This is a genomic window from Planctomycetaceae bacterium, from assembly GCA_039680605.1.
Taxonomy (GTDB): Bacteria; Planctomycetota; Phycisphaerae; order SM23-33; family SM23-33; genus JAJFUU01.
Window position 1 is genome coordinate 115099 of record JBDKTA010000033.1, and the last position, 47861, is coordinate 162959.

The following is a 47861-nucleotide window of genomic DNA, read 5'->3' on the forward strand; positions in this document are numbered from 1 at the left end:
CGACCGCGCCCGCTACATCCCGGCCGCCAAAGCCGCCGGCTTCCGCGTGATCGGCTACTACTTCGACTCTGATCTGGAATCCTGCCGCGCCCGCAACGAGAGCCGCACCACCAGCAAGGCGATTCCCCTCCAGGGCCTGATCAGCACACACAAGGCGCTCGTGCCGCCGACCGTGGAGGAGGGATTCGATCAACTCTTCTGTGCGAAGATTATCGGCTGGAATGAATTTGAAACGAAGGAGAATCAATGATGGCAATTCTAGCCCAAGAAGGAATGGTGTATCCATGGATTCTACTGGCAGTCCCGGCTTGGGTGCTTGCAGGGCTGCTGTCTCTGGTCGCTCTGGTCGTTTCAATATTGAACCGCCCACGTGCGGGCATCGCGTTGGGCCTGGCCGCCATTGGATTGATGATAATCGTGGAAATTAGTCGCTTACCCGGACATCACTATAGCCTCCACAAACTGTGGTTCTACAACCCGGAAGCTTGGCCAATCTTGTTGATCCTGTACTCTCCCGCCATATTGGGAATCCTCGGTCTGGTGGTTTCACTCCTGCGGAAGAAAAAACGTGCGGCTGGATGCAAGACCCGCGACAATTCTCTTTAGAGTCATCCAGAGGAAACGCTAATGGGCAAGTACAACCCAGCCAAATACGCTCTTGATCTGAAGCAGGTGCCGAAGATTGTCACGGCGCAGGTGCCGGGGCCGCGGTCGCGGGAAATGCATTCGCGGTGTACGAAGCATTTCAAGGGGCTCAGTGAGCAGGTGAAGTTGTTTCCGGTGGCGTTTGAATCCGGGAGCGGGTGCGAGTTGGTGGATGTCGATGGGAATCGGTACATCGATTTCTCGTCGGGGATTTATGTGGCGACCTTGGGGCACTGTCATCCCAAGATCACGGCTGCGGTTGCGAAGTATGCGGGGATGCTGATGAATGCCCATGACTTCACCACTGAGATCAAGACCCGGCTGGTGGAGAAGATGGCGGCTGTTTTGCCGGGGGATTTGAAGGGGTTTCAGTTTTACGACTGCGGGACGGCGGCTGTCGAGGCGGGGCTGCGGATCTGCCGGGCGGCGACGAAAAAACACGAGATGATCTCGTGCTTCTACGACTTTCACGGCAAGACGTACGGCGCGGTGTCGCTGGCGCATATCCGCTCGAGCGTGTACGGGCCCACGCGGGCGCCGGGGTTCCACATGGTCCCGCGGCCGGACCCGTACCGCCCGCACTGGACGAAGGGCGACGGCACGATCGACACCGACCGCTACATCGCCTTCTACGAGGAATACCTCGACCGCGGGACGTGCGGGCAGGCGGCGGCGTTTGTCATCGAGCCGATCCAGGGCTGGGGCGGCTCGGTCATGCCGCCGGACGATTTCCTGCCCAAGCTGCGGGCATTCTGCGACCGCCACAAGCTGATGCTGATGGCCGACGAGGTGCTGACAAGCTGGGCCCGCACGGGCAAGTGGCTCTGCTGCGAGCATTGGGGCGTCGTGCCCGACGTCGTCACCCTGGGCAAGGGATTCGGCAACGGATTCCCCGTCACGGCCGTGGCGGTGCGCGAGCCGTTCATGGAGACCTTCGAGGCGATCTCGGCATCGAGCAGCTACGGCGGCAACCCGATGGCGTGCGCGGCTGCACTGGCGTCTATCGAGGTGATCGAAGAGGAAGACCTGCTTGCCCGAGCGGCGTCGCTGGAGGCGCTGTTTGCCGCGCGCATGAAGGCGTGGAAGGACAAGTTCGCCATCGTGGGCGACGTTCGCGTCAAGGGCTGCCTGATGGGCGTCGAGCTGGTCAAGGACCGCACGACCAAGGAACCCTTCCCCGAGGCCGGCAAGCTCGTATATCAGTGGGCATTCGCCAAGGGGCTGGCGTGGATCCCGGCTGGGCACATCCTTCGCATGAGTCCACCGGTGGTCATGCCCGACGACGTGGCCCACAAGGCGATGGACCTGATCGAGGAATCGATCGGCGAAGTCCAGAAGCAACTGGGCTACGCGTAGCATGGGCGTCCCGCCCGTGCTACGGACGAACAATGTTTAAGGCAGGCACAGGTCGCTGTGATGTATCCCCGCACGAGGCGATGTTCCTCGTGGGGTATCCGCATGCGCCGCGCATCTCGACCGGCATTGCAGATCCACTCTATGCCACGGCGCTGTGCCTCGACGACGGCCGCACCGCGATCATCAGCGTTGCGGTGGACGTGCTGTATGTGACGGCCGAACTTACAGCCGCGTGCCGGCGGCGCATCGAAGACGCAACAGGCGTTGGCGGCAGCAATGTGCTGATCAGCGCCACGCACACTCATTCAGGGCCGGTAACGTGCGAGGTGCTGGCGTGGCGCGACGATCCCGTCGTGCCGCCGCCGGATGAGCGGTACCTGGCGCTACTGGTGGACGGCATCGTCGCTGCCGCGTGCGAAGCCTGGCGGACGCGCGCGGCGGCCGAGCTGGCGGTCGCGGCGGCACAGATCGAAGGCGTCGGCTGTAACCGCCTGTCGCCCGAGGGTCCGCGTGATCCGCAGGCAGGTCTGATCGTCGTCCGCGGTCAGGACCGGCGGGGGATCATCGCCGTTCAGATGTTCTACTCGATGCACCCGACGGTGCTGCACGAGGACTCGACGCTGGTTTCGGCGGACTTCCCCGGCTACGCGCGGCAGCATATCGAACAGCGTTGTGGTGGGCGGGTGATCTATCACACCGGCCCGTGCGGTGATCAGAGCCCGCGGTATCACGTGAAAGAGCAGATACTCGCCGAGGCGCGCCGCCTGGGCGGCCTCCTCGGCACTCAGATGTGCGCGGCCATCGATGCCCTGTGCGGCGCAGCTTGTTCATGCTCTGACACAGGCTGGAAAGCCTGTGCCACTGGCTTCCGCAGCGATATCACGCTTGCGGCCGCCACCGGCGCGGCGCAGCTCCCCTGCCGCACCTTTCCCCAGCCGGGCGAAGCGGCCGCTCATCTTCGCGCTGCGCGTGAGCATTACCAGCGCCTCGCGCATGACAACGCCGCGCACGGCGCGCTGCGCACGGCCGAGTGCCAGGTCTTCGGGGCCGAAGAACTGGTCGCGCTGGCCAAGGCTCAGGCCGACGGAACGCTGGCGGCCGTGCAGCGCGAGCACGCACAGGCGCCGGTGCAGGTCTTGCGGATTGGCGAGGCGTATATCGCAGCGCTGCCCGGCGAGTGCTTCGTCGAGTATGGGTTGGAGATCAAGCGCGGCGGTGGCACAGCCTTTCCAGGCTGTGAGGGACCACAGGCTGGAAAGCCTGTGCCACGGGTCTTCGTCGCGAGCCTGGCCAACGGCCATCTGCAGGGCTACATCACCACGCCCGGGGCGCGCGGCTATGAAGCCGATCTGAGCCTCTTCGAACCCTCGGCAGGCGGACTGCTGGTCGAGACGGCGCTGGACCTGATCGCCCACTTGGAGAAGGCTCGCGATGATTCTGGCGATTGATCTTGGCACAACGAATTTCAAGGCCGCCGTCTTTGACGAGGCCCTGGCGCGCCTGGGAGAAGCCTCCGCCGCGGCGCCGTACATCACCAATGACGCCATGCGCGTCGAGATGGACGCCGGCGAAGTCTGGGCGACGTTGGTGGAATTGATCGCCCAGACGTGCAAGCTGGCAGGGACACACACGACAAATATCCAGAGCGTGGCCATCACCAGCCAGGCGCAGAGCTTCACGATTATGGACGACCACGGGCGAGCGCGCACGGCCGTGATCAGTTGGCTCGACAAGCGCGGCGCTGCCGGCCCGGAGGGCCTGAGCGAGGCGTTATCGCGCGGCTGGCACGAACACTGCAGCTTTCCGGCATTGACCGCTCAGATGCAACTGGCGCACTTGATGCGGCTGCGGGCCCAAGCGCCGCGCGTGCTGGAGGAGCCGGGGCGGGTCGTTCCGCTGCCGGCGCTGATCTTCGAGCGCCTCGGCGGCGTCAGTCTCTGCGATGACAATCTGGCGGCCATGAGCGGCATGTACTCGCTGTGGGCGGGCGCCTGGCGGGAGGAGGCCCTGGCGGCGTGCGGGCTGAAACCGCAGCAGATGCCCAGGCTGGTGTCCGTGGGCTCGGGGGTTCCGGTGGCGGAGCTGAACCCTTCGCTGCCGCTGGGCGCGGGCGCGCGGCTGGTCAGCGCGGGCAACGACCAGACCGCCGGCGCGCTGGGCAACGGCTGCCGCGGCGGCGAAGTGGTGGTGACGCTGGGCACGGCGCTGGTGGCGTACCGGTTCGCGGGGCAACACCGCGGCCCGTACAGCCCCGGCGGGTGCTGGGGACCCTACCCGGGCGGCGGGTACTACGAATTGGCTTTCCGCGACGAGGGGTGCCTGGCGCTGGACTGGGCCGCCGAAACGCTCATGCCCGGTTCGCTCGCTGCGACGCTGATCGAAGCGGCCGCGCGCGGACAGACCGCCGTCACCGTCGAGAGCGGGTTCTTCGTGCCCGGGCGCATGCGAACGTCGCAGGCATGGACGGGCGACCTGCCCACGCCGGACCTGAAAGCCTACGCCGTGCTCGAAGGCCTGGCCATGAGCCTCCGCCAGCTCGTGCGCGACGAGTTGACCTGTTCATCCGGCACGGTCGTGCGCGCCATCGGCGGCGGCAGCCGCAGCGCCGTGTGGCTGCAGATTATCGCCGACGTGCTGGACTGCCCCGTGCATCGCGGCAGCGGCGACAGCCTGCTCGGCGCGGCGTTGATGGCCGCCGGTCGCTCGGCCGACGTTAGCGGCGGGGAGGTCTTTCACCCGCGCCTGGCCAAGCGCTCGCTGCTGGATGAACGATTCGATCGGTGGCGGAAGGCGACCGATATATTGGGCACCGAAACAACCGCGCGGAGCAAGCTCCGCCGCTAACGTGGAACCGGACTAATACGTCGCAGCCTGCAGGGCGGCCTCGGCGCGCTCCATGGGTTGGCCTTGATCGGCATCTTTGAAATCGCCGCGCAGGGCCTTGAGGGCATAGCGTTCGGCGTCGATCTCTTTCATGGTCCGCACGCCGGCGCGGCGGAACAGTTCCACCGGCGGGCACCAGCCCTGAACGGCGTGCTGGAGCAGGAATCCGCCGACGGCCAGCGGCAGCACGGCCAGCCACCTCCGCCTCAGGCTCAGCAGAACCCCCAGCAGCAACACGACCGCCGCATTGGCTTCGAGCGTCCGCTCGATGTCCCACTCGCGGTCGATCTGCGACAACCGCCGATCGATGGTCTCGATCTCATGCGAGAGGCTGCGCACGCGGGCGCGGATCTGCTCGCGGATCATCTCGTTGACCTCCTCGGGCGAATGCTCCTGCACCCGCTCGGCAGTGCCGGCATCTGGTTGGCGTTGGGTGGTGGCGCGTTTGGCAGGCATGGGTCCCCTCCTTTGTGAAGTTCCGGATAATCTTATCCGGCCTTGAGCGTCTTGCGTCGGCGACGACGGCGATTCGGCGAGGCCGCCGCGAGGTCTTCGATCCAGAGCCCCGACAGCACCGAGTACGGCTCCGTCCGCGCGACGTCCACGTGCGTCTGGGCGGCCGCGTCGTCCTTCTTCATCAGCAGCCACTGATCCCTGCCGCCCGCCTTTGCGGACGATCGCACCAGCAAAAACACGCCGTGCAGTTTCACCCCGTGCAGGCGCACCTCGACGTGCCCTTTCCGGATCGCCTCGGCCAGGTCGGCCTCGGGATGCTTGGCGCTGGCAAGCGGTTCGAAGCTGCCGTAGTCCCACACGATGACATAGCCGGCGCCGTACTGCCCCGGCGGGATCTCGCCCTCGAACCGCGCGTACGAGAGCGGGTGGTCCTCCACGTGCATCGCCAGGCGCTTGTCGGCGGGGTTCATGCTCGGGCCCTTAGGCACCGCCCACGAGGTCAACACGTCGCCGGCCTGCAGGCGAAAGTCATAGTGCTCGTTCCGGGCGGCGTGCTTCTGCACGACGAAGATCGGCTCAGACGCCGCGGGCTCTGGGACATGCACAACGGAGTTGTGCATGGCGGCCTTTTGGGGCTGTGAAGGCGTCGGCTCGGGCGTCCGCTCAAAGTGGCGTTTTTGTTCGTAATCGGCGAGGCTCTCTGAATGACGTTTCTTGCCCTTGGCATCGCGGTTGCTCTGCCATTGCGGCGGCGATTCGAACTCGTCAGTCTTGATCCCCGGCAGGACCTGTCGCAGCGTCAGGGCTTCGGCGAACAGGTCGCCCTCCTTCTCAAGGCGCTCGATCACGCGCTGCGGACTGAACTGGAGCCGGTCGCTCTTGCCGGCCTTGACGGCCGCTTCCAGTTCCTCCCACGCCACCGGCGTTGAGACGCGGGGCTCAGGCGTGGCGCGCAGGGAATAGACGCAGACGGTGGTTTTGTGCTCGTCGTTCTGGCTCCAGTCGATGAAGATTTTACCGCCGCGGTGCTCCTTGCGCATCTTGCTGGTGACGCGCTGGGGGTAGTGTTTTTCCATCAACTGCGCCACGGTTAGGGCGAACTGCTTGGTCTGGTCGAACGTCACCGGGGTGTTGAGCGGCACGTAGCAGTGCATGCCGTTCTTGCCCGAGACCTTCGCCAAAGCGGTCAGGCCCACGCCATCGAGCACGCGGCGCAGCAGCAGGCAGACCTCGGCGGCCTCGATCAGCCCCGCCGGCGGGCCGGGGTCGAGGTCGAACGCCACCGCCGTGGGCGTCTGCGGCGACATCCCGCGCGAAAGCAGCACGTGCAGTTCGAGGGCGGCCAGGTTGGCCACCCAGATCAGGCCCGGCAGGTCGGTGACGCTGCAGTATCGAATGCTCGTGCCGCCGCGGTGCTGAACGGGCGCGGTGGTCATCCACTCCGGGCGGTGCGAAGGGCAGCGCTTCTCGTAGAACGCCTCGCCATGTACGCCGTCGGGATACCGCTTAAGCGTCAGCGGCCGGGCGCGCACGTGCGGCAGCAGCCACGGCGCGACGCGGCGGTAGTAGTCCAGCACGTGGGCCTTGGTCGTGCCGGCGGCGGGGTACAGCACCTTGTCGAGGTTGCTCAGATCGAGCGGGCGGTCCTGGATGACGACGCGCGTCTTGGCCATCACGATGATTCCTTTGCCCGCGCCAGGCTCTCTTCAAGCGCGGCCACCAGGTCCACTTCCTCCCGCTTGGCCTTGCCCTCTTCCTGCGGCTCTTCGTCGGCAGCGTGGGGAACCTCGACCAGGGCGTGCTGTTTCTTCTTGCGGGCGATGAGCGCATCGATCCGCTCCTGGTATTCATCGCTCAGCGATTCGGGCTTGAAGTGACCGGCCGCCTTGCCGATGGCGGTCCGCATCGCCTTGACGTCCGATGCCTTGGCCGAGGCGGCCTGAACGATCTCATCGCTGGAGCGCAACTGTTCGCTGTAGCGCAGGGTGATCAGGCACAGGGCGCCGTCGATGCTCTCGATGGCGGCCAGGTACTGCTGGGCGTGCATGACGAACTGCCCGATGCCAGACTTGCGGAGGCGAGCCAGCGTCTCGACCAGGAGCTGATACGGCTTGTCGGCCCCGGTGGGCACCAGATAGTACGGCCGGTCGTACAGCGCCGGGTCGATCTGGTCGACGTCGACGAACTCGGCGATCTCGATGGTCTTGCTGCGTTTGGGCGAGATGGCCTCGATCTCGCTGTCGTGGACGATGATGTACTTTTCGGGCTCGACCTCGTAGCCGCGCAGGATGTGCTCGGGATGCACAAACGTCTTGTGCTGTGGGCAGAACATCCGCCGCGCCAGGCGCGAGTGGTCGCTGCGGTGGAGCAGGTGAAACGCGCTGCGCGACGAATGCGCAGCCGGAACCAGCGCCACCGGAACGGCGACCAGGCCGAAGGTCACACTGCCCGACCACAACGCGTGACGGTTTGCGGGCATGGCTATTTCCTTTCCTCCAGAACGACCTCCTTGGGGTCCTTGTCGTCGCGCAGGCCCAGAAACGAGGCCTGCTGCAGTCGCTGCCCGGCCGGCCAGCGGCGATAGTCGATCTCGGCGACCAGGCGCGGGGCCAGGAAGACCGCCGGCGCCGGTCCGCGGTCGATGGGGTCTGCGAAGGGGGTTTTCTTTCGCTGCAGCTTGGCGAACAGCGCCGTCAGGTCGCGGTGAAGGCGGGCGTCGAAGCCCGTGCCGACGCGCCCGGCGAAGCGCAGGCGCCCGCGCTGGTCGTGGTAGCCCACCAGCAGCGAGCCGATCTGCGCACCCTGTCGGGCCCGGGGCTCCCACCCGCCGATGACAAACTCCTGGCGGTGTACGATCTTGATCTTGACCCAGTCGCCGCCGCGCTGGCCGGGGCGGTACGGCGACTGCGGTCGCTTGGCCACCAGCCCCTCGAGCCCCCACTGGCGGGCGCCGGCGAGCATCTCGGGCCCGCGTCCTTCGTGGCTGGGCGGGACGCGCCAGCGTTGCTGCGTGAGCGTCACCGCGGCCAATTCCCGTCGTCGCATCCGGTAGGGTTCGTCCATCAGCGAGCGGCCGTCGCGCCAGAGAATGTCGAACAGGAAGTACATCACCGGCGCCGCCTCGGCCCCCTGCTGCACGCGGCGGCCAGTCAGGTGCATGCGATATTGAAGCCGGTGAAAGCTGGGGCGCCCCTGCTCGTCGGGGGCGATGATTTCGCCGTCGAAGATGGCGCTGCGGCAGCCTATCTCGTCGGCCCGCGGCACCAGTTCCGGATAGCGGGCGGTGATGTCGTTGAGGTTGCGGCTTTGCAGCGTCATGCGACCGCCGCTCCAATACGCCAGCGCCCGCACACCGTCCCACTTGTACTCGAAGGCCCATGACTGAGGGTCGGGCGGCATGGCGCCGCCGACAGCCAGCATCGGGCGCAGATGCGTCGGCATGTCAGGCCGCACGGGCACGTTTCTTCCCTCCGCCCTTGGGGGCTTTGCCCTTGCCGCCTTTGAGCCGCGCGACGCTGGCCTCCAGCACGTCGAGCAGTTCCCTGGGCTCGGTGGGTTTGGATTTGGCGGCCTTGCGCTTCTTGACCTGCCCGCCGCCGGCCTTGGTCTTGATGAGATCTTCCATCGCCGCCTGGAAGTCGTCGTGGTACTTGCCGATGTCGAAATCGCTCGTCAACTGCTCGACGAGATACTCTGCCGTCTTGAGCTCCTTGGGCGAGAGTTTCGCCTGGGGCAGATCGAGGTCCTTGACGGCCGCCACTTCGTCGCTGGTCCGCAGCGTCACCAGTTCGAGCACGCCCTGGCGGCTTCGGACGGCCCCGACGTACGACCGCTTGCGGAACGCCCATCGGCAGATTCCGGCCCGTCCGGACTCATCCAGCGTCTGCACCAGGGCCGCGTATTGATCGGGCTGGTCGTCGGGTCCGAGATAGTACGGGCGGTCGAAGTACCGCCCGTCGAGTTCATCGAGGGGCACGAACGCCTCGACGGCGATATCCCGCCCGCTCTGGGGCTCAAGCTCTTCCAGCTCCTGCGGTTCGACCAGGACGTAATGGTCGTCGTCGACCTCGAGCCCCTTGACGATCTCGTCGGATTCGACGGGTTTGTCCTCGAGCTGACAGACCATCTGCTGGGCCAGGCGGACGTTGTCCTGGTCGTGCAAAAGGTGAAACGCGAGGCCGCGGCTTTCGGCGGCGGCGTACATTTTGACCGGCACGCGTGCTTTGCCAAAGACGATAACGCCTCGCCACATGGTACGAATAGCCATGGGCGTCCCTCCGCGCCCGCCGCCGCGGCGCTAACGCCCCGGCGGCGGGCAAATCAACAGGCGGGGGCCAGCCCGCCCAGGTGCTTAGAGCACCGGATTGACGTTGGTCAAGGCGATCTCCGTCAACTTATGATCGGTCTGGCCTTCTTCGTCCAGCGTCTGCTGGAGCAGATCGGCCACGTCGTCATAGTTCAGGTGCTGCGCGAACGAGCGGGCAGCGCCGTAGGCGGCGATCTCATAGTGCTCGACCCGCTGCGCCGCGGCAATCAATGCCGCGTCCTTTACCTGCGGGTCGCCGTCGGCCTTGATCAGGGCATCGCCTTCCTCCAGGATGCCCTTGATGCCATCGCAAGTCTCGCGTTCGGGTTCCATATCGAGCATTTCAAAGCATTGCTCGATGCGGCGCTTCTGGCCTTGCGTCACCCGAAGATGCTCGCGAAAGGCGGCCTTGAGCTGAGGATCGCTGGCGGCTTCTTCCATCTCCGGCAGCGCCTCGATTAACCTCGATTCCACGTCATAGAGGTCCTTGAGTTCCTCGACAAGCAGGTCTTCCATGCTGTCGAGCGACTTCATTCCGCTCTTGAGATATCCCGTGATGGACATAATTCAACTCCTTACACCTTGGGGCCGCGCCCGCGCGTCAACCCCAGGATCAGGGCCACGATGAACACGACCACGAAAATCCAGAACAGGATCTGCGCGATCGTCGCGGCGCCGGCGGCAATGCCGCCAAAACCGAAGATCGCAGCCACGATGGCGATAATCAGAAACACCAAAGCCCAATACAACATAGGTCACCTTCCTTTACGGCTGTTAACCATTAACGATGGACCCCCCGTTGGGGTGCAATACCTGGCCGGTGATAAACGACGCGTCGTCACTGGCCAGGAAGACGAAGCACGGCGCCACTTCGTCGGGCTGCCCCGGACGCTTCATGGGCGCCGACTGTCCGAACGTCTCCGTCTTCTCTTCCTCGAACGTCGAGGGAATCAGCGGCGTCCAGATCGGACCGGGCGCCACCGCGTTGACGCGGATCTTGCGATCCACCAGCGACAACGCCAGCGATCGCGTAAACGACACGATCGCCCCCTTGGTCGACGAATAATCCAGCAACTGCCTGTTGCCCTGGTACGCCGTCACGCTGGTGGTGTTGACGATGGCCGAACCCTCCGGCAGGTGCGGCAACGCCTCGCGGGTCAGGTAGAACATCCCGAAGATGTTCGTCCGGAACGTCCGCTGCAACTGCTCGTCGGTAATGTCCTCCAAGCGGTCCTGCGGGTGCTGCTCAGCCGCGTTGTTGATCAACACGTCCAGCCGTCCCAGTTCCTTGAGGGTCTGCTGGACCGCCCGCCTGCAGAAGGCGCTGTCGCCGATGTCGCCGCTGATGGTGATGCATCGCACCGACTGCGCCTCGACGAGGCGTTTGGCCTCGCGGGCGTCCTCGTGTTCGTCGAGGTACAGAACCGCCACGTCGGCGCCCTCCTTGGCGAAGGCGACGGCCGTCGCCCGCCCGATCCCGCTGTCGGCGCCGGTGATCATGACCACCTTGCCCTTCATGCGTCCGGCGGGGCGATAGTCGGCCGCTTCGGACCGGGGCTTTTCCTCCATCTGGCTCTGGCGCCCGGGCGGCTGGTCCTGCGGTTTTCGCCCCTTCGCCGGCGGGCGCCCGCCTTTCTTCTTTTTCACGTCGCTCTTGGCCATATCCGTTTCCCCTTCACGAGCCGATCACTACCGCAACGACTCAATCGGGTGCGGCCCGAGGATCTCCAATCGGTACTCATCGCTGTTCTGCTCAATGACGTCGCGGCTGGGGACCGACTCGGCGTTCACCGTTTCCTGGAACTGGATATAGGTCTCAGGCGCGTCGTCACCGGAAACGATCTTCTCGCGGTTGGTCGTCAGGTGAACCTGCTCGGCCAGCACGTTCCGCACGTAGGCCTTGTTGGACTCGAAGATCACCAGGTCGTCGGGCATCTCGTCGGGCAGGATCTCAGCCGGGTCCATCTTGCCCTGCTCCTTGAGCATTTCGCATGCGCGGTGCAGGTGGTCGATCTCGCAATCCAGGTGGAACTGCCACATCTTCTTGATGCGCTTGTCGGTCTCGCTCTGGAGGCACGAGTAGTAGAGGAAGACCTCGTTGTACTCGTGCATGACCGCTCGGGCCCACCAGCTCTCCGTCGGGTCGGCCAGCGATTCGTAGTGCGAAACGTGCTGCTCTTCGATTTGGGCGATCTCCAGGTACAACCCGCGCCCCAGGCGGTCCACCGGGCGGTTGCCGATGTTCATGTACAGGTTCATCGTCTGCTGCTCGGCCGCCACGATCGTCAGAATGTGCAGCTTGGTCAGGAAGTCGACCTTCTTGCCGTTGGCCGGCGTGCGGATCGTGTCAAACGGGTGCTGGTGCTCGACCTCGGTCGGACGTCCGGGAAATACCTCCGTCAGGTCGTCGCCGATGATGGCTACCGCGTCGCCGCCTTCGGTCATCGCGTACAGGTTCGCGTAGCGGTACAGATGATCGAAATCCTCCAGCAGCGCGTAGTCCAAGGCGGCCTTGACGTGCGGGTTGGGCTCGGTCTTGGCCAGCCAGCTCGTCAGGTCGACAGCCACCTGCTCGAAACCCAGGGTGACCTCAATATTGGTCTGATCGCCGGGGATGAGCCAGTTGACCATTTTCTGCTGCTGCTGCTCGACGCGCCGGGTGGCGGCGAGTTTGCGACGGATATCCATGTCGTCGCAGTGCCGGGCGAACTGGTGCTTGAAGATTGCCCCCTCAACCTCGATCCCGTTCATCAAGATCACCCGCGTACGCGTGTATGGATGCACCTCGAACCGGTCGAACGGTTTGACGTTGGCCTCATCCCAACTGAGAAACTGCTTTTCCAGCGGGATCCCTTTCTCCCCTAAAGGTTGAAAGCCCATGGTATTTCCCCTCTTTCTTGGCCGGACAGTTTTCATGCGTCCACGGTGGCCGCACAAAATCTTAGGGCCTGGCGCAATAGCATTTCAATTGCGCCCGGCGCAGCAGACCGCTGATTTGGCAGTCAAATTAGACCCTACGCCAGGTCGCCGCGGCCGATGAGGCGCAGCAGACCGTCGAGGATCGTCAGGGGATGCGGTGGGCAACCCGGAATGAACAAGTCCACCGGCACCACTTCGGACGCCCCGCCGCAGACCTCGTCGTGACCGGCGTACGCGCCGCCGGAGATCGCGCAGGCGCCGACGGCGATGACGATCCTCGGCTCGGCCAGCGCCTGGTACGTCTTGAGCAGCGCCAAACGCATGTTGGCCGTGACCGGACCGGTGATCAGCAGGGCGTCAGCGTGGCGCGGCGAGGCGACGAACGAAATGCCGAAGCGCCCCATGTCCCACGCGGGCGTGCCCAGCACGTTGCAGTCGGCTTCGCAGGCGTTGCACCCGCCCGCCGACACCTGCCGCAGCTTGAGCGATCGCCCGAACACCTTGCGGGCCCGCTCGACCAGGGCGGGGGCAAAAGCCTCGCTGCCGGAGCCCACCAGCAGATCCTCGCGCGACGCGGCCGCCAGGCGGTACTCGCCGCTGAACTTGACAGCCGCATTGGGGCAGGCGTTCTCGCACGCTCGGCAGAAGAGGCATTTGCCGGTATCAATCCGCAGCGACGCCTTGCCTTCGATCATCTGCGGCTGAAGCGCGCCGCTGGGGCACAGGTCGCCGCACCCGGCACAGGCGCCGCCGGTGCATGTGGGCGAGATCACCGGCCGACCCGCGAAGCGGTCCGGCAGGACCGGCGCCGGTCCGGCGGGGTATTTCATCGTGCGATGCTTCTGAGCAAGTCGTTCTCGTATCACGCGCAGCACGGGCTACCTCACAGATCGTGTCCGCAGTAGGACAGATTAAAGCTCTTGTTGCACAGGGGAAAGTCGCTGATCTGCTGGTCGCGCAACGCCATCGCCAGGCCGAACCAGTTGTGGAACGACGGGTCGACGACCTTGTACGCGGCGATGCGACCCTGGGCGTCAGTGGCCATCGCGTGACAAATCTCGCCCCGCCAGCCTTCCACCAGCGTCACGACCATCTTGCCCGTGGCCGCCGCCCCCGGCTCGTTGGCCGGCGCGCCGGCGGGCAAGGCCCGGAGCTGGTCTCGCACGAACTCGAACGACCGCTGGATTTCCTGCCACCGCACGTACGCGCGGGCGAAACAGTCGCCGCTGTGCCAGGTCGCCACCGGCAGCGTCGCGAAGCGGTAGATGCCGTACGCGTGGTTGAACCGCACGTCGCGCTCGAGCCCGCAGGCGCGGGCGGCGGGTCCCACCAGGCCGATCTGCTCTGCCGTCTCGGCGCTGACCGCGCCGGTGCCCTCGAACCGAGCCAGGACCGACGGGGCCTCGAACATCAACTCGACCGCTGAGCGAACATCTTTCTCCACAGCCTCAAGCAAGGCGAGCATGGCGTCGGCCCGCTCGTGGTCCAGGTCCCACGCGACCCCGCCGGGGCGGATGAGCCCGCGCCCGAAGCGGTTGCCGCAGATGGCGGCCGTCAGATTCAACAGGTCGCCACGGAGGCGCCCGCAATAATTCTGCGTGGGCAGGAACCCCACATCGCCGGCCAGGGCGCCCAGGTCGCCGACGTGGTTGGCCAGGCGTTCAAGCTCGGCGGCGATTCCTCGGATGGCCTGGGCGCGCGGGGGCACGTGGGTGCTTGTGAGCGATTCCATCGCCCGGCAGTACGCCAGCATGTGCCCGACGGTGGTGTCGCCGGCGAGGGTCTCGATGTAGTGCCGCGTGCGCGGGCCGGGGCGGGCGACCAGCGCCCGCTCGATGCCGCGGTGCTGGTAACCCAGCGAAATCTCCAGGTGGTAGACCGTCTCGCCCAGGCACTGGAACCGGAAGTGCCCCGGCTCGATCACGCCGGCATGCACCGGGCCCACGGCCACCTCATGCACCTCCTCGCCCTGCATGTGGAAACAATCCGGAGCGGGAGCGGGGACGACACTGACAGACTCCGCGACAGAGCAAGAGCGGGCAGGAGAAAAGCGGATCGGTTTGAGCCAGGGGTGGCCGATCGGTTCAACGCCCCATTGCTCGAAGATCTCGCGTTCGAACCAGTGCGCTTGCGGACAATCCGGCGTCAGCGACGGGTATGCCCGCTCGGCGTCGGCGGCGATCACGCCCAACTCGGAGCGGTTGTCGAAGGCCAGCACGCAGATGAGGCGCACGCGCTCGGGTGGCGTGGCCGCCGTCTTCCCGCCGTCACGTCCCAGATCTGTCCCAAAAAACGAGGCGATGCGCGCGCCGGATTCCACCTGCGTGAGGATGGTCTCACGCAGGTCGTCAATGCTCACCAGCGGGACGCCGCTGGCGTCGAAGCACTCGCCGTTGCGGATTCTCAACAGAGGGTTGGCGTTCATCAGTGGCCTCCCGCGGCGCGCTGCAGCAGTGCGCCCAGCCAGGGCGGCATGTAGACCCCCAGCGTCAGGGCCGCTATGCACAAGACTGCCGGCGGCGCAATGGACCAGAACGGCTCACGCCGGACTGCAAGTGTCTCTGACGTGCCCGCGCCAAACACCATCGGCAGGATGATGCGCGCCATGGCCGCGAACGCCACGCCCAGCGCCGCCAGGTACGCCGCGGCCACGAAATATCGATGGTCCGCCAGCAGACCCTGAAGGATCGCCAATTCGCTCATGAACGACCCGAACGGCGGAAAGCCCGCCACGGCCAGCAGTCCGGCCAGCCACAGCACGCCGCCTGCGGGGTTGCTCTGGAGCAGCCCCTGCACCTGCGGGCAGCTCTTGGTGCGATACGACGCCAGGATGTTGCCGGCCACCAGGAACAGCATGGCCTTGATCAGCGAGTGGTTGACGGCGTGGAACATGCCTCCGACGGCCGCGGCGCCGCCGGCGCCGACGCCCAGGGCGATGATGCCCATGTTCTCGACGCTCGAATACGCCAGCATTCGTTTGAAGTCGACCTGGTGGATGATGAAGATCGCCGCCAGAGCCATCGACACCAGGCCCAGCAGCACCAGCAGCGAGCCGCTGAACTCGCCCAGGCCCGCCGCCGACGTGATGGCGTGCATGCGGAGTATCGCCAGCAAGGCGCAGTTGAGCAGCGCCCCCGACAGCAGCGCCGAGACCAGCGAGGGCGCCTCGCTGTGCGCGTCGGGCAGCCACGTGTGCATCGGCGCCAGGCCCATCTTCGTGCCGTAGCCGACCAGGCAGAGGATGAATGCGGCCTTGAGCCACGTCGGGTCGAGTGCGGCCGCGTGGGCGATCATCGACTCCATGGTCAGGTGCGCGTCCTGTCCCGCTCCGGCGACGGCCAAAAAGAAGTTGCCCAGCATCGCCAGGGCGATTCCGACCGAGCAGATCAGCAGGTACTTCCAGGTGGCCTCGAGGCTGCGGTGGTGGCGGTGGAAGTAGATCAGCGGGGCGCTGGCCAGGGTAGTGGTCTCGACGGCGACCCAGAGCAGTCCCAGGTTGCGGCTGACGGCGACCAGGCTCATCGCCGCCAGGAAGATCAGCAGGCAGGCAGTGAAGGCGGCCTGGGGGCTGTTGGTGAAGAGGAAGCCTTCCTGGTAGTCGGTCAGTTCTTCATCGCCCTGGCTGCGGAGATATCCGGCGGCGTAAAACGCGGCCGCCAGGAACAGCGCGGTGGTGATGCTCAGGAACAGCAAACCGGTGGCGTCAAGTGCGAGCCAGCCCGCGGCTGTGGGGGCCGGTTGCCAAACCCAGCACGAGGCGACCATCGCCGCCTGCGCGATGGCCGTGGTCACCAGCAGGCCGCGTCGCAGGCGGTGACGGCGCAGGATCGCACAGACCCCTCCGCTCAGCGCCGGCAGCAACAGGATGGCCCAGATCACGCCTCTACTCCTTCAGGGCCGACAGCTTGTCGGTGTCTATGTGGTCAAACTCGCGGCTGATGTGGTAGATCGCGATGCCCATCACCAGCACCGCCACCAGCACGTCCAGCAGAACGGCCATCGCCACCAGCAGCGTCTCGTTGACGGCGAAGGCCATTCCGAATGCGTTGATCCCGTTTTCCATCGTCAGGTAGCCCAGCACCTGCGTGACGGCTTTCTTGCGGCAGATGATCAGGAACAGGCCGGTGACGGCCGTGAACAGCGCCGCCGGCAGCAGCAGGCCGTTGGACGTGTCGCCCGGGACAGGCAGCGATGAGGCCACCAGCAGGCACAGGCCCAGCAGGGCCACGCCCAGCAGCAGCGAGAGATTGAACCCGACCAGCGGCTCGATCTCGCGGGACGCGCCCGACTCCCGCACCGCACGCCGCAGCAGCCACGGCAGCAGCACCGCCTTGATCACAACGCTCAGAATCACGATCAGACCGATCTGCCAATGCAGGTGCGGCCAGTTGATCGCCACGGCCGTGGCGCCGAACAGCACCGCCTGCGCCGCGACCGTCTGGATGCACGCGGCGATGCGGCTGCTGCCCAGCAGACGGAAGTTCAGCAGCATCAACAGAACGATCAGGATGTAAAGAATCGCCGGCATCGTCACCTCAGCACCAGCACCAGCGCCAGCAGCGAGAGCACCACGGCCGCCAGAAGCAGTTGGGGCACGCGCAGCATCCGCAGACGCGCCATGCCCGATTCCACCAGCCCTGCCGCCACGGCGATCGCGACCACGCCGGCGGCGCCCACCAACAGATCGCAGGCGGGCCAGGCGGTGCGGATCGGGATGGCGATGCTCGATAGCACCGCCGCGTACGCCCAGAGCTTCAGGGCCGCGCCGTATTGGATCGCCGCCAGGTCCGGACCGCCGTGATCGAGCACCATCACCTCGTGAACCATCGTCAGTTCCAGGTGCGTGTTCGGGTCGTCAAAGGGAATGCGGGAGTTTTCGGCCAGCAGCACGATGAAGACCGCTGCGGCCACCAGCAGCAGCGCCGCGGCCGCCAGAGGCGGCAGGGACGCCGGCGACAGCTCGGCCAGGATCGCACTGAGGGAGAGCTTGCCCGTCAGTGCCGCCAGCGACGCCAGCCCCAGCAGCATTGCCGGTTCGGCCAGGGCGGCGAACTGCACCTCGCGGCTGGCGCCCATGCCCTCGAACGCCGAGCCGGTGTCGAGAGCGGCCAGCACCGTTGCCAGTCGCATCAGCCCCAGCATGTACGCCAGGAGCACCAGGTCGCCACTGAAGGACGCCACCGCCGCAAGTCCGCCCAGCGGCACCACCAGCAGCGCGACGATCACCGCCGCCAGGCCCACCAGCGGGCCGGCGCGGAAGACCCACGTCGTGGTCTCGCTGTAGACGGCGCCTTTGCGCAGAAGCTTGGCCAGGTCATAGTACAACTGCAGCAGCGGCTGACCGGTCCGCCCGCCGATCTTGGCCTTGACGCGGTTGACGATGCCCAGCAGCAGCGGAGCGCCCGCCAGCGCCATCGCCAGATGAATCAGCGAGTAAAGCGTCATGGGCGGCCCCCCAGCTTCCATGCCAGCAGCACCAGCACCGTCAGGGCCACGTAGAGAACGTAAAGCTGGTTGCGCCCCTGCTGCACCCACTTGAGCCGCCCGCCCAGCCAGCCCACGGCCATGAACGCCGGCCGAAACGCCCGCCGCATGAACGGGTCCTCGGTGCGAGTCTGGGCCGAGGCCGACTGCGGCAGCAGCCCCTGCGGGCGCTCGATCGTATCCTTCGTCCCCAGCAGCGCCCGGAACATCGCCACCAGCGGCATGGCAAACGACGACGCCGTGTACTGCATGCGCGCGTCCGGGGCAGCGTAACCGCAGTCCCACGTGACGCCCTTGGCCACGCTGCGGCCCTTAAGCACTCGCCGACGAAGCAGCGCCAGGACGATCACCAGCACGATGAAAGCCGCACCCGCCGCACTGATCCACCACAAGGCCTGCAATGCCTCCGGCGGACGCGGAGCCGCGGCCAGTCCCAGCACACTACCACGCAGCGAAGCGACTATCAGCGGCTGGCACAATCCCATCACCACGCACAGCCCCGCCAGAATGATCATCGGCACGCGCATCGACGCCGGCGCTTCGTGCGCGGCCGCCGCCTCTTCGCTGCGGGGCGAGCCCAGAAACACGATCCCGAACGCCTTGGCAAAGCACGCCACCGCAAGCCCGCCGATCATTGCCAGCGAACCGATTGCCGCCACGGCCGCCCACGCCACGCCGCCTTCCAGCGCCGACAGCGAAGCGACGTAGAGGCAGAACTCGCCCACGAACCCGTTCAGCGGCGGCAGCCCGCAAATCGCTGCCGAGGCGATCAAGAACATCGTGGCCGTCGTGCCCATGCGTTTCATCAAACCGCCCAAGCGGTTGATCTCACGCGTGCCTGTGGCGTGCAGCACGGCCCCGGCCCCCATGAACAGCAGCGACTTGAACATCGCGTGATTAAGCACATGCAGCAGCGCGCCCGCAAAGCCAAGCACGGCCATCGTGTCATTGCCGCTGCTGCGGCCGATCAGGCCGATGCCGATGCCCAGCGTGATGATCCCGACGTTCTCGACGCTCGAATACGCCAGCAGGCGCTTGAGATCGTTTTGCGCCAACGCCAGCAGAATGCCCATCACGCCCGAGACCGCCCCGACAGCCACCAGCGTAACGCCCCACCACATCGGCGGCGGACCGAGGACCTCAAGCATCCGCAGCAGACCGTAGATGCCCGTCTTGCTCATCACGCCGCTCATAACCGCCGTCACGTGCGACGGGGCAGCGGGATAGGTTTCGGGCAACCACGCGTGCAGCGGCAGGAATCCGGCCTTGGTGCCAAAGCCGATCACCGCCAGCAGAAAGATCACACCCGCGCCGGCCGCGTGCGGGTCCATCGCGTCGAACTCCATAGAGCCGCCGCGCCCGCAGAGCAGGAACATCACCAGCAGAAACGCCGTCCCCAGGTGCGTGGCGACCAGATACGTCCACCCCGCCCGCACCACCTCCGGGCGATGGTGGTCGAACATCACCAGCAGGAACGACGTCAGCGACATCGCCTCCCACGCCACCAGAAACAGCACCGCGTTGCGCGCCGTCACCACGACCCCCAAGGACGCAAACAGCAGCAAATAAAAACACCAGCACGAGCCCAGGTGCGCCCGCCCGGGCCGCAGGTAGCCACTGGCGTACACCCCCGCCAAGGCGCAGACCAAGCTGATCAAAGACAGGAACAGACCGCTCAGACCGTCCATCGCCACGTGGAGCGAGCCCATCGGCACGCTCCAGGGAAGGTTCAAATCCCACTGCTGGCCGATGAAGCCCGCTATCCCGCAAACCAGACCCGCTGCCCCGGCGATTACCGCCACAGCCGCGCCGACAGTGTTGGCCGATGCGCGACGGCCCAGGAAAAGGCATATCGGCGCCCCCGCCGCCAGCACTGCCATGAAGATGATGTAGATAACCATCGTGTCGCCTCTACGCATCCACTGCGGCGACGGCCGATGGGTCGCTCTTTTCCAGCAGCGACGCCTGGAGCAAAAGCTCGTCGCGCGAGGCGCAATCCCTGACCGCCTGGGCAAAGGCCCCCTCGCGCAGACTGAACGACAGCTTCGACAGCAGGCTCAGATGCGCCTTGATGGTCGGGCTGACGATCGTGAACAGCGTATGGACCGGCTTGTGGTCGATCGCCCCGAAGTCCACCGGCGTCTCCAGGAAGCACAGCGAGATCATCGGCCGCGGGATGTGCATCACGATCGGGTTGCGCACGTGCGGGATCGCCAGCCCCTCGCCGATGCCTGTCGAGCCCAGCGACTCGCGGGCCAGCAGCACCTGCAGCAGGAACTCGCGGTCGACATCTTCGCCCAGGGGCATGATCTCGACGACGCTGCGAAGCACCGCCGTCTTGTCCGAACCGCCCACGCGGTAGAACACCCCGCCGGCCCTTAGCGCCTCGTGCAGGCTGGGTATGTCGCCGCCCTCATCCTCTCTAAGGATGTCCGGCGAGACGCCCAGCCGCTGCGACGTGGCCCACTCCAGCAGCTCGGCGCGGCTGAAGCGGTGTTGGTCTCCGACGCGATACGCCGGAAGCTTTCGCTGCGAAATCCAGCGATAGATCGTCTTTTCCGATACGCTCAACAGCGCGGCAGCGTCTCGTACGCCTAGTTTCATGGTGCATCCTTTTGTCCCGAACGTTGGACATTCCTGGACAAGGTTGGACAATTTACCACCTAAATTAAAGCCAGTCAAGAATGTGGAATCGAAAAAGTGGCACAGTCCTTCTGTCAATGCCGCGAGCAGCAGGGGCAGGTGCCGCGGTGTTCCTTCTTGCGCGGACCAATCCGGGCGAAGGGGATCGGCTCAAAGCCACTCAGGTGGTTGAAGACCGGCGCGTCGGCCCTGAGGCACAGGTCGCGATTTTCGGCATCCACAAAGCCTGGATCGGCGTCGGTTGCCCAGTTGTCCGAGACATCGGAGACCTGCGTGAACTCCTTGGCCACCCAGATCGGCGCCGTCTTGTACAGCACGTTATTGCGGAAGACGTTGTGCTTAGGCCAAGCCGGCTCGTCATCGAGGATCCTGGCCAGCAGCGGGAATCGCGTCGACCACGGCGGCGTCGTATGCGGGACCGTCGCGAGGTTGTTCCGCAGGTCGTTGCCTTCCTCGGCAAAGTGCGGCGTCCAGTTCAGCGCGCGGCTGTCGAGCTGCGTATGCACCGGGCAGTCTGCCACGATGTTGTTGGTCAGCACGTTTTGCCGCCCGCCGCCGATGAGAAAGCCGCGCTGCACCTTGTAGATGATGTTGCCGTGGATGGTCACGCCGCCGCCCAGGTCGTCGACATAGATCGCCACCGCCCCGACCGGGCCCAGGCCGCTGATATCATGCACGAAGTTGTACCGCACGATGCATCCGCCCATCGCCCAGTCGCGGCCGGTGCCGATGACGCCCACGTCGCCGGTCTCGCCGCAGACGGAGTGAATCTCGTTGTACTCGATGATCAGATCGTTGCCGTGGTACTGCACGACCGTGTGCGGACCGTCGTGCAGAAGATTGTGCGCCGCCCGCATCCCCACGCCGCGGATCTGGATCGCCGGGGCGTAAGTCCGCTGCAGGCGGCTGAAATGGTGCATATGGCAGTTGGTGATCTGATGCCCTGCCGGCGTGAGAGTCCGGCGGTCGCCGGCGACGGCGTGCATGCCGAACGTGCCGGTGTACGAAATTTCGCAGCCGTCGACGTGATGGTCGACTCCGCCGCCGACTTGCACCCCGCTGTGGCCGACGTTGCGGATCGTGCATTCGCTGATCGCCACGCCCCGCCCGCCGACGATCTCGACGCCGTGGCCGCGACCACCTTCGATCGTCAGGCCCTCCAGACGCACGTGACTGACGGCGTGCAGCGAGACGATCGGCGCCTTGAGCGTCGAGAGCACGCACGAGCCTTCGCCGAAGGGACCAGCGGGGTAGAAATAGAGCAGCCCGCGCCGCGCGTCGAGGTAGTACTCGCCGGGGGCGGAGAGTTCTTCCAGCAGATTGTGTACGAAGTACCGCCGATGGCCGTCAGAGTTGAAGCCGTACGTCGTCGGGGCAGCGAAGCGGATGATGCGGTTTTGCGTGTCGATGGACTCGATGCGCATCGTGTCGTAGGACCAGTCGTAGCACCAGTACCCGCTGGCCCAGACGCCTTCGTCGAGCTTCCAGCGGCAGGGCCGCTCCCCCTCGTACACGAAACCGCCGGGCTTTGCCGGCCGACCCGGCATGCGCGTGTCGTCCTCGGGATCGACCACCTTGACGATCTTCGACCACCCCTCCTTGGGCCACCGCGCCACCACGGCCGGCGCGCCGTCGACAAACAGTTCCATCGCTCCAAACGCCCCTTGGGAGTAATCCGCCCAGGGCTCGATGCCGCCCACGCCCAGCGCGCCCAGGTCCGCCACCAGCACGTGCGGCGCTGCCGCCGGCTCCAGCCTCGCCAGCGTCCGCGGATCGGACACCGGCTTGAACGCCGCCGGCGGAATCACCACCCCGCCCACCAGCCGCGCCGTCTCGCCCTCATACGAGCGATAGGTCACCGGCGCGTCAGCCGTCCCTGAATCGTCAGCCGTCAGTGAAAAAGACTCGCCAAGGCAGTAAATCCCCCCTCGCAGGAACACGCACGTCCCGCCAGGCTGCTTGAGCTGCCGCACAGCCGCGGCAGCGCGAGCAAGAGTGGCAAACGGCGACTCGATCGTTCCAGAGTTGGCATCATTGCCAGCAGGTGAAACAAAGAAAGCGGTCATACCTGTATCCTTTCAAGAATCCTGAGGGCCTCCAAGGCTGCAGCCCGGGCGCCGGCAGATTATACCACCCCCTTGGCTGGCTGCTGTTTTTGCCCGACAATAACGGATCGCCTGTGTCACCGTGGAGCCATGGTCCCTTAAGACGGCCGTGGCTGTCTTCCTGCGCGCACAACGGAGTTGTGCGATACGCGAGGCGGCGTGGCGGGTTTATCATGTCCAGCGAAAGGATTTTCAACATGAAGAGCATGATCGTGATTTGCGTGATTGCGGCGATGGCGACGGCGGCGGTGGCGGCTGACGCTGCGGCGCCGACGAGCCCGGGCAACACCGCGCCTTGGAGCGAGAAGAACTTCGTCAACCCACCGCTGAAGTGCATGGAGCGGTATCTGCGGTTTGACGCGTTCCCGATAGCGGCTTGGTGCTTCCACGGCGACCGGCAGAAGGACCCCAAACGCCGCCAGCCGTACGACGAGTCGTACTGCGAACGGGCCAAGGCCGCCGGGTTCACCGTTTTGATCGACGACGACCGGATGCTCGAGCCTTGCCTCAAGACGAACATGCGGTTGATCGTCCCGACGTTCCGCGTCACGCCCGAGCATCTGGCAGAACGGTTCTTCAACAAGGCCGGCGTCGGCGACCATCCGGCGCTGCTGGGCTTCGTCATGGACGACGACTGCGAGGGATATCGCGGACAAGTGATGCGCACCGCGACCGCGCTGAAAGGCACCCACCCGCACCTGGCGGCGTTCATCTCGAAGTATCCCACCGCCAACCCGCGCAACGACACCGACTGCCGCATCCTGGCGACCATGAACTACCAGTTCATGAAGGGCAAGGGCGGCGCCTGGTCGCGCATCCGCTACTACGCCGAAATGGAGTACGAGCGGGAAGTCTGCAACAAGGGCAGCCTGGCGATGTGGCCGATCATCTTCGGTCACTCCTACAGCGAGCATCGCTTCAGCATCACGGCCGGCCTGGCGTACGGCGCCCAGGGATTCATCTACTTCGCCTACCTGCCCCACAAGCTGCAGTGGATGATCCCCGAACGCCTCGACTTCCACAAGAACTCCGGCGACATCCAGAACTACGCGTGGAAAGTGGTCGGCCGCCATCTCTGGGGCACGCGAAGCCTGGGCGTGTACCACACCGACTTCCAGGGAGATACTCACAAGAGCGCCCTGAAGTGCGGGCCGGATCAACCCATCCGCGAGATGGACGATGCCCTTTTTGCCGGCGTACACGTCGTCGAGAGCCGCATGGGCGCCAAGGATGCCAAGACCAACCCGGACTACGTCATGGTCGGCGACAAACGCGCCATCCGCGTGGGCGACGACCCGCCGCTGCGGAAGACCTGGGTGGCGTTGGGCCAGACGATCCCACTGGTCGAGATTCTCGACCGCGACGCCATGGACCCCAAGGCCCCGCGCAAGTTCTGCCCCGGACGCTACGTGGCCGTGGAACTCAAAGGCGGCGACGGCGTCCTCCTGCGGGCTAACCCCGCCGACATCGACAAGGCCCTGGGCGCCGATGCCGCCAAGGCCCTGCTCGCCTTCGCCGCTGAACTGGCCAAAGTCAACGCCGGCGACGCCAAGGCCTGCGACGCCGCCAAGGCCCAGTCGCAGAAAGTCCAAGCCGCCCTCACCGCGGCTGTGACCGACAAGAAGATCGAATCCGCCCAGCGCGACGCGGTCATGAAGTGCATCACGGCGGCGATCGAAGGGCTGCGGACGCCCCCGGCGCCGGCACCGGCGCCCCAGGCGAAGAAGCAGGGATAGCCCGCGTTACAGGATCAACATCGCGTCGCCGTAAGAGAAGAAGCGGTACTTCTCCCGCACGGCTTGCTGATACGCCTGGCGGATCATCCCCACGCCGTCGGTCGAGCCGGGGCTGCAGAATGCCGCCACCAGCATCAGCAGCGTGCTGCGGGGGAGATGAAAGTTCGTGATCAGCGCGTCGACGGCGCGAAACACGGCTGGCGGATAGATGAAGATGTCCGTCCATCCGCTGCCGCTGACGAAAAGGGGGCATGGGGCGGCCTGTCGGGCTGAACTCTCGCCCGCACCCCCCGCCGCGTTGGCTGACGCGATCGTCTCCAGCACGCGGACGGAGGTGGTGCCCACGGCCACGATGCGTCCGCCAGCGGCGCGGGCGGCGTTGAGCCGTTCGGCGGCGGGGGCGGAAAGCTCGTACCACTCGCTGTGCATCTGGTGGTCGGCGAGGCGGTCGGCCTTGACCGGGGCAAAGGTGCCCACGCCCACGTGCAGCGTCACGCGGACGACGTCGACGCCCATGCCGGCCAACTCGGCCAGAAGCTCCTGCGTGAAGTGCAGCCCCGCCGTCGGGGCGGCCACCGCGCCGTCGCGGCGGGCATAGACGGTCTGGTACCGCAGGCGGTCCTGCTGGTCGTCGCAGCGGCCGTCGCGGCGAATGTACGGGGGCAAGGGAACCGTCCCGGCGCGGGCGAGGATTCCGCCGGCGGCCTCAGACGTGGACGTGGCGACCTGCCAGTGTCCCTGCCCGAGGTTGCGTTGGAGCGTCAGCGAAATATCTTCGGCGTTTTCCAGAACAAGAACCTCGCCGATGCGGCATCGCCCGGCGCCTTTAAGGAGCACTTGCCACTGCCGGGGCTGGCTCTGGTGGAGAAAGAGCCCCTCGATGCGCCCCCGCGACGCGCGGCGGCAGAAGAACCGCGCCGCCAGCACGCGCGTGTCGTTGACCACCAGCACGTCGCCGCGACGAAGGAATCGCGGCAGATCGGCAAAGCTACAGCCGCTGAGGCCGCCCCGCGGGCGGTCGAGCACCATCATGCGCGACTGCCCCCTCTGCGGCGGGGGAAACTGCGCGATCAGATCGGGCGGCAGAGCGTAGTCGAAATCATTTGTACAGAGCGCTTCCACAGGTGATTTACCTAGGTGTTTCCTAGGTGCTTTCTCCTATCATTTCCCAAATCTCCTAACAGCGACCGCAACAGTCTACCTTGCGGTAACTTTTTAACAACTAGAAGGTTACCATCTTCGTCCAACGCTTATCCACAAATTGTTCACAGCCGCGGCCTAGTCATCCGATAGAAGCTAGGGCGCCCTTGTTGGCAGGTTTCTTTAATGCCCCCAAAACACGCAATCGAGTTCGTGGCTTCGCTGCAGACGCTGGACCGCTGCGAGTTGATCCGGCTGCTGCGGGGCATCCAATGCGATTTTGACATGGACTTCACCGACGATTTCCTGAACAGCATCAGCGTCGAGCGACTCCGCCACATCCTGACAGCCGCCAGTCTTCACGCCACCAACCTCGGCCCGCATAGTCAGGCCGGCACATCGTAGCTTTTCGGCGGCGTCGCGGCGGCGCCCTTTCCGACGACGGCGATGCCCAACTTGTCGGCCAGCGCCAGCGTTGCGGGCTTGTCGACGATGAGCGTCTTTCCGGCCTCGACGACCAGGCAGGCGCACTTGGCGTCTCGCAGGTTTCGGATGGTGCTTGGGCCGACGGTGGGCACGTCGAACCGCATGTCCTGCTTGGGCCGGGCAACCTTGACCATGATCCACTTGCCCTTGCGGCAGACGCGCCCCGCTCGGCGGATCATCGCGTCGGTGCCCTCCATCGCCTCGACGGCGATGATGTCGCGCTCCTTGACGGCGATGCTCTGGCCGATGTCCAGGTCCGCGCTGGCGCGGGCGATGTACCAACCAAAGTCCACGTCGGCCGCCACGCCGCCGGGCAGCGGTTTGTGCGTCATCAGCCCTTCGTCGGCCAGATGCTCCTGGCAGTATTTCACGCTGGACACCAGTTCGATTCCTTCGCTTCGCAGTTCGTCGGCCACCGAAAGCAGCACGGCGTTGTCGCGTTTGTCTTTGCGCAGCCGCAGGTACCATATCTTAGCCGAGCGGATATCGGGAACATACCGCAAAAGCCTCAGCGGGGTGTAGATGGCCTGCTTCTTGACCCCGCCGACCATGACCGCCTCGTGAACGCCATGCTTCTTGAAAAAGCGGATCCATTCCCCCGCGCGAACAATCCCCACCCAACTGAAATTATCCGATAATCCCTTGAGCCGCACCGACGCCAGGCTGGAAAAGCCTATCGTGATCAGGGGTCGACCGGTGGCGATGATCCCGTTGGCCACCAGGAACGGCAGGCGTCCGCTTCCAGCGATCAATCCCACGGGCTCGCGTTTGAGGTCGGTGTCCATCGGCATGCTCAACTGCTCAACCGCCCGTCGGTGAGGCGAAAGATGCTGTCGGCCTGCTGGGCGAGATTGTTGTCGTGCGTGACCATGAGGATCGTCTGTCCGTGCTGGCGGTTGAAGTCCTTGAGCACCGAGATGATCTGCTTTCCGGTGACGCTGTCGAGGTTTCCGGTGGGTTCGTCGGCCAGCAGCACCTTGGGGTTGTTGATCAGCGCTCGGGCGATGGCGACGCGCTGGCGTTCGCCGCCGGAGAGCTCGCGCGGGCGGTGGCGCAGGCGCTGGGCCAAGCCCAGCGACTCGAGCAATTCTGCCGCGCGCGTCCGGGCGGCGCGGCGCCGCCGCGGCCAGGACAGAATCGGGCTGTCCACCTTCACCGGCAGCAGCACGTTCTCGACGATGTTCAACTCGGGCACGAGATGGTAGAACTGGAAGACGAAGCCGACGTCGCGGCAGCGCACCAGGTTGCGCCCGGCCGCGGGCAGTTTCGCCGCGTCGATGCCGTCGAGCCAGATCGAGCCGCCCTCGGGCTTGTCCAGCAGCCCGATCAGGTGCAGCAGCGTGCTCTTGCCGCTGCCCGAGGCGCCGACCACCACGGCGAACTCGCCCTTGCAAACCTGCACGTCCACCCCGCGCAGCACCCGAAGCGTCGAGCGCCCCATGCGGTAGCTCTTGGTCAGCCCTTGCGCCTTGATCGCCAGGTCACTCATAGCGCAGGGCCTCCACCGGCTGCATACGCGCCGCCCGCACCGCCGGAATCAGCGCCCCGATCAGCCCGGCCACTATCGCCCCGGCGATGATCCAGACCGCGGCAGACCAGTCCAGCTCGTTGGGGATCTTCTCGAACATGAACGTCTCGCGGTCCCAGACGCGGAACCCGAACACCGCGTCGGTCCAGTCCTGCACGGGGTTGATGTTCCTGACGAACAGCCACCCGAGAACAGCCCCCAGCACCGAGCCGATCAGGCCGATGATCGCCCCGTAGCCGAAGAAAATGCCCGCCACGCCCCACGACGAACCGCCCACGGCCTTGACGATCCCGATGTCGGCTGTCTTCTGCACCACGATCACGTACAAAATCACCACGATCAGCAGCACCGAAACGCCCCACATGATGCTGTTCATCACGATCGCCAGCGTGCGCTGCTGCTGGATGGGCCCGATGACGTGCCGCTGCAACTGCCGCCACGTCACGATTGAAACGTCGGCCGACATCGCCCGGCGCGGGTCCGCCGAGAAAGTCTTCCAGAGGTCCTGGATCTTGCCCGCAACGTCCTGAAGCATTTCTTCTTCCGAGGGGCGTCCGCGCCACCACGGCCGCGAGGCCATGAGCGCCGAGGGCTTCCACTGATCCAGGTCGACCTTGAAGTGGATCTGCGAGCAGCGAGGCGGCACGACCATCCGCGTGGGGTCCTCGGCGGAGTGCTCGGCGGCCATGTTGTTCATCGCCTGGAGCGTCTCGAAGGGAATGTACACGAACTTCGAGTCGATGCTCGAGACGTCGCTGCGGTTGTCGTCGACGATGGTGAAGTCGGCCATCTGCACTTCGGGCAAAGCCGTCCCGGTCGCCTTGCCCAACGGCAGCATCAGCAGCGAGATCTTGTTTCCCGGCACGACGTGGCGGATCGTCTCGCCGTTGGAGGAGCGGAACGACAGCCCGCCGATGCCCAGTCCCAGAACCACGCGGTGGGCCTCGTCGCCCATCAGGTACTCTTGCGTCAGTGCCAGGCAGGTGTCCAGGGCGTCGACCGTCTCGACAGTGGGCAGGCCGTCCCCGGAGCGTTTGAGTTCGTCCTTGAGAGCGGGCATCTTGGCCGCGACCGCCTTGTTCGTGCGCAGAAAATCCTCGGCCGCCAGCCTATCCAGCAGCACCAGGGCTTCACCGAGGGCGGCGGTGGTGGAGGCGGCGGGGCCTTTGTCCCGGGCCTGAGCCAGTTCCTTGTACAGGCTCGCCCGCTGCTGGCGGTACTTCTGGGTATTGAGGATGCACCGCTGAGCGCGGCGGCGGAAGATCGAGGTCGTCTGGATCCGTTCGGCCATCGCCTGCGCGCGGAGGATCTCGTGCATCTGCGATTCAGTCAGGTCGTCAGCCGTCTTCTGCGGCAGGGTGCTGAGCCAGTCCATGTCATCGCCGCTGACCGGCGGCGAGGCGTCCAGCAGCGTGTCCAGGCGACGGCGCTGGATGGGCAGAAGTTTGTTCCGGTCGGTCCTCAGGGCGTAGACCTTGAGCAGCTCGCGCTGGCGGATCGAGGCCACCCAGTCGTCGTCCTGCTTGATCCGTTCCAGCAGCAGTTTCGCCGGCGGATCGAACGTCGGGCGATCGACGCCGGCCTGGAAATACAGCCCCTGCTCGAAGTCCGACACGTCGACGCGCTGGGGCAGGCGGATTCCGGCGATCTGGATCGTCTGGCGGAAATCGGTGCCCGGCACCGGCAGAAGACCGTACGCGAGAATGAACGGCGAACCGGCTTTGACCTCGGGCACCTTGGCCGTCACCTCGGAAATGAACTCGTCGTAGTACGCCATTCCGGAGACGCCGCCGGCCTCGACGACCACGTCGCCGAAAAGCCCCTTGGCCGCCCGCTCGATCTTCCACAGGAACCCGCTCATGACGCTGACGCTGACGAGCATCAGAAATACGCACGCCATGACGCCCAGCACCGCCAGAATGGCCAGCGCCTTGCTTCGCAGGTAGGTCAGGAGTAGGTGGAGTTTGTACATGGTCTAAAAAGAAAATCCGAAATTCGAAATCCGAAATACGAAACAAACAACAAACAGCGAAAAAACAAAAGCAAGGACCAAATGAACGCACACATAAAGTACGTCCGCTGTCGCGGCGAGTCCAGCGAGCCACCCTTGCCTGCTGTTTCCTATTGTTCCTTGTTTCTTGCTTCTCATTGTTGTTTGTTTCGAATTTCGAATTTGGGATTTCGAATTTGTTTCTCAGCTTCTCAACAGCGGAAACAAAACCACATCCCTGATGCTCTGCCGATTCGTCAGCAGCATCACCACTCGATCGATCCCGATCCCCAGGCCGCCGGCTGGGGGCATGCCGTGGCGCAGGGCGGTGACGAAATCTTCGTCCATCTGCCGCATGGCCGCGCCGTCGCCTTCGCCCTTGACCTGCTGGAGGAAGTTGGCTTCCTGAATCGCCGGGTCGTTGAGTTCAGTATACGCGTTGCCGATCTCCATTCCCGCGATGAACACCTCGAACCGCAGGGCGATGGTCGCGTCGTCCGGTTTGCGGCGCGTCAGCGGGCAGATCTCGGCGGGGTAGTCCTTCACGAACAGCGGCGCGGTCATTTTGGCCATCGCCGGCTCGACGGTAGCCTCGAAGACCTCGTTGATCACCACCGCGTCGTCCTTGTTGGACTCCTGCAGGCACAGCTCGCGCGCCTTGGCGCGCACGGCGGCCGAATCGCGCATCGCCACGCCGGCATATTGCTGCAGCAGGTCGCCGTAGGTCGCGCGCGGCCAGGGACGCGTCAGGTCCAGCGTCGTCTCGCCGTAGGGAATCTTGAGCCCGCCGGCGACTTTTTCAGCCGCCGTGGCGATCAGATCTTCGGTGATCTCCATCATGACTTCGTAGTCGGCGTACGCCTCGTAGAGTTCCATCATCGTGAACTCAGGATTGTGCCGCGTGTCGATTCCCTCGTTGCGGAAGTTGCGCCCGATCTCGAAGACCTTCTGCATTCCGCCCACCAGCAGGCGCTTGAGGTAGAGTTCCGGGCTGATGCGCAGGAACAGGTCCGCGTCGAGGGTGTTGTGGTGCGTCGTGAACGGCCGCGCCGCCCCGCCGCCGTAGATCGGCTGCAGGATCGGCGTCTCGACCTCGGCGTATCCGCGGGCAGCCAGCTTGGCGCGAATGTGGTTGATGATCGCCACGCGCTTCTGAAAAACGGCCATCGAGTCCGGGTTGGCCGCCAGGTCCAGGTATCGCTGGCGGTAGCGCGTCTCGGTGTCGGTGAGGCCGTGGAACTTCTCGGGCATCGGCTCGAGGCTCTTGCACAGCAGCGTCAGGCGCTTGGCCCAGACGGTGATCTCGCCGGTCTTGGTGCGTTGCAGCGGCCCCGCGGCCGCCACGATGTCGCCCAGGTCCAGCAGCTTGGCCAGGGCCCAGCTTTTTTCGTCCAGGTCATTCTTTCGCAGGGCGATCTGCATCTGCCCGCTCTGGTCGCGCAGGTGGGCGAAGATCATCTTGCCCATGTCGCGAAACAGCACGACGCGCCCCGCCACGTCGGCGGCTTGGCCTTCCAGGGCGTGACCTTCAGCGTCTTCCTTATACCCTTCCAGGACGGCCGTGACCGGCGCAGCGGTGTCATACCGCCAACCGTAGGGGTCGATGCCCAACTCGCGAACCTTGTCGAGGTTGGCCTGCCTGTCTGCCTGCACTTTTTCCAGCATGAATGGACTTTCCAGAAGACCCGCGGATACCGGCGTTACACGGATGGTACATGATCCCCCATCGCCCGCGCGGCGTCAAGCGCCGGGGAGCTGTGAGCAGTGAGAATGAACCGACCCGGCCGCCATGGCACCCGGCGCGCGTTCATCCCGCTCACCACTCACAACACACAACTCACAACTGCATCACGCCCCGACCAACTCAAACATGCACCCGTGCGGCAGGTGCTGGGCTTTCACGGGCAGGTTCTCATTGATGTACCGCGTCAGCGTGACCATGCCGGGCTCTTCGCTGGTGCCGTGGTTGACGCGGATAACCGGATGGCCGTCGTCGCGGGCCATCTGGATGCCCGCCCAGTAGCACGAACCGTCGTCGCAGACGACCGAGCAGTCGCAGCCCATCGAGCGGTACGTGTTGATGTCGCACCCACAGCCGGTGCCCACGCCGATCTTGCTGACGGTCTGCTGCAGGTCGCCGGTGACCTGCACGCGCGGCTCGCCGATGGTCGCACAGCGATTGGCCACGTGCGCGGCAAAAGCGCCCAGCGTTGTCGGGGCGATATCGTGGCGGTGCAGATAGTTGTCGGCCCCGAACGCCACGGGCTTGTCGCCCAGTTGCAGGAACTGCCCCCACGCCGACGGGATGCCGATCGCCGGCCAACGGTCCCACGTGTCGTGCAGGCGCACGATGTTGAGGCCGCTGCCTTTGATGAACGCCAGCTTCTCCTGGACGATCTTGTACTCGGGCGGGTGGATCTCCGGGCGGTCGTCGTGATGGCAGTAGAACGTCGGCTCGTGGGCGACCAGCAGCTTGACACCCTGCTTGACCGCCTCGCGCACGTGGGCGAAGCTGGGCATCCAGGTGACCAGGCAGCGGTCGACGTCGGCCTCAGCGTCGCCGGCGATCACGCGGTCGACGGTGTGTTCGCGATTGATCCAGTCGGCGCGGGAAAGAAAGTGTTCCAGGAAGTCTTTGACTTTCATTGTGGTTCCTTTACATCGGGTATGCGCCGATGGTACAGGGAAAGACGGAATGATGGAATATTGGAATGACGGAATATTGGATATGGACTCGCAATGACAAACCCAGTATTCCATTATTCCATCATTCCTACCTGCCAAAGGAGCCGGCATGAGTGTTCGCATCGAGATCTTGCCCAACCAGACCAAACACCGCATCAGTCCTTACATCGAGGGGCAATTCATCGAGCATCTGGGCGGGTGCATCTATGACGGCATCTGGGTGGGCGAGGGGTCCGACATCCCCAACGACGGCGGGATCCGCCTGGACACTCTCGATGCCATGCGCAAGATCGCCCCGCCGGTGGTGCGATGGCCGGGCGGGCAGTGGGCTGACAATTACCACTGGGCCGACGGGATCGGCCCGCGCGACGCTCGGCCGGTGCGGCAGAACCTGGGCTGGAACGCCATCGAGAGCAACCAGTTCGGTACGCACGAGTTCATGCGGTTCTGCGAGCTGCTGGGCCCGGCGACGCAAAAATATCTCTGCTGCAACCTGGGCACCGGCACGGTGGAAGAAGCCCGAAGTTGGGCCGAGTACTGCAACTGCGCCGCCGATACCACGCTCACGCGCCAGCGGGCGGCCAACGGGCACCCCGCGCCGTTCAACGTGATGTTCTGGGGCCTGGGCAACGAGGCCAACTACGCCCTCGACGGGCTGATGGGCGCTGCCCAGTACGCCCTGAGCGTGCGGCGGTTCGCGGGGTACGTCAAGATGTTTGCCTCGCAGGCACAGTTGCCCTGGAGCAAGAACATCAACGACGCCAGGACCGTGCTGGCCCTGATGCCCGGCTGGCTCGATCCGTTCTTCAGTTCGATCCCCGAAGGCGAGCGCGACACCGTCATGTGCTTCTGCGACTTGCTGGCGTACCACTTCTACGCCGGCGGCGATGCAACCGCCGACGACCCGCCGGCCACCAAGCACCTCAAGTTCATCGCCTCGCTGGAAGGCATGGAGACCAACCTGAAGCTGTACACAGAATATGCGGTGAAGTACACGCGCGATTATCACAGCGTCGACATCGCCGTGGACGAGTGGGGCCTGTGGCGAAAGGAAGCCGACATCACCGCCGGCCTCGGTCAGCCCTCGGACATGTGCGACGCTCTTTTCGCCGCGGCTGTGCTGCACGTGTTCCACCGTTTTGAGAAGGTGGCCATGGCCAACCTGGCCCAGACGATGAACGTGCTGCATTCGCTGATCTTCACGCAAGGCGAGAAGTTCTACTGCTCGCCGAGCTATCACGTCTTCGAGATGCTCCGCGGCCACCGCGGCGGCCAGGTGCTCGATACGCGCGTCGACTTCCCGCCGGCGCTGACGTTGCCCGGCGGTAAAACCCGCGCCGCCCTATCCGTCTCGGCGACAAAGAGCGACGATGGCATCCTGCTCTCGCTGCTGAACCTCAGCCCCGACACTGAAATGAAAGTGGACCTGGCCATTCCCGACGCCGCGCGATGGAGCGTCAAGCAGATGCGCCGCCTCGGCGGCGCCGGCCTTGATGCCGCCAACACCTTCGCCCGCCCCACCGCGGTAATGCCGGCCGACCTGCCCGCCCCCGCGCCGGCGGATGTGGTTTGTCTCTCGCTACCGGCCGCATCAGTGACCGTGCTGCGACTGAACGCATAAGCACAGCTTGTTTAGTTAGCGGTCGAGCTTGCTCGGCGCGGCTTTTCGAAAACGCGCGGGGCAAGCCCCGCCGCTAACTTGCAGCTATTCTCCCGCTCCGCGCTTCGAACTTCGATCTTCGAACTTCGAACTCTTTTCCGGCCGCAGGAAGACCCGGTAGAGGTACGCGTTGTACAGCAGCATGACCGGGACGAGCGGGCCGATGCCGATGAGCATAAAGACCAGCGTCTCGCGCGAGGCGGCGGCCTGGGGGACGGTGACCGACGGCGGAATCGCGTACGGGTACATCACCGTGATGCCGCCGGCCAGCGTCAGCACGAACGCCAGCAGGCTCAGATAGAACGGCCAGCGGGTGCGCTTGCGAAAGAAGGTCGTGACGATCAGCATCGCAAAGCCGAACGCCGCGCCGATCGCCAGGCCCGGCAGGAGGTACTGCGTGTCGCGGGCGATCCAGCTTTCGCGCACGCGCTGCTGAAGGAAGGGCATGGCCGCCGTGGCCGCCAGCGCCGCTACGGCCATCCCGATCGACGCGCCGATGAGCCATCGCCGCACGGGGGCGGCCAACGGTTCGTCGGCCCGCATCCGCAGGTAGGCGGCCCCGATGGTGACGTACCCCATGGTGACCGCCAGGGCGACCAGCGCAGAGAACCCGCTTGCCCAGTCCCACGTTCCGCCGACGAAAGCGGCATCAGCCACCGCCACGCCGCCCAGAAGCCCGCCGACGGTGAAACCCTGCCCGAGCACGGCCAACAGGCTGCCGGCGCCGAAGGCCCGCTCCCAGAGCGCCTTGCGGTTCGAGTGGGCGCCGAACTCGAACGAGACCGCGCGAAACGCCAAGCCGAAGATCATCACCGAGACGGGAATATAGAACGCATTGAGGGCCACGCTGTAGGCCACCGGGAACGCGCCGAACAGGGCGCCGCCGGCGACGACCAGCCAGGTCTCGTTGGCGTCCCAGATGGCGCCGATGTTGGACATCATCAGCGGGCGCAGGCGCCGGTCGCGCGTCAGCAACGACAGCACGCCCACGCCCAGATCAAACCCGTCCAGCACGACATACAGCGCGAGCATCAGCCCGATCAGGCCCGCCCAGATGTACGCGCCGGTGACCTGGTCCATCAGTGGCCCCCCGCCGCGGCGTCGTCATCGCCCCCGCCGGCGGTGTAGGAAAGCTCCAGCGTCTCGTCGGGGCCGCGGAGAATCACCCGCCGCGCCAGCACGATGAACGCGATCAGGATCGCGATGTAGATCGCCGTGTAACCCACCAGCGTCCAGGCGGCGTTGGCGGCCGAGATGTTCGAGACCCCGTGTTCGGTTCGCATGACGTTGTAGATGACCCACGGCTGGCGGCCGACCTCGCGCACCGCCCAGCCCAGGTCGGCGGCGATGAACCCCAGCGGGATCGACCACATCCACGCCCGCAGGAACCAGCGGCTTTTGCCCAGCCGCTCGACCGTCAGCCGCCCGCGAGCCCACTTGGCCAGCGACCAGAGCATCAGCGCGAACATGCTCATCCCGATGAGCACCATGAGTCTCAGGGCGTAGAACGGCAGGGCCACCGGCGGGCGGTCCCGCGGCGGGAACTCCTTCAGGCCCGTCACCGGGCCCGTCAGCGAACGATCCGTCATGAGGCTCAGCATGTAAGGCACGCGGATCTCCCAGGCGTTGCGCTCGTTGGCGGAATCCGGCCACGCCGCTACCGCCCACGACGCGCCGCTGCCGGGGGCGTTGGTCTGCCAGTGCGCCTCCATGGCCGCGGTCTTTGCAGGTTGGTATTTCGCCACGCCGCGACCGGACAGGTCGCCCAGGTAGATCTGCAGCGGCGTGATAATCGCGGCCGCAAGCACCACGCCCTTGAGGGCCTTGAGAAACGTTTCGCTCTGGCGTCCGGTGCTGATGAACCACGCGCAGATGCCGCCGATGAAGAACAGCGTCGTCGCCAGGCACGCCGCCAGCATGTGCGTGAATGAGTAGAACCACGAGGGGTTGAAGATCGCGGCGTAGTAGTCGACCGGCACGGCGCGCCCGTCGACCATCTCCGTTCCGGCCGGCGTCTGCATCCAGGCGTTGGCCGACATGATCCAGAACGCCGAGAGCGTCGCGCCGAAGGCCACCATGATCGTCGCGAACAGGTGCATGCCCTTGGAGATTCGGTTCCAGCCGAAGATCATGATGCCCAGAAACGCCGCTTCGAGCATGAACGACATGCTGGCCTCGAAGCCCAGGATGTTGCCGAAGAACCCGCCCCCCGCCCGCGAGAACAGCGCCCAGTTGGTGCCGAACTGAAACTCCAGCGGCAGGCCACTGGCCACCCCGACGCCGAAGCCCAGCAGGAACAACTTGCCCCAGAAATGCCGGTGGCGATAGAACGTCTCACGGCCGGTGATCATCCACGCCGCTTCCAGCGCCACCAGCCACCATGCCAGTCCGATCGTCAGCAGCGGCCAGAACATGTGGAACGACGTGGTGATAGCGAACTGCAGGCGAGACAGCGTCAGTGGATTGTAGAAGGTGTCCATAGTTAACCAATTAACGACTTCTTCCGTCCCCGCGGGTTATATTATGCAGCGAAACCCTAAGGAGCGATCATGACCCGTATTTTGTTACTGGCGTTAGCAGGCGCGTGCCTCTGGTGCGCCGCGGAGGCCTCGATGGCCGATACCCTCAAACCCGCCGCAACCAGCACCTGGAAAAGCCCCTCGCTGAACAAGGACCTGGTCACCACGCTGTACGCCCCGGCCGACGACGCGCCCCAGCGCTCGCGCGCCGGACGGCCGGGAATCTTCTACCTCAAGAACCTCGCCGGCCAGCGCGCCGGAACCGAAAGCGACGAGTCGATCATCGCCGACCTGCTCAAGGAAGGCTACCTCGTCCTGGTGATCGACTACGCCAAGGACCCCAAGGCCGTCGCGCCGCATACCGACCTGGACATCCGCGTCATGCGCTCGAGCATGGGCGGGAGCAAAACCAAACCCGGCATCTTCGGTCCGCAGCGCGTCGACGGCGACCACACGTACGTGCTGGCCGAGGGCTTCCGCCTCAAACGCGACATCCTTTATTACGGCAACGAAAAGGACGGATACCGCCTGGATATCCGCTACCCCTCCAAACCCAAAACGCCTGCCCCGGCGCTGATCCTCAACCCCTGCGACAACAAGAACCGCATGGGCAACTGGGTCACGACCACGTATAACGAAGTGATCGCCGAGTCGGCCATGACGCGCGGATATGCAGCCGTGCAGATCGACAACCCCGTCAAGTACTACAAGGGCCGCGACCCCATGCCGGAGGTGGCGATCATCATCAAGGCGGCGATCCGCACCGTCCGCGCGCAGGGCAAGGAACTGGGTCTCAGCGGCAAGGTGGGGCTGATGGGCTTCTCACGCGGCAGCGGGCAGGCGGGCCTGGCGGGCTTGTCGTCGGACAAGAAGGAACTCGAGCAGGGTCCGCACCTCGATCAATCCTCGCGCCCCGACGCCCTGCTGCTGCACGCCGGGCGCATGGACCACCTGCTGCTGCTCAAGACCGACCCGAAGTTCGGCAGCTCGTACGGCGACCAGTTCGGCGACCCCGTCGCCGACCGCAAGAAATGGGAAGAGGGCAGCGCCGCCTTCTACGTCACCAAGGATGACCCGCCGGTGTTCCTGTCCGTCGGCGACCGCGACGAGTACCGCGTCGCCCAGATCAAGCGGATGGACGAAGCCCTCACGGCCGCCGGCGTCGAGCACACGTTGGCGATCACGCCCAACATGGGCCACCGCGTCACCGGCGACCTGAAGATCCTCGCCCAGATCTACGACTTCTTCGACAAGCACCTGAAAGGGAAATGACGTAGCACGGGCATCTTGCCCGTGAGTCACACGTGCGTCCCGCCCGTGTTTCCCCTGCCTCGCCACGGACGAGACGGCCGTGCTACGGTTTCTGCACCTTGAGTTTGACGCGGTTGGCGGTGATCTCGACGATGGCCAGCTTGACGCCCTTGATCTCGGAGAGTCGCTCGGCGAGGGTTTCGTTGGTGTAGCGGTATTCCACGTCGATGTTGGCGACGCTTTCGGTGATTTCGCGCAAACGCAGCGCCTGCACGCCGCGCAGGGCCGAGGCCTCGGTCTTGAATGTCTTCCACGTTTCGAAGTCCATGCCCGAGACGCTGACCGCCACGGTGCGCGAGACATTGGCCCGCTTGCGCCAGGCCTCGACGACGGCCGACAGGAGCTGCGCGGCGCACTCGTCGCCGATTTTCGCCAGGGCCTTGTCCTCGCCGCCGCCGCGCTGCAGGGTAGTGGTGGTGACCGGTCCGAAGGTCTTGCTGGCCAGCACGCGGGCCGAGTCGGTCTGGATCACCCGCACGTTGAGCGTGGCGGTGTACTGGTAGAGCGTCTGACCGGAGACGTCAAGCTGCTTGCCGTACTTGGCGGTCGCGCGCCCGGTGACGACCACGTCGGCGTTGAACCGCGCACCCAACGAGGCCACCTCGGTCATGTCGTCCTTGATCGCCGCCAGCAGCACGTCGCGCTTGGAGACATTGGCAGCCGTGCCGCGGTCCATGATGGTGATGCCCTTGGACAGGAAAAACTCCTCGATCTTGCCCTGGAGGATCCCGTTTTCTTCTTCTTTATAGCTGGGGCCCGAGACGGTCTGGTGGACCGACTCGGCGACGACCACGATCACGCGGGGGTTGTTCTCCTGGTGAATCGTGTGGGCCGTCGAGGCCCAGTCTTCCTCGAACTTCTGCGTCGAGACGCGGGCGCGGACCTTGGCCGTCGTCACGCCGTCGGCGATGCTCACCTTGACGACCTTGTGTTCTTTGACGTAGCCGACGGCATTGGCGATGACCTTGTCGTAGACGGCTTTGTAGTCTTCACTCTTGGACTGGCTGGTCAGGAAGACGCCGCAGGCTTCCTCGACGGCAGTGCGCAGGGCCTGGGCGATAGCCTCGTCGCGCGCCTTGTCGTCGGCGCCGGCGGCTCGCCCGGTGGCGTCGACCCATTTGTCGACCGGTCGGGCGGCGATAACCTGCGCCGACGCGGAAGGCAGGCAAAGAAGAAGAGGGACCAAAAGGACTGCAGCGACTGCAGGGACTCGAAGGACCGTCTCGCGCGTTCTTGTAGGTGACATTTGCTGTTCTCTCACTGCGATTTGAATTTCGCTTTGATCACGTTGGCCGAAACGTCGGAGATATCCAGTTCCGGCATGGCGTCGAGGAGTTTCTCGGCCAGTTTTTCAGCCACCAGGTCCGACTGCAGCGAGCACTCGACGACCTGATTGTGGAAGCTGGCGGTGAGGTCCTTGACGTTCTTGACGGTCTTGAGCCTGGCCTTGATCTGCGTGTACTGCTTGAACGTGACGCCCTCAACGTGCAGTTGCACTTCGCCGCGGCCTGCCAGGGCGTCCTGCCAGAACTGCAGCACGTCGGCGACGACCTTGGGGGCGACGATCTGGGCCTGGGCGTCGAGAGCCTTGGCCGCGGCGCTGCGCCAGACGCGATCGACGCCGCGCGTGGAAGGGCCGGGCTGGCTGGCCAGGAGCTGCCCGGTGTCGCTGCGGAAACAGCGGATGTTCGACTCGGCCTGGTACGGGAACAACTGCAGCCCGCCGACGGTGCTCGTCGGGCCTGGAGTGGCGTTGGCCACGCCGCTGATGAAGATCTGCGCCCCGAACCGCTTGGCCACCGCCTGCAGGCGGGCGGGGCTGTCCTCGGCGGCCGCCGCGGCGATATCTTTCTTGTCGATCTCCTTGAGCTGTTCCTTGTCCACCAGCACGAATCCGCTCTTGAGCAGCAGGTTCTCGATGCGCGTCTGCACGGTCGAGTCGTCCTGGGCCGCCCCGCCTATGCGCTCGCGGATGAAGACCATGATCTTCGGCCGCCCCACCTGCGCCAGCAGATTGGTCACCACGCCCCAGGTGTCTTCGATGCCCTTGATCGAGACCACCGCGGCGATCTTCACCTGCCACGTGCCGTCGGGCAGTTCGCCCTTGGAAAGGACCTTCTTGCTCTGCAGGAACCCGGCGCTGCGGGAGAGCACCGTGTCGCGCACCAGGGCGAAGTCCTTCATCTCCGAGTGCGAACTGATGTACTGGCCGGCGCCATGCTCGACGGCCTTGCGCATCGCGTCGGCGAGGGCTTCCTCTTCAGTGGCGCCGCCGCCGGTGACGGTGACCTCCACGAGGTTATCGCCTTTGGGCGTGACGGTCTGGCCAGGGGCCGCGGCGATGAAGACCAAGGCAATGCCGATCGCCGCCAGAATCCGTGTGAGTCTCATATCCATGCCTCAGTTACGTATACCTGTATCGATAGCAAGCCCAGGGTGCCGTGGCGGGAGGGCTTTAGCCCGACAGCCACGATAGGTCACCTGCTGGCAGTCGTGGCTGTCGGTCCTTCGGACCTCCCGCCACGGCACCCAAATTGCGAACGGTTCTATCGCAGTTCCATCGTCCGGCGGACGGGCTCGGAGACGTCGATGGTCTTCTCGGTCTCGGCATGCACGTCGTTCTTTCGGTAGGGACCGACCAGTTTGCCGCCCTTGGTAATGTGGAACCAGAGTTTCGACGGCGTGTCATCGGTGACCGGGAAGTTCAGGTCTGAACCGGTCTCCGCGGCGATGCGGCACTGGGCGGGCAGGTCGGAGGTCTTGACCGCCAGGGTCATGCTCTGCCTTCCGCCTTCGGCGCCGACGGTGCCCATCGGGATCGTTTCGTCGGGCGTGCTGAGCTTGACGCTGCGGGCCAGGTCGCTATGGTTCATGACGGTGACCAGCACCTTCTTTTCGCAACCGGCCGCAACGGCCACGCACGCCACCAACGCCACCAGCAGTATTTTTGCCGATTTCATGTCAGGTCTCCTGGTTCGCAAGGCCGCTGGGCCATGCTCTTGCTTGGGCACGGGTCTGGCCCGGGCCGGATGTTCGCACGGTTATTTCAGCTTGAGAGAGAGCTTTTCCCTGTAGAACAGCACCATGTTCCACAGTTGAGGCAGTTCGACCTCGACAACGACCGACGCCGTCCCGTCGGGGGCGAGCTTTTCCGAGCCATTGATGCGCCGCGAGCCCTGCATGAACGTCATCATGCTGGTGCGGATCTGGTCGTCCATGGCCACGAAATCCTTCACGGTCGTCCCGCTGGAGATGACCAGCCCGTCGAGTTCCTCGGCGAGTTTGCGCTTGGCGTCGAGTTCGGCGGCGCGGAACGCCATCAGCTTGGCCTGGGCGGCGTTGGCGTTCTCGGTGTCGATGGCGGCCTGTCCGGTAGCCTGGACGGCCGGGGGCCACTTGGACAGCATCTGCCCCACAGCGGCGGTCTCGACGCCTTCGCCCTTGAGATACTCATCGGGCGGCACGCCCATACCGGTCTCGCGGATGTCCTTGTCCTCAATGCGGGCGCTGATGCGTTCGATGTCTTCGCTGGCGATCTTGTCGCCCTTGTAATATTCCTTGCGCCACCGCTGCAGGTTCACGATCAGGTCCCGCACGGTCACTTCCATATCCATATCCACGATCAGTTCGTTGTCGTGGTACCGCAGGCCCACCTGGCGGGCGCCGCGCAGGAAGGTCTGCATCTGCGTGCGGATGGTGTCGTCGGTGGCGACGAAATCCTTCACCGTCGTCTCCGAGGTGATCAGGATGCCGTTGATCCGCTCGCCGAGTTTCCGAAGGGCGTCCAGGCGCGCCGCGCGCTCGGCCATCAGGCGACCGCGGCCGCTGCAGTTGGCCATCCAGTACGCCCAGGCCCTCTTGGACATAATGCCTTCGCCGCCGGTGCCGGGGGCGACCGTCTGACCGCGGTCGGCGAACTCCGGCCGAGGCGCGCCTGAACCGGTCTCGCGCAGAGTGGTTTCCTTCGTGTTGGCCGAGATCTTCTCGATGTCTTCGTAGGCGACCTTGTTGCCCTTGTAATATTCCTTGTGCAGGCGCTGGAGATGGAGGATGACCTCCTTGACCGTCACCTCGAGGGTGACCTGGCAGATGCCGTCCGGCGTGTATGACGGCTCGCCCACTTCTTTCATGCCGCTCAGCCACGAGGTCATCGCGGTCCGGATCCGATCATCGGTCGCCACGAAATCCTTGACTGTAGTCTCGGAGGTGATGACCAAACCGTTGATCCGCTCGGCGAGTTTCCGCATGGCATCGACGCGGGCGGCACGCATCGACAGCAGCTTGTTCTGGGCTGCCTGCTTCTCCGCCTGGGCGTCAGCCCAGGCCGAAACGGTCACCCCCGACAGCACACCTAATGCCAGCATACACGTCAGAATGTTTCTTTTGCCGTACATGAATGTTCTCCTTTCAGATCTGCCTCGCGCCCGGCAGCGCGTCGGAGGCTAACTGGTTCTGCGGGCCAATCCCGCATATTGTGTGGACGGTAGAATTCGCCATCGCCCGCTGCGATGGATTTATCAGCGTCGGGTATCCTCGATCTTGAATGTCCGCGTCATGACCGGCTCGGGCCCGGAGTAGAACTTGACGGTGTACTCACCCGCCCCGCCGCCCTTGGCGGCGATTTCCTTGGGGCTGAATCCGTACCCGAACGAACCGAACTTGCTTGACCAGACGATGTCGTGCTGGACCAGGTCGGTCCGCTCGCCGCTGCGCACGATCGTGATGCGGAAGCGGTTCCTGTTGCACACCCCGGGCAGCTTGATGACGACGAACATCTTCTCGTCCGCGGTGCTGAAGCGGTCGGAGTATTCCCACTTGTTGTCATACAGCGCCGACGCGGTGCGGCAGTCTTCGTTGGGGTTGATCTTGATCTGGCACTGCGTGACGGCGAACTCGCCGACGAGCTGATTCACCACCGCGTCCACCGCCTGCGACAGGCACCCGTGCGCGTCGCGGGCCGGGGGCGAACCCTGGGCCCAACTGGTCGCCTTGAGCGGCTGCGACGTGGCGTGGATAGGGCGGCCGTCGCTGACGCGGATAAGGGTGGCCGTGACGGCGACGTTGGCTTCATTTCGCGTCACGACGTACTTGCGATATCCCGAGACGTAGCTGTTGCCGTTGGCGTCGTAGCTGTAGACCGGGTCGGTCTTGGGCTCGTTGCGCGTGGTGGCGGCGTAAGTCACCACGTTGCCCACCAGCACCGCCTGGACCTTGTCGAGCTTGCTGAACTGCGAAGCCGCCGCCGCGGCGTCATCGCCGAACGCCAGTTGCAGATCCTTCTCGTTCATCAGCGCCGCCAGGTCGTTGCGGTTGTAGACGGTATAGGTGCCGTTGGCCGCCATTGCCCCGGCCAGGGCGTCCGAGATCGCCAGCGACGCGCCCTGGTTGCTGCCGCGAAGCGGCACCACCGCCACGCTCTTGAGGGCCGGATCGTAAAACGCCGGATAGCGGGTGATCGTGATGTTCTTGGTACACCCGCCACACAGGACGGACACGACGACCGCAGATAAAAATAAAACGCTGTAACGCATCGAGCCTGCTCCTGGATCATTTGCCTCGCGAAACGAATTGCGGGCTGGGCAATGGAGGCGCCGCGACAGAAAGGCGGCCCTCCCAGTTACTATCGGATCAACTCCCCGCCGGCGTTGGCGATTTCGGGGCCGACTGCCTCTGCGAGAAGTACTCTCGCCACGGTCCCAGGGCTTCGCGGGCGGCCTTCTGGGCCGCACGGGCGAAACCGGCGCCGTCGCTGCCGTTTCCGGTCCGGGTATAGATAATCTGCCCGTCGCTGACGCGCACCGCACGCACGCCCAGGCCCACGCGGTACGTCGTGATGGTCGTGCCGCCGCCGAAATACGGAATCGAGATGTTGGTCGGGTTGGCGGACTTCTCGTACTGGCTCACTTCGCCGACGATCACCACGTCGACGCCGGCCAGTTTGCCCACCTCGGCGGCGCGGCCGCTGTTGCTGTACAGGTCCCGCAGATCCTTTTCCTGGACGAGCTTGTCCAGTTGCACCCGCTCGACGAGCTTGATCCCCGGCGAAAGCACCATCTCCGTCACGGGACCCACGACCGTGCTGCCCGAGCCGTTCTGCCCCGCCGCGTCCGTCAGCGGAACCACCGCCACGCTGGTCACCGTCGACAGCGCCGCCTGCTCGTCGGCCGTCATCGCCAGCTCTTTCTTCTTCTCTTCGCACCCCAGCGTCGCCAGCAGCCCGAGCATCACGACGCCAGCCACTACCCTGGTTGTCTTGAACATGATGGATTCCTTAGCAATAAAAAGGGAGGAACATTGGTTCCTTTCGCGTACGAAATGATTCGGCAGCAACCGAGTTATATTTCCGGCCGACAACATCAAGCTCTTCCTTAAGCAGGTTGCCATGCACATGCATCTGACGCCCCTAAAGATATGCTGATCCGGAAGAAAGTCAAGATGCCACTTGGAAAATGCTATCCGTCGACCATGAACCTTCAAGTTGTTTCATCTCTTTACGTCCTCAGCGTCCTCAGCGACCTCTGCGGCTTAAGCTATCGGCGGCAGTAATCGCATTCTGCAACAGATTGCGGGCCCAGCCCGCGCCGGGCTCTTTGTGACAGCCGTTACGACGGTCCTTCCGCCAGCGCCGCCTGCATCTGCTGGTATTCGCCCAGCAGGAAATCGCCGCGGCGGTGGCCGCTGATGTGCGACCAGGGCAGCACCGCGTCGATGGGGATCTGCCGCTGTGCGATGGAGGCGACGTCGATGCCTGTTTCGGCGAAGGCCTCCTGCCACTTGGACCAGTCCCAGTGCTCCGACCAGGAGTCCATCCGCGCGCCGCGGCGCCAGGCGGCCTCGACCGCCTGGCCGACCTCGCGCCCGCCGCGGCAGATGACGGCCTCGAGGATGCTCTGCTCGATGCGGTGGAATTTGAAGGTGACCGGGCTGCGGTGCGACAGGTCCAGCAGGCGCTGGCGCACGGCGAAGAAATACTCCGCCGTCTGCATCGCGCACCACTGCAGGGGCGTGTGGGGCTTGGGCACGAACCACGAGACGCTGGCGCTGACGGCGCCGTTCTTGCCGTCGACGGCCCGCCGCGTGTGGCAGAGCTTCAGGCACAGGTCGAAGATCGCGTCGATGTCGGCCGGCGTCTCGCCGGGCAGACCGGCCATGAAGTACACCTTCACGCTGCGCCACCCGGCGGCGTAGGCGGCCTGCACGCCGGCGAGCATGTTCTCGTCGGTGATGTTCTTGCGGATGGCGCGGCGGAGGCGCTCGCTGGCGGCCTCAGCGGCGATGGTCAGCCCGCCCTTGCGGACGGAGCTGGTGAGCTTGGGCAGTTGGGCCAGTTGGCTGTCGACGCGCAGGCTCGGCAGCGAGATCGACACGTGCCGCGGGGCAAACTCGGCGTTGAGGCGCTCGATCAGCTCGTCCAGGCGGGGGTAGTCGCTGGTCGAGAGGCTCAGCAGGGAGATCTCGCGGTAGCCCGTGGCGGCCAGCGCCTCGCCGGCGGCGGCGACGATCTCTTCGACGCTGCGGCAGCGCACGGGCAGGCGGGTGGCGCCGGCCTGGCAGAAGCGGCAGCCGTTGGGGCATCCGCGCATGATCTCGATGACGACGCGTTCGTGAACGCCTTCGGCCAGGGGCACCAGCGGGCGCGTCAGGGGCGGCGAGGCGTGCAGGTCGGCCAGGTGCGATCGCACGACAGGCCCGTCGGCGGCGCGGTAGAAGCGCGGGGCGTAGGCGGCCTTGATGGTGCGCTGGGCGGCGGCGATGATCTCGTCGCGCGAGGCCCTGGCGCCCTTGAGGCGGGCGACCAGCTCGACGAGTTCCCGCAGCGGTCCCTCGCCGTCGCCGACGAGGAAGAGGTCGAAGAAGTCCGCCAGAGGCTCGGGGCTATCGGCCAGCGCGTCGCCGCCGACGACGATCGGGTCGCCCGGGCCGCGCTGGTCTGCGTGGAGGGGGATGCCCGCCAGGTCGAGCATCGTCAGGACGTTGGTGACGCAGAGCTCGTACGCCAGGGAGAATCCCAGGATGTCGAAGTCGGCCAGGGCACAGCGGCTTTCCCATCCGAACAGCGGAACGTTCTGCCGGCGCATGACGGTTTCGGCGTCGGGCTGCGGGCAGTACGCCCGGTCGCAGGCGACGGCGGGCATGTCGTTGAGCATCTGGTAGAGCACCTGGCTGCCCAGGTGCGAGATGCCCACGCCGTAGGCGTCGGGAAAGGCCAGGGCGACGCTGACAGCCGCCGCGGCGGGGTCCTTGCGGCGGGCGTTGATCTCCAGGCCGATGTACTGGGCAGGGGCGTTGACCTGCGGAAGCAGGCGGCTGCGGATGTCGTGTTCGAGATTTCTCATTGAGCGCCCATCGGTTGCAGGCAAAAGTCGCGGCGGAGGCACCAAGTATTCTTCAAAGCCGTTTCGCCGGTTTTGATAAATACTTGGCCTGGATATCGTACCGGCAGGAAATGAAAAAGTAATTTAAACAACGAATTACTTTTTCATTTAGTGCCTCCGCCGCGACTTTTCCCTGGAACTGATACGCCATGACTATCATACGGTATGGACAAAAACAAAGGCACAAGCACACCGTGGGTCCTGCTCTTCATCGCCGTGGGGTTGCTGGTGGGTTGGCTGCTCGTGAAGGGGATTTTTCTGGCCCTGAAGGTCGTCTGGGCGATTATCATCATCGTCCTGGTGATCGCCGCGATTTGGCGGTTCAAGGCAGGAGAAGCAAGGACGACTAGCGGACATGAAGTCGCACACGCAATACCTCACGATGAACACCCGCAAGCATCGCAAGTACGTGCTGATTACCGAGCAGGTTGAGCGGGCGGTGGCCGACAGCGGGATTGCCGAAGGCATGGTGCTGGTTTCGGCGATGCACATCACGGCCGGGGTGTTCGTCAACGACGCCGAGAGCGGCCTGCTGGGCGACATCGACGAATGGCTGGAGGGTCTGGCGCCGTTCAAGGAAGACTACCGCCATCATCGCACGGGCGAGACCAACGGCGACGCCCACCTCAAGAATCTGCTCGTGCATCACCAAGTGGTGCTGCCGATTACGAAAGGGCGGCTGGACTTGGGACCTTGGCAGCAGGTATACTATGCCGAGTTCGATGGACAGCGAGCCAAAAGGCTAATCATCAAAGCGATCGGAGAATAAGCGATGCCGATCAAGTTTCGTTGTGAGCACTGCGGCAAATCGATCCAGGCCCCGGACACCGCCGGCGGCAAGCGGGGCAAGTGCCCCTATTGCAAACAGGGCAACTACATCCCCGCCCCCGTCAGCGAGGCCGACCTGCTCGATGTCAGCGAAGACACCGAACTGGAACAGGCCCGCCAGCGCGAGCGACAGGCCCTGCTCGACCAGGAACGCCAACTGCTGGCCGAAGTCGGATCGGCCGCCACCGTCCCCTTCGATCAGCGAGACGACCTGACGCCCGAGGACCTCTACCCCTTCGTCATCAGCTACTGCCTGGCCATCTTCAACGGCTCGCTCGAGCAGTCGCAGGAACAGGTCGACAAGCTCAAGAAGCACCAGAGCATGGGCCAGTCGGCCGTCGAAGACTTCCTGGCCGAAAAGACCTCCGACGATTCCCTCACCTGCATCCCCGCGCCCGTGCTCAAAGGCCTCCTGCGAGACCTCAAAGGCAAACTGGCCGTCGGCGGACCTGCCGGCAAGGGCAAAGGCAAAGCCAAAGCCTGAAGAAGCTGTCAGTTCTCAGCTATCAGCAAGAACATTCGCACGCGCATTTTGCTGATAGCTACGGGGTGGCATGGCGACGCCGCGTTTTCTGCGGGGTCGCCATGGGACTAACCAGTCTGCCTGGCATGGCGACCCGCTCGGCGTGTCGCCACCACCCGCCCGAATTAAATAGGATGCGTCCCAACGGGACGCTTGGGACCTAGAGCAAGTCACGAACACATCTAGCGCCCTCTGAAGAAGTTGTGTATGCTTGGGTCAAGCATGGAGGCTTGAAATGAAAGCATACTCAATGGATTTACGTAAGCGTGTGTTGGCAATGTGC

General features: G+C 65.0%; 43 protein-coding genes (1 of these 43 running past the window's edge). 11 read left to right on the plus strand and 32 right to left on the minus strand.

Going from position 1 to position 47861, the window contains the following annotated elements; genetic code table 11:
* The 5 genes in view from ABFD92_09830 to ABFD92_09850 are tightly spaced (at most 32 nt apart) and all read left to right on the plus strand, a layout consistent with a single transcriptional unit that may run on beyond the window.
* Window positions 1-250 carry the 3' portion of an ATP-binding protein gene (locus tag ABFD92_09830; GenBank protein MEN6504827.1) on the plus strand. 191 nt of this gene lie to the left of the window's left edge, so only the last 250 of its 441 coding nucleotides appear in the window; the start codon falls outside the window, past its left edge; it ends in the stop codon at window positions 248-250.
* Window positions 247-606 carry a hypothetical protein gene (locus tag ABFD92_09835; GenBank protein MEN6504828.1) on the plus strand — a complete coding sequence of 120 codons (360 nt, stop codon included), beginning with the start codon at window positions 247-249 and terminating at the stop codon, window positions 604-606. The genes ABFD92_09830 and ABFD92_09835 overlap by 4 nt, the downstream gene beginning before the upstream one ends.
* A 21-nt stretch (window positions 607-627) precedes the next feature.
* A complete protein-coding gene (locus ABFD92_09840) occupies window positions 628-2001 on the plus strand; it encodes an aspartate aminotransferase family protein (protein MEN6504829.1) in 1374 nt (457 codons plus the stop codon).
* Between the two features lie 32 nt (window positions 2002-2033).
* Window positions 2034-3449: a neutral/alkaline non-lysosomal ceramidase N-terminal domain-containing protein gene (locus ABFD92_09845; protein MEN6504830.1), complete on the plus strand. Its 1416-nt coding sequence runs from the start codon at window positions 2034-2036 to the stop codon at window positions 3447-3449.
* Window positions 3433-4845 (plus strand): FGGY-family carbohydrate kinase, encoded by a 1413-nt coding sequence (locus ABFD92_09850; GenBank protein ID MEN6504831.1) that lies wholly within the window; start codon window positions 3433-3435, stop codon window positions 4843-4845. The genes ABFD92_09845 and ABFD92_09850 overlap by 17 nt, the downstream gene beginning before the upstream one ends.
* A 12-nt stretch (window positions 4846-4857) precedes the next feature.
* On the opposite strand, the gene ABFD92_09855 is transcribed toward ABFD92_09850, so the two are convergent.
* The 17 genes from ABFD92_09855 to ABFD92_09935 all read right to left on the minus strand — a co-directional run bounded on the left by ABFD92_09855 (window position 4858) and on the right by ABFD92_09935 (window position 22758).
* Entirely contained in the window at window positions 4858-5340 is a 483-nt protein-coding gene (locus ABFD92_09855; protein MEN6504832.1) for a YgaP-like transmembrane domain, read from the minus strand.
* A 32-nt stretch (window positions 5341-5372) separates the two neighbouring features.
* A complete protein-coding gene (gene ligD / locus ABFD92_09860; protein ID MEN6504833.1) occupies window positions 5373-7013 on the minus strand; it encodes a non-homologous end-joining DNA ligase in 1641 nt (546 codons plus the stop codon).
* A complete protein-coding gene (locus ABFD92_09865; GenBank protein ID MEN6504834.1) occupies window positions 7013-7819 on the minus strand; it encodes a Ku protein in 807 nt (268 codons plus the stop codon). The genes ligD (ABFD92_09860) and ABFD92_09865 overlap by 1 nt, the downstream gene beginning before the upstream one ends.
* Before the next feature lie 2 nt (window positions 7820-7821).
* Entirely contained in the window at window positions 7822-8793 is a 972-nt protein-coding gene (gene ligD, locus ABFD92_09870; protein MEN6504835.1) for a non-homologous end-joining DNA ligase, read from the minus strand.
* Window positions 8783-9607 (minus strand): Ku protein, encoded by an 825-nt coding sequence (locus ABFD92_09875; protein ID MEN6504836.1) that lies wholly within the window; start codon window positions 9605-9607, stop codon window positions 8783-8785. The genes ligD (ABFD92_09870) and ABFD92_09875 overlap by 11 nt, the downstream gene beginning before the upstream one ends.
* Before the next feature lie 84 nt (window positions 9608-9691).
* Entirely contained in the window at window positions 9692-10210 is a 519-nt protein-coding gene (locus tag ABFD92_09880; GenBank protein ID MEN6504837.1) for a ferritin-like domain-containing protein, read from the minus strand.
* 11 nt (window positions 10211-10221) lie between these two features.
* Window positions 10222-10398 (minus strand): DUF1328 family protein, encoded by a 177-nt coding sequence (locus ABFD92_09885; protein MEN6504838.1) that lies wholly within the window; start codon window positions 10396-10398, stop codon window positions 10222-10224.
* A 22-nt stretch (window positions 10399-10420) separates the two neighbouring features.
* A complete protein-coding gene (locus ABFD92_09890) occupies window positions 10421-11308 on the minus strand; it encodes an SDR family oxidoreductase (GenBank protein ID MEN6504839.1) in 888 nt (295 codons plus the stop codon).
* Window positions 11309-11335: 27 nt separating this feature from the next.
* A complete protein-coding gene (locus tag ABFD92_09895; GenBank protein MEN6504840.1) occupies window positions 11336-12526 on the minus strand; it encodes a hypothetical protein in 1191 nt (396 codons plus the stop codon).
* 134 nt (window positions 12527-12660) lie between these two features.
* Window positions 12661-13395: a 4Fe-4S binding protein gene (locus ABFD92_09900; GenBank protein MEN6504841.1), complete on the minus strand. Its 735-nt coding sequence runs from the start codon at window positions 13393-13395 to the stop codon at window positions 12661-12663.
* A 53-nt stretch (window positions 13396-13448) separates the two neighbouring features.
* Window positions 13449-14990 (minus strand): NADH-quinone oxidoreductase subunit C, encoded by a 1542-nt coding sequence (locus ABFD92_09905; GenBank protein ID MEN6504842.1) that lies wholly within the window; start codon window positions 14988-14990, stop codon window positions 13449-13451.
* Window positions 14990-16444 (minus strand): proton-conducting transporter membrane subunit, encoded by a 1455-nt coding sequence (locus tag ABFD92_09910; GenBank protein MEN6504843.1) that lies wholly within the window; start codon window positions 16442-16444, stop codon window positions 14990-14992. The genes ABFD92_09905 and ABFD92_09910 overlap by 1 nt, the downstream gene beginning before the upstream one ends.
* Window positions 16445-16448: 4 nt before the next feature.
* Window positions 16449-17093, minus strand: a complete 645-nt coding sequence (locus tag ABFD92_09915; GenBank protein MEN6504844.1) for an NADH-quinone oxidoreductase subunit K — start codon at window positions 17091-17093, stop codon at window positions 16449-16451.
* A gap of 2 nt (window positions 17094-17095) precedes the next feature.
* Window positions 17096-18010, minus strand: coding sequence for an NADH-quinone oxidoreductase subunit H (locus tag ABFD92_09920; GenBank protein ID MEN6504845.1), 915 nt, complete (start codon window positions 18008-18010; stop codon window positions 17096-17098).
* Entirely contained in the window at window positions 18007-19950 is a 1944-nt protein-coding gene (locus ABFD92_09925) for a proton-conducting transporter membrane subunit (protein ID MEN6504846.1), read from the minus strand. Before ABFD92_09925 ends, ABFD92_09920 begins: the two co-directional genes overlap by 4 nt.
* A gap of 10 nt (window positions 19951-19960) precedes the next feature.
* On the minus strand, window positions 19961-20653 hold the full coding sequence (locus ABFD92_09930) for a PTS sugar transporter subunit IIA (GenBank protein ID MEN6504847.1): 693 nt from the start codon (window positions 20651-20653) through the stop codon (window positions 19961-19963).
* A gap of 113 nt (window positions 20654-20766) precedes the next feature.
* Window positions 20767-22758 carry a right-handed parallel beta-helix repeat-containing protein gene (locus ABFD92_09935; protein ID MEN6504848.1) on the minus strand — a complete coding sequence of 664 codons (1992 nt, stop codon included), beginning with the start codon at window positions 22756-22758 and terminating at the stop codon, window positions 20767-20769.
* 236 nt (window positions 22759-22994) lie between these two features.
* Here ABFD92_09935 and ABFD92_09940 point away from each other — a divergent pair, with 236 nt between their 5' ends.
* Entirely contained in the window at window positions 22995-24533 is a 1539-nt protein-coding gene (locus ABFD92_09940) for a hypothetical protein (GenBank protein MEN6504849.1), read from the plus strand.
* Between the two features lie 6 nt (window positions 24534-24539).
* Here ABFD92_09940 and queA read toward each other — a convergent pair whose 3' ends face one another.
* Window positions 24540-25655 carry a tRNA preQ1(34) S-adenosylmethionine ribosyltransferase-isomerase QueA gene (gene queA / locus ABFD92_09945; protein MEN6504850.1) on the minus strand — a complete coding sequence of 372 codons (1116 nt, stop codon included), beginning with the start codon at window positions 25653-25655 and terminating at the stop codon, window positions 24540-24542.
* Between the two features lie 204 nt (window positions 25656-25859).
* Between queA and ABFD92_09950 the strand changes: the two genes are divergently transcribed.
* A complete protein-coding gene (locus ABFD92_09950; GenBank protein ID MEN6504851.1) occupies window positions 25860-26078 on the plus strand; it encodes a hypothetical protein in 219 nt (72 codons plus the stop codon).
* Here the strand turns inward: ABFD92_09950 and lpxI are convergent.
* The 5 genes from lpxI to ABFD92_09975 all read right to left on the minus strand — a co-directional run bounded on the left by lpxI (window position 26060) and on the right by ABFD92_09975 (window position 32323).
* Window positions 26060-26950 (minus strand): UDP-2,3-diacylglucosamine diphosphatase LpxI, encoded by an 891-nt coding sequence (lpxI, locus tag ABFD92_09955; protein ID MEN6504852.1) that lies wholly within the window; start codon window positions 26948-26950, stop codon window positions 26060-26062. The two genes, ABFD92_09950 and lpxI, sit on opposite strands and share 19 nt — an antisense overlap.
* Window positions 26951-26952: 2 nt before the next feature.
* A complete protein-coding gene (locus ABFD92_09960; protein ID MEN6504853.1) occupies window positions 26953-27648 on the minus strand; it encodes an ABC transporter ATP-binding protein in 696 nt (231 codons plus the stop codon).
* Window positions 27641-29659 carry an FtsX-like permease family protein gene (locus tag ABFD92_09965; protein ID MEN6504854.1) on the minus strand — a complete coding sequence of 673 codons (2019 nt, stop codon included), beginning with the start codon at window positions 29657-29659 and terminating at the stop codon, window positions 27641-27643. The genes ABFD92_09960 and ABFD92_09965 overlap by 8 nt, the downstream gene beginning before the upstream one ends.
* A 222-nt stretch (window positions 29660-29881) precedes the next feature.
* The gene (gene lysS, locus ABFD92_09970; GenBank protein ID MEN6504855.1) at window positions 29882-31342 is read right to left on the minus strand and encodes a lysine--tRNA ligase; all 1461 of its coding nucleotides are present in this window, start codon (window positions 31340-31342) and stop codon (window positions 29882-29884) included.
* 183 nt (window positions 31343-31525) lie between these two features.
* The gene (locus tag ABFD92_09975; GenBank protein MEN6504856.1) at window positions 31526-32323 is read right to left on the minus strand and encodes a Nif3-like dinuclear metal center hexameric protein; all 798 of its coding nucleotides are present in this window, start codon (window positions 32321-32323) and stop codon (window positions 31526-31528) included.
* A 148-nt stretch (window positions 32324-32471) separates the two neighbouring features.
* Here ABFD92_09975 and ABFD92_09980 point away from each other — a divergent pair, with 148 nt between their 5' ends.
* Window positions 32472-33983, plus strand: a complete 1512-nt coding sequence (locus ABFD92_09980) for an alpha-L-arabinofuranosidase C-terminal domain-containing protein (protein ID MEN6504857.1) — start codon at window positions 32472-32474, stop codon at window positions 33981-33983.
* A gap of 84 nt (window positions 33984-34067) precedes the next feature.
* Here ABFD92_09980 and ABFD92_09985 read toward each other — a convergent pair whose 3' ends face one another.
* A complete protein-coding gene (locus tag ABFD92_09985) occupies window positions 34068-35102 on the minus strand; it encodes a cytochrome d ubiquinol oxidase subunit II (GenBank protein ID MEN6504858.1) in 1035 nt (344 codons plus the stop codon).
* Entirely contained in the window at window positions 35102-36502 is a 1401-nt protein-coding gene (locus ABFD92_09990; GenBank protein ID MEN6504859.1) for a cytochrome ubiquinol oxidase subunit I, read from the minus strand. Before ABFD92_09990 ends, ABFD92_09985 begins: the two co-directional genes overlap by 1 nt.
* A 69-nt stretch (window positions 36503-36571) precedes the next feature.
* Here ABFD92_09990 and ABFD92_09995 point away from each other — a divergent pair, with 69 nt between their 5' ends.
* On the plus strand, window positions 36572-37813 hold the full coding sequence (locus ABFD92_09995; GenBank protein MEN6504860.1) for an alpha/beta hydrolase: 1242 nt from the start codon (window positions 36572-36574) through the stop codon (window positions 37811-37813).
* 82 nt (window positions 37814-37895) lie between these two features.
* Here ABFD92_09995 and ABFD92_10000 read toward each other — a convergent pair whose 3' ends face one another.
* The 7 genes from ABFD92_10000 to ABFD92_10030 form a co-directional block, all read right to left on the minus strand.
* The gene (locus tag ABFD92_10000) at window positions 37896-39038 is read right to left on the minus strand and encodes a hypothetical protein (protein MEN6504861.1); all 1143 of its coding nucleotides are present in this window, start codon (window positions 39036-39038) and stop codon (window positions 37896-37898) included.
* A gap of 71 nt (window positions 39039-39109) precedes the next feature.
* Window positions 39110-40243, minus strand: coding sequence for a hypothetical protein (locus tag ABFD92_10005; GenBank protein ID MEN6504862.1), 1134 nt, complete (start codon window positions 40241-40243; stop codon window positions 39110-39112).
* A gap of 155 nt (window positions 40244-40398) precedes the next feature.
* Complete coding sequence (locus tag ABFD92_10010) at window positions 40399-40812, minus strand: hypothetical protein (GenBank protein MEN6504863.1); 414 nt, start codon at window positions 40810-40812, stop codon at window positions 40399-40401.
* An 81-nt stretch (window positions 40813-40893) separates the two neighbouring features.
* Window positions 40894-42246, minus strand: a complete 1353-nt coding sequence (locus ABFD92_10015) for a hypothetical protein (protein ID MEN6504864.1) — start codon at window positions 42244-42246, stop codon at window positions 40894-40896.
* Between the two features lie 123 nt (window positions 42247-42369).
* Window positions 42370-43383: a CsgG/HfaB family protein gene (locus ABFD92_10020; protein MEN6504865.1), complete on the minus strand. Its 1014-nt coding sequence runs from the start codon at window positions 43381-43383 to the stop codon at window positions 42370-42372.
* A gap of 97 nt (window positions 43384-43480) precedes the next feature.
* Window positions 43481-44113: a CsgG/HfaB family protein gene (locus ABFD92_10025; GenBank protein ID MEN6504866.1), complete on the minus strand. Its 633-nt coding sequence runs from the start codon at window positions 44111-44113 to the stop codon at window positions 43481-43483.
* A 341-nt stretch (window positions 44114-44454) separates the two neighbouring features.
* Complete coding sequence (locus ABFD92_10030) at window positions 44455-46188, minus strand: TIGR03960 family B12-binding radical SAM protein (GenBank protein MEN6504867.1); 1734 nt, start codon at window positions 46186-46188, stop codon at window positions 44455-44457.
* A gap of 394 nt (window positions 46189-46582) precedes the next feature.
* Between ABFD92_10030 and ABFD92_10035 the strand changes: the two genes are divergently transcribed.
* Complete coding sequence (locus tag ABFD92_10035; GenBank protein MEN6504868.1) at window positions 46583-46996, plus strand: secondary thiamine-phosphate synthase enzyme YjbQ; 414 nt, start codon at window positions 46583-46585, stop codon at window positions 46994-46996.
* A 3-nt stretch (window positions 46997-46999) separates the two neighbouring features.
* A complete protein-coding gene (locus tag ABFD92_10040) occupies window positions 47000-47539 on the plus strand; it encodes a hypothetical protein (protein ID MEN6504869.1) in 540 nt (179 codons plus the stop codon).
* The last annotated feature ends 322 nt before the right edge of the window (window positions 47540-47861 follow it).

Excerpts from the sequence above, each read along its gene's own strand:
- ABFD92_09835 (MEN6504828.1), top strand. The coding sequence starts at position 247 with ATGATGGCAATTCTAGCCCAAGAAGGAATGGTGTATCCATGGATTCTA.
- ABFD92_09840 (MEN6504829.1), top strand. The coding sequence starts at position 628 with ATGGGCAAGTACAACCCAGCCAAATACGCTCTTGATCTGAAGCAGGTG.
- ABFD92_09845 (MEN6504830.1), top strand. The coding sequence starts at position 2,034 with ATGTTTAAGGCAGGCACAGGTCGCTGTGATGTATCCCCGCACGAGGCG.
- ABFD92_09850 (MEN6504831.1), top strand. The coding sequence starts at position 3,433 with ATGATTCTGGCGATTGATCTTGGCACAACGAATTTCAAGGCCGCCGTC.
- ABFD92_09855 (MEN6504832.1), bottom strand. The coding sequence starts at position 5,340 with ATGCCTGCCAAACGCGCCACCACCCAACGCCAACCAGATGCCGGCACT.
- ligD (MEN6504833.1), bottom strand. The coding sequence starts at position 7,013 with ATGGCCAAGACGCGCGTCGTCATCCAGGACCGCCCGCTCGATCTGAGC.
- ABFD92_09865 (MEN6504834.1), bottom strand. The coding sequence starts at position 7,819 with ATGCCCGCAAACCGTCACGCGTTGTGGTCGGGCAGTGTGACCTTCGGC.
- ABFD92_09875 (MEN6504836.1), bottom strand. The coding sequence starts at position 9,607 with ATGGCTATTCGTACCATGTGGCGAGGCGTTATCGTCTTTGGCAAAGCA.
- ABFD92_09880 (MEN6504837.1), bottom strand. The coding sequence starts at position 10,210 with ATGTCCATCACGGGATATCTCAAGAGCGGAATGAAGTCGCTCGACAGC.
- ABFD92_09885 (MEN6504838.1), bottom strand. The coding sequence starts at position 10,398 with ATGTTGTATTGGGCTTTGGTGTTTCTGATTATCGCCATCGTGGCTGCG.
- ABFD92_09890 (MEN6504839.1), bottom strand. The coding sequence starts at position 11,308 with ATGGCCAAGAGCGACGTGAAAAAGAAGAAAGGCGGGCGCCCGCCGGCG.
- ABFD92_09895 (MEN6504840.1), bottom strand. The coding sequence starts at position 12,526 with ATGGGCTTTCAACCTTTAGGGGAGAAAGGGATCCCGCTGGAAAAGCAG.
- ABFD92_09900 (MEN6504841.1), bottom strand. The coding sequence starts at position 13,395 with ATGAAATACCCCGCCGGACCGGCGCCGGTCCTGCCGGACCGCTTCGCG.
- ABFD92_09905 (MEN6504842.1), bottom strand. The coding sequence starts at position 14,990 with ATGAACGCCAACCCTCTGTTGAGAATCCGCAACGGCGAGTGCTTCGAC.
- ABFD92_09915 (MEN6504844.1), bottom strand. The coding sequence starts at position 17,093 with ATGCCGGCGATTCTTTACATCCTGATCGTTCTGTTGATGCTGCTGAAC.
- ABFD92_09920 (MEN6504845.1), bottom strand. The coding sequence starts at position 18,010 with ATGACGCTTTACTCGCTGATTCATCTGGCGATGGCGCTGGCGGGCGCT.
- ABFD92_09925 (MEN6504846.1), bottom strand. The coding sequence starts at position 19,950 with ATGGTTATCTACATCATCTTCATGGCAGTGCTGGCGGCGGGGGCGCCG.
- ABFD92_09930 (MEN6504847.1), bottom strand. The coding sequence starts at position 20,653 with ATGAAACTAGGCGTACGAGACGCTGCCGCGCTGTTGAGCGTATCGGAA.
- ABFD92_09935 (MEN6504848.1), bottom strand. The coding sequence starts at position 22,758 with ATGACCGCTTTCTTTGTTTCACCTGCTGGCAATGATGCCAACTCTGGA.
- ABFD92_09940 (MEN6504849.1), top strand. The coding sequence starts at position 22,995 with ATGAAGAGCATGATCGTGATTTGCGTGATTGCGGCGATGGCGACGGCG.
- ABFD92_09950 (MEN6504851.1), top strand. The coding sequence starts at position 25,860 with ATGCCCCCAAAACACGCAATCGAGTTCGTGGCTTCGCTGCAGACGCTG.
- lpxI (MEN6504852.1), bottom strand. The coding sequence starts at position 26,950 with ATGCCGATGGACACCGACCTCAAACGCGAGCCCGTGGGATTGATCGCT.
- ABFD92_09960 (MEN6504853.1), bottom strand. The coding sequence starts at position 27,648 with ATGAGTGACCTGGCGATCAAGGCGCAAGGGCTGACCAAGAGCTACCGC.
- ABFD92_09965 (MEN6504854.1), bottom strand. The coding sequence starts at position 29,659 with ATGTACAAACTCCACCTACTCCTGACCTACCTGCGAAGCAAGGCGCTG.
- lysS (MEN6504855.1), bottom strand. The coding sequence starts at position 31,342 with ATGCTGGAAAAAGTGCAGGCAGACAGGCAGGCCAACCTCGACAAGGTT.
- ABFD92_09975 (MEN6504856.1), bottom strand. The coding sequence starts at position 32,323 with ATGAAAGTCAAAGACTTCCTGGAACACTTTCTTTCCCGCGCCGACTGG.
- ABFD92_09980 (MEN6504857.1), top strand. The coding sequence starts at position 32,472 with ATGAGTGTTCGCATCGAGATCTTGCCCAACCAGACCAAACACCGCATC.
- ABFD92_09985 (MEN6504858.1), bottom strand. The coding sequence starts at position 35,102 with ATGGACCAGGTCACCGGCGCGTACATCTGGGCGGGCCTGATCGGGCTG.
- ABFD92_09990 (MEN6504859.1), bottom strand. The coding sequence starts at position 36,502 with ATGGACACCTTCTACAATCCACTGACGCTGTCTCGCCTGCAGTTCGCT.
- ABFD92_09995 (MEN6504860.1), top strand. The coding sequence starts at position 36,572 with ATGACCCGTATTTTGTTACTGGCGTTAGCAGGCGCGTGCCTCTGGTGC.
- ABFD92_10005 (MEN6504862.1), bottom strand. The coding sequence starts at position 40,243 with ATGAGACTCACACGGATTCTGGCGGCGATCGGCATTGCCTTGGTCTTC.
- ABFD92_10010 (MEN6504863.1), bottom strand. The coding sequence starts at position 40,812 with ATGAAATCGGCAAAAATACTGCTGGTGGCGTTGGTGGCGTGCGTGGCC.
- ABFD92_10015 (MEN6504864.1), bottom strand. The coding sequence starts at position 42,246 with ATGTACGGCAAAAGAAACATTCTGACGTGTATGCTGGCATTAGGTGTG.
- ABFD92_10020 (MEN6504865.1), bottom strand. The coding sequence starts at position 43,383 with ATGCGTTACAGCGTTTTATTTTTATCTGCGGTCGTCGTGTCCGTCCTG.
- ABFD92_10025 (MEN6504866.1), bottom strand. The coding sequence starts at position 44,113 with ATGTTCAAGACAACCAGGGTAGTGGCTGGCGTCGTGATGCTCGGGCTG.
- ABFD92_10030 (MEN6504867.1), bottom strand. The coding sequence starts at position 46,188 with ATGAGAAATCTCGAACACGACATCCGCAGCCGCCTGCTTCCGCAGGTC.
- ABFD92_10035 (MEN6504868.1), top strand. The coding sequence starts at position 46,583 with ATGAAGTCGCACACGCAATACCTCACGATGAACACCCGCAAGCATCGC.
- ABFD92_10040 (MEN6504869.1), top strand. The coding sequence starts at position 47,000 with ATGCCGATCAAGTTTCGTTGTGAGCACTGCGGCAAATCGATCCAGGCC.